This is a genomic window from Roseibium sp. QJM3NY_11 (assembly GCF_056173175.1).
This window is the reverse complement of record NZ_CM149660.1, coordinates 115,344-171,920: the sequence shown is the minus strand read 5'-3', so window position 1 is coordinate 171,920 and position 56,577 is coordinate 115,344. Positions and strand designations below refer to the sequence as shown.

The 56,577-nt window shown below is 62.5% G+C and carries 47 protein-coding genes and 2 pseudogenes (2 of these 49 running past the window's edge); 21 read left to right on the top strand and 28 right to left on the bottom strand.

Going from position 1 to position 56,577, the window contains the following annotated elements:
* On the top strand, positions 1 to 1,057 hold the 3' portion of the coding sequence (locus AC0VX3_RS00730; RefSeq protein WP_475523124.1) for a TRAP transporter large permease. Its footprint begins 299 nt before the window's first position; 1,057 of the gene's 1,356 nt are visible here — the last part of the coding sequence; its start codon lies off the left edge, out of view; it ends in the stop codon at positions 1,055 to 1,057.
* A gap of 73 nt (positions 1,058 to 1,130) precedes the next feature.
* Here AC0VX3_RS00730 and AC0VX3_RS00725 read toward each other — a convergent pair whose 3' ends face one another.
* The 7 genes and pseudogenes from AC0VX3_RS00725 to pobA form a co-directional block, all read right to left on the bottom strand.
* Entirely contained in the window at positions 1,131 to 2,444 is a 1,314-nt protein-coding gene (locus tag AC0VX3_RS00725; RefSeq protein WP_475523123.1) for a lyase family protein, read from the bottom strand.
* A 68-nt stretch (positions 2,445 to 2,512) separates the two neighbouring features.
* Positions 2,513 to 3,349: a 3-oxoadipate:acetyl-CoA acetyltransferase gene (locus tag AC0VX3_RS00720; RefSeq protein WP_475523122.1), complete on the bottom strand. Its 837-nt coding sequence runs from the start codon at positions 3,347 to 3,349 to the stop codon at positions 2,513 to 2,515.
* 64 nt (positions 3,350 to 3,413) lie between these two features.
* Positions 3,414 to 4,034, bottom strand: a complete 621-nt coding sequence (pcaG, locus tag AC0VX3_RS00715; protein WP_475523121.1) for a protocatechuate 3,4-dioxygenase subunit alpha — start codon at positions 4,032 to 4,034, stop codon at positions 3,414 to 3,416.
* 3 nt (positions 4,035 to 4,037) lie between these two features.
* A pseudogene (pcaH, locus tag AC0VX3_RS00710) lies at positions 4,038 to 4,767 on the bottom strand (protocatechuate 3,4-dioxygenase subunit beta).
* A gap of 36 nt (positions 4,768 to 4,803) precedes the next feature.
* Positions 4,804 to 5,181 (bottom strand): 4-carboxymuconolactone decarboxylase, encoded by a 378-nt coding sequence (gene pcaC, locus AC0VX3_RS00705; RefSeq protein WP_342895909.1) that lies wholly within the window; start codon positions 5,179 to 5,181, stop codon positions 4,804 to 4,806.
* On the bottom strand, positions 5,174 to 5,965 hold the full coding sequence (gene pcaD, locus AC0VX3_RS00700) for a 3-oxoadipate enol-lactonase (RefSeq protein WP_475523120.1): 792 nt from the start codon (positions 5,963 to 5,965) through the stop codon (positions 5,174 to 5,176). The genes pcaC and pcaD overlap by 8 nt, the downstream gene beginning before the upstream one ends.
* Positions 5,965 to 7,134 (bottom strand): 4-hydroxybenzoate 3-monooxygenase, encoded by a 1,170-nt coding sequence (gene pobA / locus AC0VX3_RS00695; RefSeq protein WP_475523119.1) that lies wholly within the window; start codon positions 7,132 to 7,134, stop codon positions 5,965 to 5,967. Before pobA ends, pcaD begins: the two co-directional genes overlap by 1 nt.
* Positions 7,135 to 7,226: 92 nt before the next feature.
* On the opposite strand from pobA, the gene pcaQ reads away from it, so the two are divergent.
* Positions 7,227 to 8,147 carry a pca operon transcription factor PcaQ gene (gene pcaQ, locus AC0VX3_RS00690; protein ID WP_475523118.1) on the top strand — a complete coding sequence of 307 codons (921 nt, stop codon included), beginning with the start codon at positions 7,227 to 7,229 and terminating at the stop codon, positions 8,145 to 8,147.
* Here the strand turns inward: pcaQ and AC0VX3_RS00685 are convergent.
* From AC0VX3_RS00685 to AC0VX3_RS00650, 8 genes and pseudogenes are all read right to left on the bottom strand, one after another.
* A pseudogene (locus AC0VX3_RS00685) lies at positions 8,144 to 9,203 on the bottom strand (sugar phosphate isomerase/epimerase family protein). The gene pcaQ and the pseudogene AC0VX3_RS00685 sit on opposite strands and share 4 nt — an antisense overlap.
* Before the next feature lie 99 nt (positions 9,204 to 9,302).
* Positions 9,303 to 10,346, bottom strand: a complete 1,044-nt coding sequence (gene mgrA, locus AC0VX3_RS00680; protein WP_475523117.1) for an L-glyceraldehyde 3-phosphate reductase — start codon at positions 10,344 to 10,346, stop codon at positions 9,303 to 9,305.
* Positions 10,347 to 10,357: 11 nt separating this feature from the next.
* Positions 10,358 to 11,479, bottom strand: a complete 1,122-nt coding sequence (locus tag AC0VX3_RS00675; RefSeq protein ID WP_475523116.1) for a Gfo/Idh/MocA family protein — start codon at positions 11,477 to 11,479, stop codon at positions 10,358 to 10,360.
* Between the two features lie 9 nt (positions 11,480 to 11,488).
* Positions 11,489 to 12,235 carry a sugar phosphate isomerase/epimerase family protein gene (locus AC0VX3_RS00670; protein ID WP_475523115.1) on the bottom strand — a complete coding sequence of 249 codons (747 nt, stop codon included), beginning with the start codon at positions 12,233 to 12,235 and terminating at the stop codon, positions 11,489 to 11,491.
* A 33-nt stretch (positions 12,236 to 12,268) separates the two neighbouring features.
* Positions 12,269 to 13,360 carry an ABC transporter ATP-binding protein gene (locus AC0VX3_RS00665; protein ID WP_475523114.1) on the bottom strand — a complete coding sequence of 364 codons (1,092 nt, stop codon included), beginning with the start codon at positions 13,358 to 13,360 and terminating at the stop codon, positions 12,269 to 12,271.
* An 11-nt stretch (positions 13,361 to 13,371) separates the two neighbouring features.
* On the bottom strand, positions 13,372 to 14,253 hold the full coding sequence (locus tag AC0VX3_RS00660) for a carbohydrate ABC transporter permease (RefSeq protein ID WP_342891861.1): 882 nt from the start codon (positions 14,251 to 14,253) through the stop codon (positions 13,372 to 13,374).
* 110 nt (positions 14,254 to 14,363) lie between these two features.
* Positions 14,364 to 15,254, bottom strand: a complete 891-nt coding sequence (locus tag AC0VX3_RS00655) for a carbohydrate ABC transporter permease (protein WP_348152391.1) — start codon at positions 15,252 to 15,254, stop codon at positions 14,364 to 14,366.
* 204 nt (positions 15,255 to 15,458) lie between these two features.
* Positions 15,459 to 16,694, bottom strand: a complete 1,236-nt coding sequence (locus AC0VX3_RS00650; protein WP_475523113.1) for an ABC transporter substrate-binding protein — start codon at positions 16,692 to 16,694, stop codon at positions 15,459 to 15,461.
* A 214-nt stretch (positions 16,695 to 16,908) separates the two neighbouring features.
* On the opposite strand from AC0VX3_RS00650, the gene AC0VX3_RS00645 reads away from it, so the two are divergent.
* From AC0VX3_RS00645 to AC0VX3_RS00635, 3 genes are all read left to right on the top strand, one after another.
* Positions 16,909 to 17,946 carry a LacI family DNA-binding transcriptional regulator gene (locus AC0VX3_RS00645; protein WP_348152385.1) on the top strand — a complete coding sequence of 346 codons (1,038 nt, stop codon included), beginning with the start codon at positions 16,909 to 16,911 and terminating at the stop codon, positions 17,944 to 17,946.
* Positions 17,947 to 18,414: 468 nt separating this feature from the next.
* Positions 18,415 to 19,104 (top strand): substrate-binding domain-containing protein, encoded by a 690-nt coding sequence (locus tag AC0VX3_RS00640; RefSeq protein WP_475523112.1) that lies wholly within the window; start codon positions 18,415 to 18,417, stop codon positions 19,102 to 19,104.
* Positions 19,105 to 19,229: 125 nt separating this feature from the next.
* On the top strand, positions 19,230 to 22,010 hold the full coding sequence (locus tag AC0VX3_RS00635; RefSeq protein ID WP_475523111.1) for a bifunctional diguanylate cyclase/phosphodiesterase: 2,781 nt from the start codon (positions 19,230 to 19,232) through the stop codon (positions 22,008 to 22,010).
* A gap of 28 nt (positions 22,011 to 22,038) precedes the next feature.
* Here the strand turns inward: AC0VX3_RS00635 and AC0VX3_RS00630 are convergent, their stop codons facing one another.
* Both AC0VX3_RS00630 and AC0VX3_RS00625 read right to left on the bottom strand, forming a co-directional pair.
* A complete protein-coding gene (locus AC0VX3_RS00630) occupies positions 22,039 to 23,055 on the bottom strand; it encodes a 2Fe-2S iron-sulfur cluster-binding protein (protein ID WP_475523110.1) in 1,017 nt (338 codons plus the stop codon).
* 36 nt (positions 23,056 to 23,091) lie between these two features.
* A complete protein-coding gene (locus tag AC0VX3_RS00625) occupies positions 23,092 to 24,879 on the bottom strand; it encodes an ethylbenzene dehydrogenase-related protein (RefSeq protein WP_475523109.1) in 1,788 nt (595 codons plus the stop codon).
* Positions 24,880 to 25,155: 276 nt separating this feature from the next.
* Here AC0VX3_RS00625 and AC0VX3_RS00620 point away from each other — a divergent pair, with 276 nt between their 5' ends.
* Positions 25,156 to 25,350, top strand: a complete 195-nt coding sequence (locus AC0VX3_RS00620) for a hypothetical protein (RefSeq protein ID WP_475523108.1) — start codon at positions 25,156 to 25,158, stop codon at positions 25,348 to 25,350.
* A 217-nt stretch (positions 25,351 to 25,567) separates the two neighbouring features.
* Positions 25,568 to 26,557, top strand: coding sequence for an ABC transporter substrate-binding protein (locus AC0VX3_RS00615; RefSeq protein ID WP_475523107.1), 990 nt, complete (start codon positions 25,568 to 25,570; stop codon positions 26,555 to 26,557).
* A 185-nt stretch (positions 26,558 to 26,742) separates the two neighbouring features.
* On the opposite strand, the gene AC0VX3_RS00610 is transcribed toward AC0VX3_RS00615, so the two are convergent.
* Entirely contained in the window at positions 26,743 to 28,254 is a 1,512-nt protein-coding gene (locus AC0VX3_RS00610; protein ID WP_475523106.1) for a BCCT family transporter, read from the bottom strand.
* A 251-nt stretch (positions 28,255 to 28,505) separates the two neighbouring features.
* On the opposite strand from AC0VX3_RS00610, the gene AC0VX3_RS00605 reads away from it, so the two are divergent.
* Positions 28,506 to 30,791, top strand: a complete 2,286-nt coding sequence (locus AC0VX3_RS00605; protein WP_475523105.1) for a putative bifunctional diguanylate cyclase/phosphodiesterase — start codon at positions 28,506 to 28,508, stop codon at positions 30,789 to 30,791.
* A gap of 125 nt (positions 30,792 to 30,916) precedes the next feature.
* Here AC0VX3_RS00605 and preA read toward each other — a convergent pair whose 3' ends face one another.
* The 3 genes from preA to AC0VX3_RS00590 form a co-directional block, all read right to left on the bottom strand.
* Positions 30,917 to 32,230: an NAD-dependent dihydropyrimidine dehydrogenase subunit PreA gene (gene preA, locus AC0VX3_RS00600; RefSeq protein WP_475523104.1), complete on the bottom strand. Its 1,314-nt coding sequence runs from the start codon at positions 32,228 to 32,230 to the stop codon at positions 30,917 to 30,919.
* A gap of 44 nt (positions 32,231 to 32,274) precedes the next feature.
* The gene (locus AC0VX3_RS00595; protein ID WP_475523103.1) at positions 32,275 to 33,621 is read right to left on the bottom strand and encodes an NAD(P)-dependent oxidoreductase; all 1,347 of its coding nucleotides are present in this window, start codon (positions 33,619 to 33,621) and stop codon (positions 32,275 to 32,277) included.
* A 228-nt stretch (positions 33,622 to 33,849) separates the two neighbouring features.
* A complete protein-coding gene (locus AC0VX3_RS00590) occupies positions 33,850 to 34,065 on the bottom strand; it encodes a hypothetical protein (protein WP_475523102.1) in 216 nt (71 codons plus the stop codon).
* Positions 34,066 to 34,496: 431 nt separating this feature from the next.
* On the opposite strand from AC0VX3_RS00590, the gene AC0VX3_RS00585 reads away from it, so the two are divergent.
* Positions 34,497 to 35,297: a creatininase family protein gene (locus AC0VX3_RS00585; protein WP_475523101.1), complete on the top strand. Its 801-nt coding sequence runs from the start codon at positions 34,497 to 34,499 to the stop codon at positions 35,295 to 35,297.
* Between the two features lie 359 nt (positions 35,298 to 35,656).
* Here AC0VX3_RS00585 and AC0VX3_RS00580 read toward each other — a convergent pair whose 3' ends face one another.
* Positions 35,657 to 36,592: a LysR family transcriptional regulator gene (locus AC0VX3_RS00580; RefSeq protein WP_475525259.1), complete on the bottom strand. Its 936-nt coding sequence runs from the start codon at positions 36,590 to 36,592 to the stop codon at positions 35,657 to 35,659.
* Positions 36,593 to 36,769: 177 nt separating this feature from the next.
* Between AC0VX3_RS00580 and AC0VX3_RS00575 the strand changes: the two genes are divergently transcribed.
* The 6 genes from AC0VX3_RS00575 to AC0VX3_RS00550 all read left to right on the top strand — a co-directional run bounded on the left by AC0VX3_RS00575 (position 36,770) and on the right by AC0VX3_RS00550 (position 42,911).
* Positions 36,770 to 37,780, top strand: a complete 1,011-nt coding sequence (locus tag AC0VX3_RS00575) for an ABC transporter substrate-binding protein (protein ID WP_475523100.1) — start codon at positions 36,770 to 36,772, stop codon at positions 37,778 to 37,780.
* A gap of 154 nt (positions 37,781 to 37,934) precedes the next feature.
* Complete coding sequence (locus tag AC0VX3_RS00570) at positions 37,935 to 38,693, top strand: ABC transporter ATP-binding protein (RefSeq protein ID WP_475525258.1); 759 nt, start codon at positions 37,935 to 37,937, stop codon at positions 38,691 to 38,693.
* 2 nt (positions 38,694 to 38,695) lie between these two features.
* The gene (locus AC0VX3_RS00565) at positions 38,696 to 39,613 is read left to right on the top strand and encodes an ABC transporter permease (RefSeq protein WP_475523099.1); all 918 of its coding nucleotides are present in this window, start codon (positions 38,696 to 38,698) and stop codon (positions 39,611 to 39,613) included.
* The gene (locus tag AC0VX3_RS00560) at positions 39,613 to 40,917 is read left to right on the top strand and encodes a cytosine deaminase (protein WP_475523098.1); all 1,305 of its coding nucleotides are present in this window, start codon (positions 39,613 to 39,615) and stop codon (positions 40,915 to 40,917) included. Before AC0VX3_RS00565 ends, AC0VX3_RS00560 begins: the two co-directional genes overlap by 1 nt.
* Before the next feature lie 2 nt (positions 40,918 to 40,919).
* Positions 40,920 to 42,326 carry an FAD-binding oxidoreductase gene (locus AC0VX3_RS00555; protein ID WP_475523097.1) on the top strand — a complete coding sequence of 469 codons (1,407 nt, stop codon included), beginning with the start codon at positions 40,920 to 40,922 and terminating at the stop codon, positions 42,324 to 42,326.
* Positions 42,327 to 42,329: 3 nt separating this feature from the next.
* Positions 42,330 to 42,911: an NAD(P)H-dependent oxidoreductase gene (locus AC0VX3_RS00550; RefSeq protein WP_475523096.1), complete on the top strand. Its 582-nt coding sequence runs from the start codon at positions 42,330 to 42,332 to the stop codon at positions 42,909 to 42,911.
* Positions 42,912 to 43,301: 390 nt separating this feature from the next.
* On the opposite strand, the gene AC0VX3_RS00545 is transcribed toward AC0VX3_RS00550, so the two are convergent.
* The 4 genes from AC0VX3_RS00545 to AC0VX3_RS00530 form a co-directional block, all read right to left on the bottom strand.
* The gene (locus AC0VX3_RS00545) at positions 43,302 to 43,706 is read right to left on the bottom strand and encodes a RidA family protein (protein WP_475525257.1); all 405 of its coding nucleotides are present in this window, start codon (positions 43,704 to 43,706) and stop codon (positions 43,302 to 43,304) included.
* Between the two features lie 90 nt (positions 43,707 to 43,796).
* A complete protein-coding gene (locus AC0VX3_RS00540) occupies positions 43,797 to 45,458 on the bottom strand; it encodes a CRTAC1 family protein (protein ID WP_475523095.1) in 1,662 nt (553 codons plus the stop codon).
* A complete protein-coding gene (locus AC0VX3_RS00535; RefSeq protein ID WP_475523094.1) occupies positions 45,455 to 46,885 on the bottom strand; it encodes a di-heme oxidoredictase family protein in 1,431 nt (476 codons plus the stop codon). The genes AC0VX3_RS00540 and AC0VX3_RS00535 overlap by 4 nt, the downstream gene beginning before the upstream one ends.
* The gene (locus AC0VX3_RS00530) at positions 46,882 to 48,156 is read right to left on the bottom strand and encodes an ROK family protein (RefSeq protein ID WP_475523093.1); all 1,275 of its coding nucleotides are present in this window, start codon (positions 48,154 to 48,156) and stop codon (positions 46,882 to 46,884) included. Before AC0VX3_RS00530 ends, AC0VX3_RS00535 begins: the two co-directional genes overlap by 4 nt.
* A gap of 270 nt (positions 48,157 to 48,426) precedes the next feature.
* Between AC0VX3_RS00530 and xylF the strand changes: the two genes are divergently transcribed.
* The 5 genes from xylF to xylA all read left to right on the top strand — a co-directional run bounded on the left by xylF (position 48,427) and on the right by xylA (position 54,605).
* Positions 48,427 to 49,458 carry a D-xylose ABC transporter substrate-binding protein gene (xylF, locus tag AC0VX3_RS00525; protein WP_342891802.1) on the top strand — a complete coding sequence of 344 codons (1,032 nt, stop codon included), beginning with the start codon at positions 48,427 to 48,429 and terminating at the stop codon, positions 49,456 to 49,458.
* 133 nt (positions 49,459 to 49,591) lie between these two features.
* Entirely contained in the window at positions 49,592 to 50,881 is a 1,290-nt protein-coding gene (locus tag AC0VX3_RS00520; RefSeq protein ID WP_475523092.1) for a sugar ABC transporter permease, read from the top strand.
* Positions 50,882 to 50,884: 3 nt separating this feature from the next.
* A complete protein-coding gene (locus AC0VX3_RS00515) occupies positions 50,885 to 51,673 on the top strand; it encodes an ATP-binding cassette domain-containing protein (protein ID WP_342891800.1) in 789 nt (262 codons plus the stop codon).
* A 149-nt stretch (positions 51,674 to 51,822) separates the two neighbouring features.
* On the top strand, positions 51,823 to 53,274 hold the full coding sequence (gene xylB, locus AC0VX3_RS00510) for a xylulokinase (protein ID WP_475523091.1): 1,452 nt from the start codon (positions 51,823 to 51,825) through the stop codon (positions 53,272 to 53,274).
* 11 nt (positions 53,275 to 53,285) lie between these two features.
* Positions 53,286 to 54,605 carry a xylose isomerase gene (gene xylA, locus AC0VX3_RS00505; RefSeq protein WP_475523090.1) on the top strand — a complete coding sequence of 440 codons (1,320 nt, stop codon included), beginning with the start codon at positions 53,286 to 53,288 and terminating at the stop codon, positions 54,603 to 54,605.
* 73 nt (positions 54,606 to 54,678) lie between these two features.
* On the opposite strand, the gene AC0VX3_RS00500 is transcribed toward xylA, so the two are convergent.
* Positions 54,679 to 55,188 carry an MmcB family DNA repair protein gene (locus AC0VX3_RS00500; protein WP_475523089.1) on the bottom strand — a complete coding sequence of 170 codons (510 nt, stop codon included), beginning with the start codon at positions 55,186 to 55,188 and terminating at the stop codon, positions 54,679 to 54,681.
* Between the two features lie 138 nt (positions 55,189 to 55,326).
* Between AC0VX3_RS00500 and AC0VX3_RS00495 the strand changes: the two genes are divergently transcribed.
* On the top strand, positions 55,327 to 55,809 hold the full coding sequence (locus tag AC0VX3_RS00495; RefSeq protein ID WP_475523088.1) for a hypothetical protein: 483 nt from the start codon (positions 55,327 to 55,329) through the stop codon (positions 55,807 to 55,809).
* A gap of 97 nt (positions 55,810 to 55,906) precedes the next feature.
* On the opposite strand, the gene AC0VX3_RS00490 is transcribed toward AC0VX3_RS00495, so the two are convergent.
* Positions 55,907 to 56,577, bottom strand: partial view of a SulP family inorganic anion transporter gene (locus tag AC0VX3_RS00490; protein WP_475523087.1) — the 3' portion only. Its footprint extends 1,114 nt past the window's final position; only the last 671 of its 1,785 coding nucleotides appear in the window; the start codon falls outside the window, past its right edge — the gene reads right to left on this strand; it ends in the stop codon at positions 55,907 to 55,909.

Genomic DNA, 56,577 nt, shown 5'->3' with positions numbered 1-56,577 from the left:
GGCCATGGCGGCGATCGCCGGCTGCGCCGGATTCGGAGCGGTCTGCGGGTCGTCACTGGCAACAGCATCCACCATGGGCAAGGTGGCCCTGCCGGAACTCAAGCGCTACCGCTATTCCGGCGCCCTGGCGACAGGAACGCTCGCCGCCGGCGGCGTCCTCGGCATCCTGATCCCGCCATCCGTCGTGCTGATCATCTACGCCGTCATCGTGGAGGCGAATATCGTCACCATGTTCATGGCGGCTTTTCTGCCCGGGTTGCTCGCCGTCGTCCTGTTTCTGCTGACCATCGCCATCTATGTCGCCATCCGGCCCGAGGCCGGACCGAAGGGCGGCGTCGCGGACCGGCGGGAATTCGTGGAGGCGACCGTCGGAATGATCCCGGTGCTGGTCGTTTTCGGACTGGTGATCGGCGGGATCTATCTCGGCTTCTTCAATCCGACACCGGCCGCGGCCGTCGGCGTGTTTCTCGTGCTTGCCTTCGGGCTCGCGCAGCGCAAGCTCACCCGTCACGACTTCGTCCTGGCGCTCAAGGAAACCGCATCGACCTCGGGCATGATCTACCTGATCATTCTCGGCGCGGAGCTCCTGAAGATCTTCATGTCGCGGGTCGGCCTGCCGCAGGAGACCGCGGCCTGGATCGCAGGCTCCGGACTCGAGCCGATGACCGTCCTGATTCTCCTCCTGATCGCATTGATTCTGCTGGGCTGCCTGATGGACAGCCTGTCCATGATCCTCCTGGTGATCCCGTTCTTCTGGCCGGTTCTGGTGGAAATCAACGGCGGCGTCTATCAGGGAGCGGACGGCGCCGGCTTTGGCATGAGCACCGAGGATCTGAAGATCTGGTTCGGTGTGCTTGCGCTGGTCGTGGTTGAACTCGGCCTGATCACGCCACCGGTCGGCATGAATGTCTTCGTGATTTCCTCGCTCGACCGGGAAACGCCGATGATCGAGACATTCAAGGGCGTCACGCCGTTCTTCGGCGCGGAAATCATCCGTGTGATCCTCCTGGTCAGCTTCCCGGCCCTGACCCTGTGGCTGCCAAGGGTCTTGAGCTGACGGGACGAAACCGAGACTTCCGCAACATTGCCGTCCCGGCCTCGCGCCGGGACCTGCCTTTCGGAAACACCGCTCAGGCAGTCGCTCGCCTTGCGAAGATCCGGTCCGACATTTCTGTTGCCGGAGCGATGACTGTGGCCGGATCGAGGGCTTCCTCCCAGTCGATATCGACAGGGCTCGACTGTGCCAGCGCCGTCGCGAAAGGCTCGGTGCTTGCGGCGGCCCGGGCGACCAGATCCTTCGCCTCCGCCCGCGCCACACCCTTTTGGGCAAGAACGAAGCTGGCCGCTTCCGCCATGATCTCCGGATTGGCGGCGAGCGTTGCGGCGATCCTGGCGGCATTCGGTTTCAGAGTGGCGGCAAGCGCCTGGGCGTGACGGAGCGCCGCTCCGGTGGCCATCAGCATCTGTGGCAGAAACTGCCATTCGAGCGGCCATCTGGCGCCATCGCGTTCCTCGACCGGGACGGCGGCAGCGGCAAGACCGGCCTGCGCGGCGGTTGCGATCCGGGCGAGCGTGACGATGGCTTCCGGCTGGATCGGGTTGTTTTTCTGCGGCATGGTCGAGGACCCGCCACCCGTTCCGCATTGCACCTCGCCAATTTCGGAACGTCCGAGCAGGACAAGGTCACCGGCCATTTTGGCCAGTCCCGCGCCGAGCTGCTGCAGCCAGGCGCCGAGTGCCAGAACAGGTGTCCGGTTGACGTGCCAGGACGGGCTGTCGAAAAGACCGAGTTCCTGTGCCAGCGCCGCTGACAGGGCATCGCCGTTGGGAGCAACGGCACTGTTGATGCCCGATGCACCGCCAAACTGGACCCTGAGCACGGTTCCGCGCAGACCGGCAAGAGCCGCTTCCGCGTCGATCAGCGGGTGCGCCCATTGCGCGATCCGGTAACCGAGCGTGATCGGGGTGGCGATCTGGCTGCGGGTGCGTCCCGCAATCACCTGTCCGGCGTGACGTTCGCTCTGCTCCCGCAGCGTGTCGATCAACCCGGCGAGCCGGGTTTCCAGAACCTCCAGGCAGTCCCTCACCTGCAGCATCATGGCGCTGTCCATGACATCCTGGCTGGTGGCGCCCCAATGGACCCAGGTCCCGCTTTCCGGACCGACGGCGGCCCGCAGAAGACTGACCAGTGCGGGGACCGGAACGCCTGCGGAGCGTGTGCCTTCCGCGACTTGCGCCGGAACGAGCTCCATATTGCCAAGGGCGGTTTCAATTGCGTCGGCCGCGTCCCGCGGAATGACACCGAGGTTCCCCTGCACGACGGCCAGCGCCCGTTCGACCTTGATCATGGCACTGACGTTGCTGGCGTCATTCAGCAGGCGGGCAATGTCTTCGTCGCCATAAAGTCCGGAGAAGACGGAGCTGGAAAAAAGCGAAATGGGCATGGCACTCCGAGGTCACTGGCCGGAAACGTTGATACGGTTCGTCATAGAGAGCCATCACGCAAATCGGGTCAAGCTGCCTTCAGCGGCAGGTCGAGGATTTCGCGGGCCTGCTGCCAGGTCGCGACGGGCCGCTCGTATGTCTCGCAAAGCTCTGCGGCCCGTTTCACCAGCGCCGCATTGCTCGGGGCAAGGGTCTCGCGGTCGAGGCGAATATTGTCCTCTAGCCCGGTGCGGGTATGGCCGCCGGCGGCGATGCACCATTCGTTGACGGTCAACTGGTGCTGGCCGATCCCGGCCGCGCACCATTCGGCACCGGGGGCAAGGCGATGAACCGTCTTGATGTAATAATCGAACACATCCTTGTCGACCGGCATGGCGTTCCTGACGCCCATGACAAACTGGACATAGAGCTTGCCCGGAATCCGGCCGTCCCTGTTCATGGCCGCCGCCTGGTGAATGTGGCTGAGATCAAAGGCCTCGATTTCGGGCTTGACGGTGTGCTCCCGCATCTCGCTCGCCAGCCAGTCGACCAGATCCGGCGGGTTCTCGTAGACCCGCGTCGGAAAATTGTTCGAGCCGACCGACAGGGACGCCATGTCGGGCGCAAGCGGGAGCATGCCGCCGCGCGCCTTGCCTGCGCCGGACCGGCCTCCGGTCGAAAACTGGATGATCATGCCCGGGCAGTGTTTTTCGAGACCTTCCTTCAGGCGCGCGAATTTTTCCGGATCAGAGGACGGTGTCTCGTCGTCATTGCGCACATGGGCATGAACGATCGACGCGCCCGCCTCGAAGGCCTCCTGGGTGCTGTCCACCTGTTCGGCGACCGTGATCGGCACGGCGGGATTGTTTTCCTTCTTCGGCAGCGACCCGGTGATCGCGACACAGATGATACAGGGTTTGGTCATTTTTTCTCTTCGTTCGTGAACGCTCGGCGACGTTGACGGCAAGGATGATCGGTTTTCCGTGTTCTCAGACATCGAAGAAAACGGTCTCGTCTTCTCCCTGCAGATTGATATCGAAGCGGTAGACGGTTTGACCGTCCCGTGTCGTCTTGCTGGCGACCAGCGTTGCGCGCCGGCGTTCCCATTCGATCAGGTTCAGCACCGGATCCTTCGCGTTCGCCTCGATTTCGTCCTCGAAATAAAGACGTGTATTGAGGCCGATATTGATGCCGCGCGCGACGATCCACAGGTTCAGGTGCGGGGCCTGGACGGTGCCGTTGCGGCCCGGGCAGGCGCCCGGCTTGACCGTGTCGAAGCCCCACTCGCCCGTCTCGAAGTCGGTGATCACGCGGCCCCAGCCCCGGAAACCGTCCTCGACCGCGCCGCCGCCTTCCGGATGCGCATAGTGTCCGTCCGCATTGGCCTGCCAGATCTCCAGCATGACATCCTTGATCGGGCTGCCCATGCCGTCCATCACGATCCCCTCGACCCGGATCCGCTGCCCCTTGGCGTTCGGCCCGGCGATGTCCCAGCCGAGTTCCTGCTTGTAGATGTCGAAACCGGCGGCACCCGGGGCCAGCCCGATGTGAACATAGGGACCGGCCGTCTGCGACGAGGTTTCCTGAAGGTATTCAAGTTTCTGTGCCATCGCTCAGTTCCCCTCCAGACGGTTTTCGAACAGGGTCGACCGGCGCCCGCGCAGCACGATGTCGAACTTGTAGGCGATCGTGTCCAGCGGAATGGTCGCGTTGAGATCGAGCAACGCGATCAGTTGTTCGACTGCATCCGGGTCGGGAATGGTCTTCACGATCGGGCATTTCGGGATCAGCGGGTCGCCCTCGAAATAACACTGGGTGATCAGCCGCTGGCAGAAGGCCGTGCCGAAGATCGACATGTGAACATGCGCGGGCCGCCAACTGTTGACCCAGTTGCGCCACGGATAGGCGCCCGGCTTCACCGTGCGGAAATAATAATAGCCGTTCTCGTCCGTGAGCGTGCGCCCGCAGCCGCCGAAATTCGGGTCGATCGGGGCAAGGTAAGTGTCTTTGCGATGCCGGTAGCGGCCGCCCGCGTTGGCCTGCCAGATCTCGACCAGCGTGTTCGGAACCGGCCTGGCGTTTTCGTCGAGAACGCGGCCATGCAGGATGATCCGCTCACCGATCGCGCTCTCGCCGGATTTGGCGTAGTTGAAGATCAGGTCCCTGTCGAACGGGTCCAGGTCGTTGTGGCCGAACACCGGACCGGTCGTTTCGGAGACCGTGTTCTCGAGACTGATCATGGAGTATTTCGGTGACCGCGCGACCGACGTTCTTGTAGTCCGGGGTCAGCGCCGGCGGATGGCGTTCGCGGTTGCGCTGGTAGAATTCACCAGGTTTGAGCATTTTCCTCTCCTCCTCAGGAGCAAGCGGCTTGCGAGCCTACTCGGCTTCCATCTCTGCGTAAGTCTGCTTCGCCAGTTTCAGCGCCTGGTTGGCGCGGGGAACACCGGCATAGATTGCCACATGCTGAAACGATTCCAGCACATCCTGCTTGCTCGCGCCCGTGCGTTTTGTCGCACGGATATGCATCGGAATTTCCTCGAAATTTCCGAGCGCCGCCAGCAGGGCGAGCGTCAGCATGGAGCGCTCGCGTGCGCTGATGCCGTCGGAGGCCCAGACATTGCCCCAGGCCGTCTCCGTGATCAGGGTCTGAAACGGTTCGTCGAACGCGGACTTGGCACTTTCCGCACGGTCGACGTGTTCGTCGCCAAGCACGGATCGCCGGACCCTGGTACCGGTTTCGAAGCGCTCAGACATGGAGGTCCTCCTTCAGGAATCTCAGCAGATGGCCGGTGAATGCATCCGGTTGCTCCACACAGGGCAGATGCCCGGCCTGGTCTATTTCGACAAAACGGCTTCCCGGTACCAGAACTGTGGTCGCGCGCACCAGGTCCGACGGACTGGCAAGATCCTCGCTGCCGCCGATGCCGAGCACAGGCAGGCGCAGGCTGGCCGTGCTTTGGCTGAGGTCTGCTGCGGCAATCGCCTCGCAGCAGCCGACATAGCCGTCCTCGGGCGTGCGGCACAGCATGTGGCGCCAGCCGAGGCTCTCGGGCCTGCCGCGGAAGCTTCCGGAAAACCAGCGCTCGAGAACCGCGTCGGCGATGCTGTCCAGACCGTCCGCACGGATCCGTGAAATCCGGTCCCGCCACATGGTGGGGTCGCCCATTTTCGCCGCCGTGTTGGCGAGCACCAGGCCGCTGATCCGGTCCGGCCGCCGGCTGGCCAGCAACTGGCCGATCATGCCGCCGATGGACAGGCCGACGAACACGCAGGACCCGATGTCGAGCTCATCCAGCAGGGTGTCCGTGTCCCGGACAAGGTCATCCATCGAATAGGGCGGCTTCGGGCAGGACGACAGCCCGTGGCCGCGCTTGTCGAAGCGCACCAGCCTCAGGCCGTTTCCGGCCAGCCGGTCCACCACGCCGTCCCAGAGGCGCAGGTCCGTGCCCAGGGAATTGGCGAAAACAACCACCGGGCCGTCCGGATCGCCGTCCTCGCGCCAGTGAATGTCCGCAGTCGGGAGTCGCGCGATCTTCATCAATAGGGCAGGCCCACATAGTTTTGCGCAAACCATTTCTGCGCCGTTTCATGGTGATGCAGCGACTGGATTTCCGCACGCTGCATCTTCAGGTCGAAATCCGACTGGTCCGGGAACCGGTGCAGCATATTGGTCGTCGCCCAGCTGAACCGCTCGGCTTTCCATACCCGGGCCAACGCCTTCTCGGAATAGCCGTCGATCCCGCCGGTGTCCTTGTCCAGGTAGTACTGGACCAGCGCCTCCTTGAGGTAATGCACATCAGAGGCGGCGGTGTTCAGGCCCTTGGCGCCGGTCGGCGGCACGATGTGAGCCGCGTCGCCGCACAGAAACAGCCGGCCCCAGCGCATCGGCTCGCTGACGAAGGATCTGAGCGGTGCGATCGATTTCTCGATGGACGGCCCGGTGACCAGCTTGTCGGCGACGGAATCCGGGATCCTGCGCTTCAACTCGTCCCAGAAGGCCGCGTCGCTCCACTGCTCGACCGTGTCGGTAACGGCGCATTGCACATAGTAGCGTGACAGGTTCTCGTTGCGCATGGAGCAGAGCGCGAAGCCGCGTATGGAATTCGCGTAGATCAGCTCGTCATGGACGGGCGGTGTTTCGGACAGGATGCCCAGCCAGCCGAACGGGAACACCTTTTCGTAGTCCTTGCGCACGGTCTCGGGGATCGTCTGGCGGCTGACGCCGTGAAAGCCGTCGCAGCCGGCGACGAAGTCGCAATCGATGCGCTGTTCGCGGCCGTCCGCCGTGAAGGTGACAAAGGGGGTGTCGCTGTCGGCGCCGCAGATCTGTACGCCCTCGACCTCGAAGACTGTCTTGCCGTCCGTTGCCTCGCGGGCGTCATAGAGATCCTGCGTGACTTCCGTCTGCCCGTAGACAATGACATTCTGTCCGATCAACTCCTTGAAATTGATGTCGAACAGCTCGTTCTCGTAGGAAATGCAGGTGCCGTCATGGACATAGCATTCCTTGTCCATCCTGTCCGCCACGCCCGCTTCGCGCATCATGTTGACGAGGCCCGTTTCCAGGATCCCCGCTCGGATGCGGCGCAGCACGTAATCCCGTGTCTTGCGCTCCAAAACGACGGTGTCGATGCCCTTGCGGTGCAGAAGCTGCCCGAGCAGCAGACCCGACGGTCCTCCACCGACGATGACAACCTGTGTACGCATCCGTTTCTCCCTGGTTGATTTGATATTGAATGATCGAAATCGGGAAGTAAAATGACATATCGAGCCTGTTTCTTTCCAAAATGAGTATTCAAATGATCGACCGGCGCATCAAATTCCGCCATATCCAGTGTTTCGTGGAAATCGCCCAGGAACGCAGCCTGAAGCTGGCCGCCGACAAGCTCCATCTGACCCAGCCGGCCATTTCCAAGACGCTGAAGGAACTGGAGGAGATCATCGGTGCGAGCCTGATGACCCGCAACCGGGCCGGCACCGCGCTGACCAAACAGGGCAAGGTGTTCCTGCACTTCGCGCAGATTTCGCTCGCCAGCCTGCAGCAGGGCCTGGACGGGGTCGAAAAGGAGGGCGACCATGCCCGTCCGACCCTGAAGGTCGGTGCATTGCCAAGCGTGGCCGCCAGTTTCATGCCGCCCGTGATCCGGGAGTTTTCCGAGCTTGCGCCCAATGTGATGGTGCAGATCATGGACGGCCCGCACGGCTATCTGATCGAACGCCTGAAGCTGGGAGAACTCGATCTGGTGATCGGCCGCCTCGGCCGCCCGGGCTCCATGGAAGGCGTGTCCTTCACCCAGCTCTATTCGGAACGGGTCGATCTGATCGTGCGGACCGGTCATCCGCTTCTGGACAAGCCCGACGTGAAGCGCATTGTCGACTGGCCGGTGATCTATCCGCCGACGGGCGCGGCCATCCGCCCGCTGGTCGAGCGGTTCATGATTGCCAACGGCGTCGGCGAAATCACCAACAAGATAGAGACGGTATCCGGCGCATTCGGCCGGGTTTATACCAGACGTACGGACGCGGTCTGGATCATCTCCTCAGGCGTCGTCCAGAACGAGACCGCGGACGGCCACCTTGTGCGCCTGCCCTTCGACACCGACATCACCAAGGGCCCGGTCGGCCTGATGACGCGGCCGGACACCCAGCCGGGCGCGGCCGAACAGGTGTTCCGGCTCGCGGTCCAGACCGTGATCGACGAACTCGGGTTCAAGTCCTAGCCGAGCCCCAGCATCATGCGGATGTGTTCCTGGTCGGTTGCGCTGCCGGAGAAGTCGTCGAAAGCCTTTTCGGTGACCTCGATGATATGGCTCTCGATGAAGGGAGCGCCCTCTGCGGCGCCCTGTGCGGGCGATTTCAGGCAGCATTCCCATTCCAGAACCGCCCAGCTGTCGTAGCCGTGCTGGGCAAGTTTGGAAAAGATGCCGTGAAAATCCACCTGGCCGTCACCGAGCGAGCGGAACCGGCCGGCGCGGTCGATCCAGCTCTGGTATCCGGAATAAACGCCCTGGCGGCCGTCCGGATGGAATTCGGCATCCTTCACGTGAAAGGCGCAGATGCGCTCGTGATAGATGTCGATGAAGGCCAGATAGTCCATCTGCTGCAGCAGGAAATGCGAGGGATCGTAGTTGATCTGGCAGCGTTGGTGCCCGCCGAGCGCATCCAGGAACATCTCGAAGGTGGCACCGTCGAAGACGTTCCTCGCCGGGATGGATCTCGTAGCCGACATCGACGCCGTGGGCGTCATAGACGTTGAGGATCGGCTTCCAGCGCCGCGCCAGTTCGCCGAACGCCTCCTCGATCAGTCCCGCCGGCCGTTGCGGCCAGGGATAGAGATAGGGAAAGGCCAGTGACCCGGTGAAACTGACGGAGGCGTCGAGACCGAGGTTTCGGCTGGCGACGGCCGCCTTTTTCATCTGGCCGGTCGCCCATTCCTGACGCGCTTTCGGATTACCGTGCACTTGCGGCGGGGCGAACCCGTCGAAGACCAGATCGTAGGCCGGGTGAACGGCGACTAGCTGGCCTTGCAGATGGGTGGAAAGCTCCGTGATCTCCACGCCGGCATCGGTGCAGATGCCTTTGACCTCGTCGCAATAGACCTGGCTTTCCGCGGCCTTGTCCAGGTCGAACAGACGGCCGTCGAACGTTGGGATCTGGATGCCCTTGTAGCCAAGATCTGCCGCCCATTTCGCAATGGCGGGCAACGAGTTGAACGGGGCTTCGTCCCCGGCAAACTGGGCCAGGAATATCGCTGGTCCCTTGATCAGTCCGGCCATGGCTCTCTCCTCGGCAGATCGGCGCGGGTCGCGCGGGTTGGGGGGAACGGCGGGCGTCCTTCCGGATTCGGAAGGACGCCCGCCGGACTTGACATGCGGCTAGCGCGCCGGGCCTTTCCGCTCGGCGGAGGCGGCCCACAGGTTGATGTCGGCCTCGTGGGTGGTGGCGTCGATTTCGGCGAGTTCCGCGTCCGTGAACTCCAGGTTCGCGACCGTGCCGACACAGTCCCGAACCTGCTCGGCGCGGCTGGCCCCGATCAGCGCGGTCGTGACACGGCCCTTTCGCAGCACCCAGGCGATGGCCATCTGGGCGAGCGTCTGGCCGCGTTTCTCCGCAATCGCGTTGAGGGCGCGGATCGTGGCCAGGTTGTCGTCGCTCAGGAACTGTTCCTTGAGGGATTTGCCCTGGGTGGCGCGGCTGCCTTCCGGAACACCTTTCAGGTACTTGCTGGTCAGCATGCCCTGGGCAAGAGGCGAGAAGGCGATCGACCCGACACCGAGATCGTCCAGCGTGTCGAGCAGGCCGTCTTCCTCGACCCAGCGGTTGATCATGGAATAGCTCGGCTGGTGGATCAGGCAGGGTGTGCCCAGCTCCTTCAGGATCGCAACGGCTTCCCTCGTGCGTTTCGCGTTATACGACGAGATGCCGGCATAGAGAGCCCGTCCGGAGCGCACGATGTGGTCGAGGGCCAACATGGTCTCTTCCAGCGGCGTGTTCGGGTCGTAGCGATGCGAATAGAAAATGTCGACATAGTCGAGCCCCATCCGCTTGAGGGACTGGTCGCAGGACGCGATCAGGTATTTGCGGCTGCCCCATTCGCCGTAGGGACCCGGCCACATCAGGTAGCCGGCCTTGGAGGAAATGATCATCTCGTCCCGGTAGGGCGCGAAATCGGTGCGCATCAGCTCACCGAAGGCCTGCTCCGCAGCACCCGGCCGGGGGCCGTAGTTGTTGGCGAGATCGAAGTGGGTAATACCGAGATCGAACGCGGTCCGTGCGATTTCGCGCTTGCGGTCATGCGGCGTGTCGTCGCCGAAGTTGTGCCACAGACCGAGCGAAATCACGGGCAGCCTCAGCCCCGATTTTCCGCACCGGCGGTATTCCATCGTGTCGTAGCGCGTGTCCGCTGCCGTCCAGGTCATGAGAACTCCAATCAGGTTAGAAGACCTCTGGCCGCCTGTGGGTCCAGGGCGGCGGGCCGTTCGCAGGTCGTCTTGATATCGATGAACGCGCCGCTCTCCCCGGAGGCGAGAATCGACGTCATCACATCGACAGCATGCAGAGCAAATTCCAAAGCGCAACGGTGCGGCCTGTTTTCCAGGATCGCCTGCGCCATGTCGGCGAGACCGGCGGTCCGGTAATTGGCGTGACCGCGGTCGTTCGATTTGGAGAACGGATGATCCCAGGCTTCCGACTGGCTGACGAAGCTTGCCTTGTCGGTCCTGCGCACCTCGCCGCCGAAGAAATTGGGATCCGGCACGTGTAGCGTGCCCTCCCGGCCGTAGAGCTCCATGTTGGAATGGCCGTGCTGCCAGACATCCCAGCTCGCGCAATAGGTGATCTGGGCACCGGAATGGAACTGCATCACCGCGTGGATCGTGGTTGGAGTTTCGACCTTGATCTTTTCGCCGAACCTCGGCTCGGAGGTGATCGTGCGGTATTCGGAACCGGAGGAACTCATGGCGCAGACCCGTTTCACCGGCCCGAGAAGCTGCACCAGATTGGAAATGTAATAGGGCCCGAGATCGAGGATCGGTCCGCCGCCGGCCTGGAAGAAGAAGTCCGGGTTCGGGTGCCACATTTCCATGCCGGGGCTCTGCACGAAACAGGTGCCGGAGGTGACCTGGCCGACCGCTCCCGCATCGATCAGGTGCCGGGCGAGCTGGTGCGCGCCGCCCATGAACGTGTCGGGCGCGGACCCGACCCGAAGCCCCCTGGTCTGTGCGATCGCGGCCAGTGCCTGACCCTCGGCGACACTGAGCACGAAGGGCTTTTCCGAATAGACGTGCTTGCCCGCTTCCAGGACCCTTTTCGAGACCTCGAAATGGGCTGCCGGCACCGTCAGGTTGACGACGATGTCGATGTCGCCGGCCCCCAGAAGTCCGTCGATGGTTTCAGCGCGCAGGTTGAATTCTTCCGCGCGGGCCTTGGCCGCGGCCTCGTTGATGTCGGCGCAGGCGCGCACTTCGATGCCCTTGAAGAGCGGTGCGAGACGCATGTAGGCGGCCGAGATGTTACCGCATCCCAGGATGCCGATGCCGAGTGACTTGCTCATGAAAAATCCTCAATAGGTGCGGTAGGCGTCGATGGAGCGGCGGGCGAACCGTTCGTAGTCGGACGGTTTGTCGTGCTCCATGACGAAGAGGTCGGTGCCGGCTGCGCGCAGGGCGTCCATGAGGGTCTTCCAGTCCATGGTGCCCTGGCCGACATCGGCCCATCCGTCCTCGTCGAGGCACGCGCCCTCGGGCGCAATGTCTTTCACGTGGGCGGTGGTGATGCGGCTGGCGTAGCGCTCGATCCATTGCAGCGGGTCCTGGCCGCCACGCACGATCCAGGCGATATCCGCCTCCCATTCGATCGTGGGCGCCGCGTCGAGCAGAATATCCATCGGCAGGCGGCCGTCCGCGCATGCGGCGAACTCGAAGTCGTGATTGTGCCAGCCGAACCGCAAGCCGGCGTCGCGAAGTCTGGCGCCGATGGCTTCCAGGCGCACGCCGATCGACTGCCAAAGGGCGGCGTCGGGCACGCGCTGTTCCGGCGGCACGGCAGGAACGAAAAGGCGGCTCATGCCGAGGGTCCTGGCCGTGTCGATGACCTTGCCGATATCGTCCTCGAACTGGTCCATCGGAAAGAAATGGCCCGAAGGCATGCTCAGGCCGTTGGCGTCGAGCAGGGCGCGAAAGGCGGCCGGGTCGTCATAGGTGCCGCCGAAGCCTTCCACCTGGGTGTAGCCGAGGCCGGAAAGCCGTTCGAGCACGGCGTCCCACGGTGTGAACTCGCGCGCGGAATAGAGCTGGAAAGAGATATCCATGATCAGTGTCCTGAAGGTGAGGGGCAGACCGGATCAGATCCGGTCTTCGGTTACCTTGTCGAAGATATTGCCGCGAGCCGGGTCGAAGCCGAACTGGAGGGTGTCGCCCGCCGCCACGTTGGCCTGGCCGTCCATCCGGATCCAGAGAACCTGCCCGGAAGCGGAAATGCGCGCGAGCGTGTCGGAGCCGAGAGGTTCCACGAGCTCGACGCGGCCCTGGAGCCGGACTGGGGCATTTTCCGCGTCCGTGCCGCAGACCATGTGCTCCGGCCGGATCCCGAACCATGCCGCCCCCGCCACCGGCGGCCTGTCCAGAAAGGCATAGTCATCAAGCGGAAAGATGTTGTCGCTGGCCATGAAACGCAGGCCTCCACCGGCTTCGGCGATCTCGCCGGCGAAGAAATTCATGGTGGGCGAGCCGATGAATTCGGCGACATATTTGCTGGCCGGCCGGTTGTAGATTTCCTTCGGCGATGCCAGTTGCAGGATCCGGCCGCCGCGCATGATGGCAATCCGGTCGGCAAGGGTCATGGCTTCGATCTGGTCGTGGGTCACGTAGATCATGGTGTTGTGCAGCTTCTGGTGCAACTGCTTGATCTCGACCCTGAGATCCGCTCTCAGTTTGGCGTCCAGGTTGGAAAGCGGTTCGTCGAACAGGAACACGTCGGCATCGCGCACCAGGGCCCGGCCGATGGCGGCGCGCTGGCGCTGCCCCCCGGACAGGGCCGCCGGCTTGCGGTTCAAGAGCGGCTCGATCTGCAGGACCTTGGCGGCCCGGTCGACCCGCTCCCTGATTTCCTGTTTGGGCAGGCCGGCGTTTTTCAGGCCGAAACTCAGGTTGCCCGCGACGGTCATCTGCGGATACAGCGCGTAGCTCTGGAACACCATCCCGATGCCGCGTTTGGACGGCTCCTCCCAGGTGACATTGCGCCCGCCGATGAAGATCTGCCCGCCGGTCACGTCGAGCAGCCCGGCAATGCAGTTGAGCAGGGTCGACTTGCCGCAGCCGGAAGAGCCGAGCAGCACGAGGAATTCGCCCTGTCCGACATCCAGGTTGAGATCCTTCAGGACCTCGAGGCTTCCGAAGCTCAGGGAAAGGTTGTTGATGGCAATGCTTGCTTCCATGGGATCCTTCTTCAGCCTTTCACTGCCCCTGCGGCGATGCCGCGGACGAAGAGTTTTCCTGAGATGAAGTAGATGGTGAGGGGAACAAGACCGGTCAGAACCGTCGCGGCCATATTGACGTTGTACTCCTTCACCCCTTGCGTGGAGTTGACGATGTTGTTGAGCTGCACGGTCATCGGATAAAGGTCCGGCTTGGTGTAGATGACCCCGAACAGGAAGTCGTTCCAGATGCCGGTGACCTGCAGGATCATGGCGACAACGAATATCGGCAGGCTCATGGGCACCATGATGCGGAAATAGATCGACCAGAATCCGGCTCCGTCCACCCGGGCCGCCTTGAACAGTTCCTGCGGCACGGAAGCGAAATAGTTGCGGAACAGCAGGGTGAGGATCGGCATGCCGAAGATGGTGTGCACCAGGACCAGACCGCTCAGGCTGCCGTAGAGACCCATTTCGCGCAGCAGGATCACGATCGGGTAGATCATCACCTGATAGGGGATGAAAGCGCCCACGATCAGGATGGCGAAGAACGTTTCCGATCCCTTGAAACGCCAGTTGGCGAGGGCGTAGCCGTTCACCGAGGCAATCGCGATCGACAGGATCACCGAGGGAACCAGGATTTTCACCGAGTTGAAGAAACCCCGCGAGAGACCGTCGCAATTGAGCCCCGTGCAGGCCTCCGCCCAGGCCTTCACCCAGGGCTGGAACGTGACGTCCACCGGCGGTGCGAAGATGTTGCCGAGCCGGATTTCTGGCATGCCTTTCAGCGAGGTGACGATCATCACGTAGAGCGGCAGCAGGTAATACAGGCTGACGACGATCAGCGTGCCGTAGATCATGATGTTGCGCCGCGACAGCACCTTGCGCGGCTTCCGGCCGGCCGGTCCGTCCATCATCCGGGTTTCGGTCACGGGGCTTCCGGGTCGCAGGGCGCGGTCCGGACCGGTTTCTGCCGGTTCGCCGGCGTATTTGAGGGATCCCTTGAGGAGGTGCGGCGCCTTGGTCATTTCCGTTTGCCCCCGAATTCGAGATAGGCCCATGGCACAACAATGATGACGACCGTCAGTAGCATCATGGTCGAGGCGGCAAAGCCCTGACCGAGGTTCTGGGACAGGAACATGGCGTCATAGACATATTTCGCGGGAACCTCGGAAGCGATGCCCGGTCCGCCGCCTGTCTGTGCGACGACGAGGTCGTAGACCTTGATGATTCCCGAGGCGATCAGAACGATCGCGGTGATGAAGATGCCGCGCATCATCGGCACGACAATGAAGATATAGGTCTTCCACGTCGGTATGCCGTCGATCTTGGAGGCCTTCCAGATGTCCTCGTCGATGCCGCGCAGGCCGGCCAGCATCAGGCACATGATGAGCCCCGTTCCCTGCCAGAGACCGGCGATCAGGATGCCGTAGATGACGATGTCCGGATCATAGAGCGGATCGAAGCTGAAACTCTCCCAACCGAGATTGCGCACCACCTGCTGGATGCCGAAATCCGGGTTGAGAATCCACTGCCAGGCAAGTCCGGTGACGATGAAACTGAGCGCGAACGGATAGAGCAGAATGGTGCGGAACGTGTCTTCGAAACGGATTTTCTGATCAAGAAGCGCCGCCAGCACAAATCCGATCAGCAGCGAAAAAATCAGCGAGAGAGAGCCGTAGATGGCCAGGTTCTCGATGGAGATCAGCCACTTGTTGCTGCTCCAAAGCCGCTCGTATTGCGCCAGGCCGACGAATTTCTCCCTGGGCAGAAGCTTGGAATTGGTGAAGGAATAGACGACCGTCCAGACGGTTCCTCCTATGAACACCACCAGCGCCGTGGCGATCATCGGGATCGCCGCGATCTTGGCGCTGATGTTACGGTGCCATCGTGCGGGGCCCGTTGCTGCGGCCATGCTTCACACTTCCCTGTCGATACGGTGTCCGGAAGGATTTGTTCCGGCCCCGGCGCACGCCGAACATGCTCAGGGCCGAAGGACGGCACCGGAGGATGCCGAAAGGGCACTCCCGGTGCCCGGGTGCGGAGCGAAGGTGCGGACCCGGACCACCCGGCTTCCGCGCAGATCGCGTGAAAGCCGGGTGACCGTGTCCGGGATGCCTCAGTCGGCGTTGCCGACGATGGAGACGAACAGCGCCTGGGCGTCTTCCGCCGACATGTCCGGGTTGTTGAAGAATTCCACGAACAGGTCGTTCACCTGGGTCAGGCTGTCGGCGGACATGAGCTGGTCCGGCGACTGGATGATGTTGCCCTTTGCAAGGATGTCGAGACCCTTGCGCATGCAATCGTTGGCGGCGGCAAGATCCACATCGCCGCGCACCGGCAGCGAGCCCTTTTTCAGGTTGAAGGCAACCTGAGTTTCCGGAGACATCATGACCTTTGCCAGCTCGAGCTGGGCCTTGGTGGTCTCCGGGTCGTCCACTTTCGGGAAGTAGAACGCGTCGCCGCCCGTCATGATGACCTCGTTCACGCCGAGTCCCGGCAGGCAGGTATAGTCTTCCCCGGCAACCTGGTCGGCCACCTGGAATTCACCCTGGGCCCAGTCGCCCATGATCTGGCCGCCGGCCTTGCCGGTGATGACCATGGTGGTGGCGTCGTTCCAGTTCTGGACTTTCGAGCCCTTGGCCATTTCGCGCGCAGCGGCGGCCGCCTCGAACACTTTTGCGGTTTCCGGTCCTGCGGCAAGCTCTGCATCCTGGTCACCGAAGATCTTGGTATAGGCTTCGGGACCCGCGAGGGCCGTCAGGATGACCTGGAAGGCCAGGGTCGTCTGCCACGGCTGCTGCCCCATGGCCAGCGGAACGATGCCGTTTTCCTGCAGCTGGCCGGAGGCGGCGGTGAATTCGTCCCAGTTGGTCGGAACCGCCACGCCGGCATTCTCGAAGACGGAATTGTTGAGCCAGAGCCATTGCTGGGAATGAATGTTGATCGGCACGCAATAGATCCGTCCGTCGACCGTGCAACTGTCGAGCAGGCTGGTCGGGCGGACGATGTCGCGCCACTTGCCTTCCTCGGCGATCTCCGTGAGATCGAGCATCAGGCCGGCTTCGACCAGCTCTTCGGCCTGGCGGCCGTGATTGAACTGGGTCGCGCCCATCGGATCGCCACCGGTGATCCGGCTGATGATGATCGGCCGGGCGGTGCCGCCGGATCCGGCGATCGCGCCGTCGACCCAGTTGTTCCCGGTTGCGTTAAAGGCTTTTGCGAATTCGGCAACGGCGGCGGCTTCACCGCCGGATGTCCACCAGTGGGTGACTTCCAGATCGGTTGCATTGGCGGCGCTGGCCGCGCACAGAGCGGTGGTTGCTGCAAAGACTGCGCGTAGTGCTTTCATCATGTCCTCCCGTCGAACGGATCCGTCCGATTGTCCTCATCATGCGGCCTCCACCGCATTTATGCATCGATCGCATTCAATTGTATCTTTTTATGTAATCGATTACATTTATCATTCTCGGGAAACGCGCTTGTGTCAACCCGGAATGTAAGGTCAATGGTCTCGCCGAGGCGATCTCGACCCGAAGAAGAAGACGAACAAAGCTCCGGAGAGGGTCTTGAACCACAAGAACACGCGTATTCAGGATGTCGCCAGGGAGGCGGGCGTTTCCACGGCTACGGTCAGCCGGGCGCTCAGCAACCCGGAACTGCTTTCCGAAGCGACGCGGGAACAGGTGTTCGCGGCCATCCGGTCGACCGGGTACCGTGTCAACAGGGCTGCGCGCAATTTGCGGACCCGCCGGGCCGGTGCGGTTCTCGTCATGGTGCCCAATCTCGGCAACCCGTTTTTCTCCCAGATCCTGGCCGGCATCAGCGAAACGCTCGGTGACAGGGACACATCCGTTCTGATCGCGGACACCGGGGACCGCGCGACTTTGGAAAAGCCCCTGGTGGACTATTTCCTGGACTCGCAGATCGACGGCATGATCTGTCTGGACGGCGGACTGTCACACAGCGAGATCCAGCTGTTCAGGGACAACGGCGTGTCCGGGAGAGTCGTGTTTGCCTGTGAGTGGGTCCACGGCCTTGATCTGCCCTCCGTGCGCAGCGACAACGTCCGCGGCGCCCGGCTCGCCGTTCAGCACCTCCATGATCTCGGGCACCGGAAGATCGCCCATGTCACCGGTCCCGAGGACAATGTGCTCACCCACGCGAGACGAACGGGCATGCTCGAGGAAAGGGCGCGGCTCGGTCTGCCCGCGCGCGAGGAATGGATCATCCGTGGGGACTTTTCACTGGCGTCCGGCAGATTGGCGGCCCATCGGATCCTGGAGATGACGGACCGGCCGACAGCCGTCTTCTGCGCCTCCGACCAGGTGGCCTTCGGCCTGATCTCGACCTTGACGGCAAACGGTGTGCGGGTGCCCGAGGACATGTCGGTGATCGGGTTCGACGATATTGACCTGTCCGAGTTTTATGTGCCGGCTCTGACGACGGTCAGGCAGGACAGGCGGGCTCTGGGCGCCAGGGCCGCGTCGCTGTTGCTCAACTGCATTGACGTCGGCGAAGAGGGCGCCGCCTGCCGGCGGGATCCCGTCATTCTGGACGTTGAACTTGTTATCCGCAGCAGCGCGACCCGCGTTTCCGGCGCCTGAGTGCGCTCCCGGGCAGGAGCGGGTCTTCCTTTAGGTCAGGTATCGGCTGCCGGCCGGTCGGAATGCCGGAGGGGCGTATAGTTCAGGTGAATATGTATAGATGCAGCGTATTCTTGATATATCGCTGTGGTAGTAATGTAGGTTGTGCGTGACCGGGATTGTTTGTCGGCAAAAAAGACCTGGTAGGTAAATATTGCCGGATAAATAGTTCAAATTGTGGTCGGAATTTGTTCATTTTTATTTCGAAACCAGAACAATAATACATATTAATTGTAATTTGTCACAATGATTTAGCGTTTAATTAACTTGAATATGCCATTCTGGATACCACACACCCGTACAATGGTGGTATTTATGCGTGGTTTTGCTTTCCGCTTGGCAGTGCTGCTCTGCCCACTTTTCCTTCTCCCGCAATCCGGACAGGCGCAATCAGGCCTCACCGTGGTCGGGACTGGCGATGGGCTTGAGATGCTTCAGGAACTCGGCAAGGGCTTTTCGGCCGCCCATCCGGACATCAACCTGGAAATTCCACCGAGCATCGGCTCTGGCGGTGGCATTGCTGCCGTCGGCACGGGAGCGGAGCGCCTGGGCCGGGTCGCCCGGCCGTTGTCGGCGAACGAGGTCGAATACGGACTGGTCTACCTGCCCTTCGCCAAGATCCCGAGCGCGGTGTTCACCCACCCTTCCACGGGGATCAAGGCCTTGACCAGCGCTGATCTGGTCAGGCTCTATTCGGGGGAGATCACCAACTGGTCAACTCTTGGAGGGGCCGACTTGCGCGTGCGCCTGGTCCGCCGCGAAGACACCGACAGCACCCTTCAGGTCTTGAAGGCAACCATGCCCGGTTGGCAGGATCTCGAGTTTTCGCCCCGTTCGAAAACAGCGCACACGACCCAGGATGCCATTGCGAGCGCGCGGGACGTCGAGGGCGCCATCGCCTTCGGGCCCTATTCGCGTCCGCTCGAGGACGGCCTGACGGTCCTGGAAATCGATGGCAGTCATCCGACGGATGACGCTTATCCGAGTGCCGTTACGCTCGCGCTGATCTACAAGGACGGCACGCTGGACAGCGACATGGAGGCCTTTATCACATACAGCCGCTCAAGTGAGGCGCGTGCATCGATCCGCAACTTCGGAGGCGTTCCCGTAAGGAACTAGCGGGTAAGATCAGCATGATACGTCATTCCTCCCTTCTCTGGCACTATACTTACGGGGCCGTGTTTACGGCCATCTGTGCTTTCGCGGGCCTTATCGGGCTTGTGGCCTTTCAGCTGGAAGGGAGTATGGCGCGCCAGGAAACGGAGCTGCTGAAACTGTCTCACGCCCGCGTGCTGGAGACACTTACGGCTGATGTGAAACTTGCCGGAACGCGTCTGGAGTTTCTGTTTCAGGACAGGCTGCGACGCGTCAGCACCTTGTCCGAGCGGCAGGATGTCGTCGCCGCGGTCGAATCGCGCAACGTGGTGGCCATGTCGGAACTTTTGGGCGCGGGCGCACAACTGGCCGACGTGGACGGACTGGTCGTTCTGGACGAAAAGGGCCGCGTGATCGGTGCCTCTTCCAATTCGATTGATCTGGTCACGCTTAATGACAGGATCCGGCGGTTCAGTTTTTCCGGCGACATCACGGCCGCCCTGATGGAAAGTTACCCGGGGCACAGGCAGACGTTTTCGGATGTGCTGCCGCGTTCGAAGACCGGAATTTTTGTGCCTTCCGGCAATGACAATGCCCTGTCGCAGGTGATCTTCGTGCCGGTGTTCGATGAATTCGGCTACGTCATCGGCGGACTGCTGGCGCAACGCTGGCTGCGGGAGACGGAGCCCCTGCTGGCCGACCTGGCCGAAATCAATTCCTTCGAGCTGGCCATCGTTTTTGACAACAAGGTGATCTCGCGTGCGAATTTCGAGGGACGGATATCGGATCTCGAGTTGTCGCCGACAAGGCCCAACATCGCCTACAACGGCATCCGGGTTGTCGAGTGCGGTATTCCCCTGTTTCCGATGACCGTATGCGCCATGGTTCCCATCGAGGATCTGACCGCGACCCAGGCCGAACTGACCCGGATCGGCATCGAGGAGGAGCGCAAGATGCTCAGGTGGCTGCTCCTGTTCGGCATGCTGGCGCTCGCCGCCTTCGCCGCAGTGGCCTTTCTCCTGTCCAGGCAGATCACGCGGCCCCTGACAAACATCACACGCGTCCTCTCCGGCATTGCCGCCGGCGATTTTGAGAACCAGGTCGTCGGCACTGATCGGCACGACGAGGTCGGTGACATCGCCCGTTCGGTGGTCTCGCTGCAGCATTCGATCAAGGAACGTGACGCCCTGCGCGCGCGCGTCCATGAAAAGAATACCATTCTGCGGACCCAGGAAGCGCAGTTGCGCGAACAGAACATCCTGTTTGACGCGGCTCTCAACAACATGTCGCATGGTCTGTGCATGTTCGACAGGGACGGCAGCCTGATCGTCTCCAACCTGCGGGTCGCCGAACTGTTCGAACTCGAGCGCGGCGCGTTGAAACCGGGCATGAACGAGGCGCAGCTTTCCGATCTCCAGAAAGCCGAAGCGCTCGGTTCCGAGGCCTTGTTGCCGCACGAGGCGCGGCAGGGGCCGCAACAGCCCGGATCGTGGGCGCAAAGCACCAAGATGGAGAGAACCCGGTCGGGGCGGATTGTGCTGACCACGCGCCAGCCCCTGGCCGACGGCGGCTGGGTGGCCATCTCCGAAGACATCACGGAACGTCAGGAAGCCCGCGACCGGCTCGCGTTTCTGGCGCGCCACGACACGCTCACGGGGCTGCCGAACCGCGTCGAGTTTCGTGATCACATGGACAGGCTGCTCCAGTTGCAGAAGGCCGAGGGCGGTGAATTTGCCATTCTTTGTCTCGATCTGGACGAGTTCAAGACCGTCAACGACTCCCTCGGCCATCCGATCGGGGACGAGCTGTTGCGGCACGTCGCCGACCGGCTCAGGCTGCTTGGCGGGGAGGAGGATCTCGTGGTCCGCCTGGGAGGGGACGAATTCGCCATCCTGACCCGGCTGCATGTCCGCCCCGATAGCATCGAGGAGATCGCCGAGGCGGCGATCTGGGAGCTGTCCCAGCCGTTCCAGATCGCGGATCATGAAATCGTCATCGGTGTCAGCATCGGCATTTCCGTTTCCACAGGGGACGGCAGTGCCGGTGACGAACTCTTCAAGCAGGCGGATCTTGCGCTCTACCGGGCCAAGGAGGACGGCCGGAACACCCGCAGGTATTTCCAGGCCGACATGGGCGCGGCGGTCAAGGAACGCCGCGAATTGATCACCGACCTGCGCACCGCGGTCGGAAACGGTGAACTCGAGCTCTATTTCCAGCCTCAGTATACGCTCGCCGACTATCAGATCTCTGGATTCGAAGCCCTGCTTCGCTGGAACCATCCCAGGCGCGGGCTGGTTTCACCGGCGGATTTCATCCCGATCGCCGAGGACACCGGCGTCATCCTGCAGGTCGGTGAATGGGTGTTGAATGAAGCCTGCAGGCTGGCCGCCGACTGGCCGGAGCACCTTCGCATCGCAGTCAACCTGTCTCCCAGGCAGTTGCGCGGACATGCGTTCGGTCCGGTTCTGGTCAACGCCCTTACGAAATTCGACCTGAGGCCGGACAGACTGGAACTGGAAGTAACGGAAACCGTGCTTCTGACCGACTCCGATGAAGTTCTGGATGCGCTGCACCAGGCAAAATCCCTCGGTGTGAAGGTTTCCATGGATGATTTCGGTACGGGATATTCCTCGCTCAGCTATCTGCGGCGTTTCCCGTTCGACAAGATCAAGATCGACCAGTCCTTCGTCCGCTCGATGGCCTATTCCGAGGATTCCGTCTCGATCGTGAAAGCCGTCATCGATCTGGCGAAAAACCTGAACATGACGACGACCGCCGAGGGCGTCGAGACCAGGGAACTTCTCGACATGCTCGCGGAAATCGGATGCACCGACGCCCAGGGGTATTTTCTGGGGCGGCCCATGCCGATTGCCGAGGCGGAGGCACTGATCCTCGACGCCGATCCATCGTTGAGCACCGCTGCCCAGTAGCCCTTTCGGCGGGCCGTGGCTTGTGGTTTCAGCCAGCCGATGCGGCCGAAAAAGGCGCTGAAGCCTTCCTCAGGAGGGTGCCTGCAATGGCCAGCAGGCCTCTGTCTTCCTCGGCAACGTAGAACGGATCTGCATAAAAGGTCGCGCCGGCCTGGCGTGCAAGCTCGCGCATGGCCTCCACATGGGCGGGGGCACCCGCCGAATAGACCACATGCGCGGGCGTGAGCGGGCCGGCCAGCTCATGCGGCCGTTCGGTCCGGACGGTTTCGTTGTCGCCGTCGCCCGCCGTCAGCGTGATCGGAATGCCGCGTGCCTGCAGCCAGCGGACCGCATCGCGCATGTAAAGTCCGTCCCGCGTGCGGGCACCGGCGATCATGCGGATCTCGCGACCCGGCTGGCCCATGCCGACCGCAACCGCGATCGACCAGATCGGCGCGAAACCCGTTCCGGTCAACGTCAGCAGGATCGGTTCGGGCTGCCGGCGCAGGAAGGCGTTGCCAAAGGGGCCGCGCAGCTTGACGGCATGGCCCTTGGTGATGTCCACACCGAGTTTCGAGGAAACGGTGCTGTTCGGATAGACCTTGATGTGAAACACGATCACGTCCTGTTCCGCATCCAGGCTGAGCGGGGTCGTCGGACTGTAGTCGCGGGGTGGACAGCCTGCGAAGGTCGCCCGCAGATACTGACCGGCAAGCCAGGTGACCGGCCGCACCGTCCGGATCCGGACTTCCAGATAATCGTCCTTGATCTTGCGGATGCTTTCCACGGTGCCCTTCGTGGTCCTGACGACCGGAACAGGGTCATAGGAAATCTCCGCGTCGCCTTCCAGAACGGCGAGACACCCCAGCACCGTGTTCTTTTCGCGCGTTCCCAGATCGTCCACCTTGCCGCTGAGGACCCGTACCCGGCAGGTTTCGCACTGGCCCGAACAGCAGTCATGGGGGATGACAAGCCTGCCGCCGAGGCCGGCATCGATCAGCGTGTCGCCGACATTGGCCTTGATCTTCTTGCCGTTGATTGTGACCGTGCAGGTGCTGTTCGACATGAGTGGGCGTCCAGTGCGAGAAGAGTGTTTGCGGGATCAGTTGAAGGTCAGCCGCACCGGCCGCGAGTGGCGTGTGTGCCGGGTCTGGTTGTGGTCGAACACCGCCAGCCAGACATAAAGCCCGGTTTTCATGGCGAGATCCTGGGCGTGTCCCGTGTCCATGTCGCGGATCACTTCAAGTGTCCAGTAGCCGTCCCGCCACTTCGATCCACCCAGAAGATCAGCGCGGCTGCCGGAATACTCCCCCTGGATCAGCACGCCGGGAATCACCGCCCCGACCGGGATTTCGGCGTCCTTTTCCGGCGAATACGGAACGCTGTCGGCCTCGAACATCCACCATGCGGAACCTTCATCGTCGGTCGCTTCGACCGACAGATCGATGGTTCCCATCCGCGCGGCGGTTTTCTGGTAGTCGATCGGCAGGCGCCGGACATCCACGGTTCCAAGATAGTCCGAGCCGGATTTTTTCATGTAGTTGTAGACGTAAAAGGAGGTGCCTTCGTCCGCGCTGTAGCCGGCGCTGTAGCGGCCCTTGCCTTTGGCCTGAGCCTCGTTCGGGGCCAGTGGCGTGCTGAAATGCATGTCGTCGACACGGCCCAGCATGCCGCCGCGCGAGGCTTTCCACTGCCACACATCCAGCAGGCTGCCATCTGTCGTGTAGTGAAGGCCGCGGTCGTGAAGGGCCGCCGGTTTGTCGCCGAGCGGTTTCGGGCCCATATGGGTCGATCCGCCGCCACCAAAGGTGTCAGTCCTGGAAAACGCGACGGAAAACTTGTCTTCGTAGTAGGCGGTTTCGTCCGAAATGTCAGCGCGGTTGTTGAGCATGTGCCAGCCGTCCTCGCGCTTGATCAGCGGATGCCGCTTCAGTGACCGGGTCGCGTCCTGCCAGCGGAAGGCAAAGGCGATCTTGTCGCCGACCTGCACCGCGCGGATCTCGACCGTCGACGTGCCCGCGCCGTCGAGGTTCGATCCCTGGTGCGTCCTGACGAACACCGGCCTGGCATTGGCCCAGGCCGTGTCGCTCAATTCGCCGTCGAGCTCGGGTAATGCATCGGTCCGGGCAACCGTGAGATCGCCCCGCGTGCCGAAATCGATGGTCACGGCCGCTGCGAGAACGACCGCTCCGACCAGGAGGGACAGCGCGAGCGGATGCGTGGCCATGCCCGGAAAACGGCGCAATTTCTGCGGCCGGAACAGGCGCAGTAGCTGCGACAGGCCGCCGTAGGCGTAGTGCAGGACCACGTGTGTGCCGATATAGGTCAGCACCACCAGGGCGGAGACGTAGTGGACCGTGATCCAGAGGCCGCCATGGCCGAGATACAGCAGAACGCCCGTCACAGTCAGCGTGAGAACGGCGGCAAACAGGATCCAGTAGGCGATGACATTCACCGCGGCGAGGCGCAGCCTGGTGTTCGCCGGCAGCGTCAGGACAACAATTTTCTTCGACGACACCCGCCGTTTCAGGCGCGCCAGCGACATGTAGGCCACATACGCGAAAATGAGTGCAAGCACGAAGATCGCGGACACATAGTGCCAGGTCCAGATCTCGCCCTGGGGCAGGATCGGTTCGAAGAGCGTTGAAAACCAGGCCCCTTCCGCGTCGCTCGACAGTCTGAGGCCGGTCAGAAGACTGACGAAGATCGCGACCACAAGCGTCCAATGGAGCACGATCGTGCCGATATCGCTCCGGACCCCGGGGGCCCGGTCCCTGGGCCTGGCGGCATTGTTGGAGGGAGCGGATTTCGAGGAGCCGTCTCGACCGCTTTGGCCAGGGGCTGGCGAAGATGTCACCTCGATCGTGCGATCAGTCACTTGGTCCGTCAACTTGGCCTCCAGGCTCCCGCCTCGCGATCGGTTCTTTGCGATCCACATTCATTCGAAAATTTAATACAAGTTGAATGCAGAGTAACAAGATAGCATTTTTCAGAAAAAGTGAAGCAAAAAGACACAATTCAAAGGGCATTGAACCTGCCTTCGAGCATCAAGGCAGATGCAAAATCTTACTCTCCGTAAAGTTGTAGTAAAAATTGTATGAAATACATGTAGATTTCGATAAATGGAAAATTCCCGGAGATGCGGAAAATCTACAAAGAAGATTGAATGTCGATGATTGGTAACGGCAAGATCTTGTTCTGGCGTCAGTCGACGACGGCACGACCGGTCGGCATGCGGCCAACAGACTGGGCGCGACGGCTGAACACCGGAAAGCCGGAAGAATTGTCCTGGGAGTCCACGGTCACTTTGGACGGCTTTCCCCATGTGAAGGTGCCTCAATTCATCTTGCTGAAAAAATAACCTTGACCAATCACATGGCAGCTTTCTAGATTTTCTTGACCATTTGGTCAGTGCGGGCCGTCGCGAAGGCAAAAATGCCCAGGCGCCCTGTTCCGTCCAATACGCCAGGATGCCGTGAACGCAAGGAATCCGTTCGACGCGGCTTCGGCAAAAGGTTCAAATACCAGAGAAGGGCTGCGTCGGACCGGCACAGCCCATAACCAGTAGGGGAATGGCAATGAAGGCATTGAAAAGTCTGGCGCTCGCATCGATTCTGGGCGCAAGCCTGACCGCGGGCGCGGCACAGGCCGACGACGAGCTGACACTGCAGTTGAAATGGGTAACCCAGGGTCAGTTCGCAGGCTACTATGTGGCCAAGGACAAGGGCTTTTATGAAGAAGAAGGCCTTGATGTCACGATCAAGCCGGGCGGTCCCGACATCGCACCGCCGCAGGTGATTGCCGGCGGCGGCGCCGACGTGATCATCGACTGGATGCCGTCGGCACTGGCGTCGCGCGAAAAGGGTGTGCCGCTCGTCAACATCGCGCAGCCGTTCAAGAAATCCGGCATGATGCTGACCTGCCTCAAGGAATCCGGAATTACCTCGCCGGATGATTTCAAGGGCAGAACCCTCGGGGTCTGGTTCTTCGGCAACGAATATCCGTTCCTGTCCTGGATGAGCCAGCTCGGTATCGCGACCGACGGCAGCGATGGTGGCGTGACCGTTCTGAAGCAGGGCTTCAATGTCGATCCTCTGTTGCAGAAGCAGGCCGACTGCATCTCCACCATGACCTACAATGAATACTGGCAGGTGATCGATGCCGGCATTCCGGAGGAAGACCTGATCGTCTTCAAGTACGAAGACCAGGGTGTCGCGACACTGGAAGACGGTCTGTATGCGCTGGAGTCCAGCCTTGAAGATCCGGAAATGGTCGACAAGCTGGCCCGGTTCGTCAAGGCGTCCATGAAGGGCTGGGCCTATTCGGCCGAGCACCCGGAAGAGGCCGCCGAAATCGTCCTTGAAAACGACGCCACCGGCGCCCAGACCGAAAAGCACCAGATCCGCATGGTTGGCGAGATCAACAAGCTGGTCGACGGCTCCGACGGCACACTCGACATGAAAGCCTATGAGCGCACGGTGAAGTCGCTGCTGGCCGGCGGCTCCGACCCGGTCATCACCAAAGAGCCGGAAGGCGCCACCACGACGGCTGTCACCGACAAGCTCTGAGCCTGTCCTCAGGACTGAAACACGAAGCCGCCCCATTCGGGCGGCTTCACGCGTTCCGGGCCACCTTTGCCGGACAGACCTCCGGTTTTCTTCAGGGCGTGCCGTCCGGCCCCTTGCGCACGACCAGCCAGACCATGGCGCCGATAAAGGCGAAGGTGCCCAGGTTCAAGATCGTATCTGTAAAGTCACCTGTTAGCACGGACGGTCTCCTTTCGCAGATCCACGATCAGCGCGCGGACCAGACAGGCAAGCAGGAGCACCGTGATGAACACGAACGGCAGCGCTCCCAGCGAAATCAGGGTTTTCATGGCCTGGGCGGATCCGGACAGGATCATGGCCGCGCCCAGCACACCCAGCAGCAGGCCCCAGGTGACCTTCACCCGGACGCTCGGGTTCTGATTGCCGCCGGTGGAGAACATGCCAAGCACGAATGCCGCGCTGACGACACTGGTCACGATGAACAGGAACGCTGCGGCGATCGTTGCAAGGGTGGTCACGGTGGAAAACGGCAACCGCTCGAGCAGAGCGAAGGTCATGCGCTCGACATTGGTCTGCGTCATGGCCAGCAATTCGCCCCGGCCTTCGAGTGCCTCGAAGATGCCGATCCCGCCGAAGGCCCCGAACCAGATCGTGGAGAACAATGTCGGTCCGACCAGGACACCGAGCACGAACTCCCGGATGGTGCGACCCTTGGAAATCCGGGCGACAAAAACGCCCACGAACGGCCCCCAGGCGATCCACCAGACCATGTAGGTCAGTGTCCAGTCCTGAAACCACTTGCCGGTTTCGGTGCCATAGAAAGTGAAGGTCTCAAGGCCGCGCGGGACAACGACGGCGACATAATTGCCGATGCCGCCGATGATCGAGTTCATCAGGAATTCGGACGGGCCCATAATGATGACGTAGGCCACGAGCGCGATGGCAAGCGCCATGGCGATATTGGAGAGCCGGGCCATTCCGCTGCCGAGATCGACCAGAAGCGGCGGGATATAGGCGGCGATCATCAGAAGAAACACGGTGATGATCAGAACCGGTCCGGCTGTCTCGCTGCCTGTAAGAACGGAGACACCGTCCGCGACCTGGTAGACGCCCATGGCGACGGATCCCGCAACGCCGATCGCGATGGCGGTAATCGCCATGAAATCGGACAGCCAGCCAACGACTTCCGCCCAGGTCTCGCCGGGAAACAGGTTCTTCAGCGGCGCGCTGACCAGCATCGGCGTCTGCCGCCTGAAGCTGAAATAGGCAATGGTGAGGGCGGTCGTTCCATAGACGGCCCAGGCATGAATGCCCCAGTTGAAATTGGCGGCCAACAGCGCCTGTTCGGCGGCGAGCGGTGTGGGCAGCGCCTCCTGCACGACGTGAAAATGGGTCAGCGGCTCGGCGACGGCCCAGAACAGCAGGCCGACGCCCATGCCTGCGGCGAACAGCATCGCGATCCATGTCGGCGTGGAATACTCCGGCCGGTCCCAGTCCTCGCCAAGGCGGATATCTCCCACCCGGGTGAACACCAGAGCGAGGCAGAACAGCAGCATGATCGTGACGGAGAGCATCACGAACCAGCCTCTGCTGAGGAAATACTGACTGACGATGGCACTGGCGATCGCCAGCAGCCCTGCGGGGTCGATGACGCCCCAGAGGCCGATCAGGGTGCACAGGCTGATCGAGGCCGTCAGCAGTATTCGAGACGATTGCATGTCGTGTCCTGATGTTCAGGTGTGATGGCCGTACACCTTCGCGCTTCGTCTCCGCATAATCAATCCCGACCGTTTGAGCCTGCGGCAAGGCGTGTCCGGAAACCTTCGGAACAAAGCTTCATCCAGAAATAGCAATGATTCTGATGCACGCATAAATGGCAATGGCCTCGTCAAGATTGCCGAGGGCAAAAAATTAAGCGTTTTTCGGGCAGAATAGCTGGCTTGCACCACTGACGGGCTTTGGAACTGACATGCGGGATCTGTCTGCCGGGACGGCAAAACTGGAACGGGATTTCGTTTCCGAAAAGAAAGCCGATCTTGAAACCGGCCGTTCGGCATCCGCAATCTTCGGATTTTCGTCCAGTCTCGTGGTTCTGTTGATGTTCTGCGCCGTCATTTTTTCCTTCGGCCTCGTTCTGTTCAAGATCGTCGTGGCTGAACGTGCGGCGGCGCAACGTGAAATCAGTTCGGTCAGCCGTGTCTTCGAAAACCACAAGTTGGCGCTTCTGAAGGAAATGGAGCGCTATGCCGCGTCCAATGCCGCCTATGTGCATATCGAAACCAGTCGTTCGGAGGCCTGGATCAAGGAACGTTTCGGCGTCGACATGGCGCTGGATTTTGTGCAGGACCAGACCGTGCTCGTTGATGGCGGCGGGGCGGTCATTTTTGCGGCAAATCATTCGGCCGCGAACATGCCGGACTATTACGTCCAGAAGATCGGCAGGCGGATAGAAGGGATCCTTGCGAAGATACGCGCCAATTACCTGGCCACTCTTGTCAGGTCCACGTCCGGCAGAATCCGGTTTGCCGGAAATTTGTCGGATGTTTCCGGTGTGAAAATTGTCGAAATCGATGGCACGCCGCACATCGTCACCGCATTCGCGATCGTGCCCGACCCGGGCGGGATCGAGATGGTGGAGGCGCCGCCAAACATCCTGGTGTCCACTTTCGCGATCGACGCGGCGCATCTGAACCAGTTGCTCGCCAACCTGTCGCTCGACAACCTGACTTTCAACAGACAGATCCCGGACGGAATGATCGGTGTTCCGCTCGCAAATGACGGCGGCACGGCTCTGGGATACCTCGCCTGGTATCCCGTGAGCAGGGCATCGGCGATCATCGTGTCCTCGATCCCCATTCTGGCCATCTCCCTTGGGGTCATCCTGGCGATGGCCATGATCGCGCTGCGGCAGAATGCCAGGGCCAAGCTCAGGCTCGCGCAAAGGGAACGGGAGGCACGATATGCGGCCAATCACGATTCCCTGACCGGTTGCGCCTCCCGCGCGTACCTGCACTCTGTCGCTGCGAAACGGCTTGCGCTGTGTGCTGAACGGGGCACGGGGGCGTGGCTCGTCTATATTGACGTCGACAATCTGAAACAGGTGAATGACATTCACGGGCACTCCGTCGGAGACCGTCTGATCATTGCGCAAGTCGAACGCATCCAGCAGTCGCTTGGACCCTATGATCTGCTCGGACGCATCGGCGGCGACGAATTCCTGATCCTGACGGAGCGGTGGGAGAGCGAGGCGGAAGCCCTGGCCGAGATCGAACAACTGTTCAGCGCTCTGCGCCGGCCGGTGGAAGCCGAGGGCAAGCGGATCGGCTCGTCCGCAAGTGCGGGGGTTGCAAGGTTCCCCGAGCACGGTAAGACGCTGATCGGCATGGTCCGCGCAGCTGATATTGCGCTTCAGCGCAGCAAGAAGGAACAGAAAAACACCTTTCGGATGTTCGATGAACGGATGGACGATTTCCTGCGCGAGCAACGCGAAATCAGTGTCGAACTCGATGCGGCCCTCAGGAACGAGGAGTTCGAGGTCTTCTACCAACCGATCGTGAAGGCCGGATCTGACGAGGTCGCGCTGTGCGAGGCCCTGATCCGATGGCGTCATCCGCGGCGCGGGCTTGTCTCGCCGGCCCTGTTCCTGCCCGTTGCCCAGGAAGCGGGGCTGATGCCGGAAATCGGCGCCTGGGTCCTGGACCGCGCGCTCCGCGATGCGGGCCAGTGGCAAACGGCGGGTATTTCGGTCAATGTCTGCACCAGCCAGATCCAGGCGCCGAAATTTGCCGAACAGGTTGGCGCCTTGCTGAGAAAACACGGGTATCCGCCGGACCGGCTGGTGCTGGAAATCACGGAAGATCTGCTTCTGGAGGAAAATCCGCTCACACAGGAGACCTTCCTGAAACTGCGTGACCTGAATGTCGGTTTGGCGATCGACGATTTCGGTACCGGCTATTGCAGCCTCAGCTACCTGCACAAGTTCAGGTTCGACAAGATGAAGATCGACCGGAGTTTTGTCTCACGCATCGGCCAGGATGAAGAGGCCGACCTGCTGGTTCGGTCCCTGCTGGGGCTGGCAAAGGTGATGGGCATGAAGACCGTTGGAGAGGGCATCGAAACCGAAGCGCAAAAGGCGTTTCTGGTCGACGAAGGCTGTGACTATCTGCAGGGCTTCCTGTTCAGCAGGCCACAGCCGGTCGACGACCTGGACGTCCCGCGCCACACGCAGGTCGCGACCGGCTTGCGGGTGATTTGATCAAAGGTCCGGCCTGTGACCTCAACTGTGCCCCGACTGTGACCCCGACGGCCGGCGTTCGGAATGAAAAACGCAGGCAAGTTTAGAACCTGCCTGCGTTTCTTGTGACCGGTCCGATTGACCGCCTATTCGGCGGCTTGCCTTACGGCCATCGGATTGTTCGGATGGGAAGTCCAGTTGGCGTAGTCTTTCTCGACCGGCTTCTTCGTGCGCGGATCTATGCTGCCGGCGGCCATGGGGTCCAGGGTGATGCAATTCTCCACGGGGCAGACGTTGACGCAGAGATTGCAGCCGACGCATTCCTCGTCGATCACCTCGAACTTGCGGGCGCCGTCGACCATGCTGGTGATCGCCTGGTGGGACGTGTCCTCGCAGGCAATATGACAGCGGCCGCACTGGATACACAGATCCTGATCGATCTTCGCCTTGGCGATGTAGTTGAGGTTGAGATACTGCCAGTCGGTCACATTGGGCACGGCGGAGCCGACGAACTGGTCGACCGAGGTGTAGTTCTTCTCGTCCATCCAGTCGCTGAGACCGTCGATCATGTCCTGAACGACCTTGAAGCCGTAGGTCATGGCCGCCGTGCAGACCTGGACGGTGCCGGAGCCGAGCGCCATGAATTCCGCGGCGTCGCGCCACGTCGTGACGCCGCCGATGCCGGAGATCGGCAGGCCGTGGGTCGCCGGGTCACGCGCGATTTCAGCCACCATGTTGAGCGCGATCGGCTTGACGGCCGGACCGCAATAGCCGCCATGGGCGCCCTTGCCGTCGACCGTGGGCGCCGGAGCCATCATGTCGAGATCGACGCCGACGATCGAATTGATCGTGTTGATCAGCGAGACCGCGTCCGCCCCGCCGGCGCGGGCGGCCTGGGCAGGCTTGCGGACATCCGTGATGTTCGGGGTCAGCTTGACGATGCAGGGCATGCGCGAATGCTGTTTGACCCAGCGTGTGACCATCTCGATGTATTCGGGCACCTGTCCGACCGCGGAGCCCATGCCGCGTTCGCTCATGCCGTGCGGGCAGCCGAAATTGAGCTCGACCCCGTCCGCGCCGGTGTCCTCGACCTTGCGCAGGATGTCGATCCAGCTCTGTTCCTCGCACGGGACCATCAGCGAGACGACGAGTGCCCGGTCCGGCCAGTCCCGCTTGACCTGCTTGATCTCGCGCAGGTTCACTTCAAGCGGCCGGTCCGTGATCAGCTCGATGTTGTTGAGGCCGATCAGTTCCCGGTCCTTGCCGTGGATGGCGCCGTAGCGCGGTCCGTTGACATTGACGACCGCCGGGTCCTCGCCCAGCGTCTTCCAGACGACGCCGCCCCAGCCGGCCTTGAAGGCGCGGACGACATTGTATTCCTTGTCGGTCGGCGGCGCGGAGGCCAGCCAGAACGGGTTCGGCGATTTGATGCCGATGAAATCAGTACGCAAGTCAGCCATGGGAACTCTCCCTCAAAATACGGGGCGCCGAACGCCCGGTGGTATCAGGCGCTCAGGGCGGCGTTGATGCTTTCGGCGGCAATCTTTCCGTCCTCGACGGCGGCGACCGTCAGGTCTTCGCCGCCGGACACGCAATCGCCACCGGCCCACACATCCGAAAGGCTGGTCCTGCGGTCGGCATCGACCACGATGCGGCCCTTTTCCAGGTCCAGCGCCCCGCCGAGATCTGTCTGCACCAGCGTCTGGCCGACGGCCTTGAACACCATGTCCGCGGGCAGCGTGATGGTTTCTCCCGTCCCGGCAAGCATGCCGCTCCGGTCCTCGGTTCGTTCCAGCTCGACCGCGGTGACCGCGCCATTCGCGCTGACCAGCGCCTTCGGCTGCGCCCAGGTCACGATCCTGACACCATTGGTCTGGGCCAGATGCTGCTCATATTCCGAGGCGTTCATGCGGTCCTGGCCGCGGCGGTAGGCGATGGTCACATCCTCCGCGCCGAGCAGCCTTGTCTGAACCGCGATATCGACAGCGGTCATGCCGCCGCCGATCACGACGACACGGCGGCCGACAGGCAGCCGGGAGAGATCGGTTGCCTGACGCAGGTCGGAGATGTAGTCGACTGCATCGAGCGCGCCGCTCATGTCCTCGCCGTCGATGCCGAGCGCGTTGACCCCGCCCAGGCCGATGCCGAGGAAGACCGCGTCGTATTCGGCGCGCAGGCCGGCCAGATCAAGCGTGTCGCCCAGGCGCATCCCGGTTTTCAGCTCGATGCCGCCGATGGAGAGGATGAAGTCGGCTTCCCGGGCGGCGAAATCGTCGACCGACTTGTAGGACGCGATGCCGAATTCATTGAGGCCGCCGGCCTTGTCCCTGGCATCGAACAACGTGACATCGTGGCCGTGAACCGCCAGGCGGTGGGCACAGGAAAGCCCGGCCGGACCGGCGCCGACAACGGCGATCTTCCTGCCCGTCGGCGCGGCGCGGGTGAACGGCGTGGTGTCGTTTCCGGCCATGTAGTGATCGGTGGCGTAGCGCTGGAGTTCACCGATCTTCACCGGCTTGCCTTCCGCCACTTCGCGCACGCAGACCTGTTCGCACAGGGTCTCCGTCGGACAGACGCGGGCGCACATGCCCCCGAGGATGTTCTGTTCGAAGATCGTCTTCGCCGACCCGGTCGCGTTGCCGGTCGAGATCTGGCGGATGAATTGCGGAATGTCGATGCTGGTCGGGCAGGCCTGCATGCAGGGCGCATCGTAGCAAAAGTAGCAGCGGTCGGCTTCGACCCGTGCCTCATGCGGTTCCAGCAACGGGTGCAGGTCGCTGAAATTGTCAGCGTATGCGTCCTCAGGCAAGCGCCCGGCGGCAATATCGGGGCCGGCTTTGGTCTGGGTCATGGAGATCTCCGGAAGGTTGGCGATCGTTTTCTGGCGCGGCCGCCTTCGTTGGTCGAGGAAGCTCACACCGTCATTGGAAGAAAATTTGAACAGTTAGTCAAATTTTTTTTGGAATGATTATAAACTTGAGAAAAATGGTCATAAATAAAGATGCCGATAAAACAGCATCTTAATCGAAAAACATGCAATTGATGAAATTAGCGCCATGGCGCGGAATCCGGCTCTGGATCAGGCCAAACGCCGGAAATGCGTGCGGTTCGGGCGCATTGCGGACAGGCTCAGCACCACAAGCGTGGCCGGCCAGAAGACCGCGGCGACCAGATCCCCCATCAGCCGCAAAGGGTTGCCGGGCCGGCCGGCCCGGACCCTGGTCGAGGACACGATCAGATAGACAAGCGTGACGGCGCCATACATCACGGCTCCGGCGAAGAAAGCCAAAAACATGTCAGTCACCCATCTTCATGGTACCCGGGCCCATATGCCTCGGGTCGCGTCCTCTGCCCCGTGGTCTATCCCGCAACACATCTATGGAATAATTGTGACCGCTGCCCTCCCGCGCCTGTAAAGACCGGGTCAAGGCATCCGCTGCTGTGGAGGAATGGGGATAAGTTCCGCCGTGCCTGCCGGGCGAAGACCGGAATTTCGGGCCGGGGCAGGAGCGCGCCCGCCAGCAGCAGGGGGCGCCCCTGCCGCGGGTCCCGAGCCGCCGGATAACGCGGTAATTCCGCTGGTGAAGGATGTTGCGGCCATTGACGCGTGCTTTCGCCCGCACACAAAAAGGCATCGGCCTGCGGACATAATGATGCTTTTCATGTGCCGCTGACTTGCCTACGCCATCAAGACCGGATCGCGGGATGACGAATGGGGCGCAACAGATGACAAAGCAATTTTTCTGGAACGAACTGAATGCTGCGGATTTTGCCGGGCTCGATCCGGAGCGTGTCATTGCCATCCTGCCGACCGCTTCGACGGAACAGCATGGGCCCCACCTGCCGATCGCGACCGACGTGGCCATTGCGGACGGCATGCTGGCTGAAACGCGCAGGCAGCTTCCGGACGACCTCGACATTCTGGTGCTGCCCGTCCAGGAAATCGGCAAGGCGAACGAGCACAAATACGGACCGGGCACTCTGTCCTTCGGTGCCGAGCTGCTGATTCCGATGTGGACCGCCATCGGTCAGAAAGTCTTCGAGGCGGGCATCCGCAAGATGGTGATCGTCAATTCGCACGGCGGCAACACGGACATCATCAGCATTGTCTCCCGGGAACTGCGCGTCCGGTTCGACATGGCGGTCCTGGTGACCCATTGGGGACGATTCGGCCATCCGGACGGTCTCATCTCTGCTCACGAATCCAAATTCGGCATTCACGGCGGCGAGGTCGAGACGTTGCTGATGCTCCATTTCCGCCCGGAACTGGTGCGGATGGACAAGGCGGAAAACTTCGTGTCCAAGGCCGAGGACATGCTGAAACGGTCGAACTACATTCAGCCGACCCCTCCGCACGCCCTGGCCTGGATCGCCCACGACCTCAATCCGGCCGGTGTGGCCGGCGATGCGTCGAAGGGCACGGCGGAGAAGGGGGCGGTGATCAGCGCGTATCAGGCGGGTCGCTTTCTGGAAATGCTGCGCGATTTCGCCAATTACCCGCTGACCGATCTGTACCGTCCGGACTGATCTTTCTCGCGCGCACCCGGCTCGGTCCAGCGCCGTCGCCTCTCCGCTCCCCCGGCATTTGGTTTCCCCGGCCTTGCGCCCCTGAAGTTTGCTTCCCCGGCCTTGCGCCCCAAAGTTTGCTTCCCCGGCCTTGCGCCCCAAAGTTTGCTCCCCCGGCCTTGCGCCCCAAAGTTTGCTTCCCCGGCCTTGCGCCCCAAAGTTTGCTCCCCCGGCCTTGCGCCGGGGTCTCTGGGCAAGCCTTGGGGCAGGTCCCGGATCAGGTCCGGGACGGCGCGGAGGAACGGTTTGGTCTCCGGCTGCACAGCACTGTCCGGGAAGCTAAGTGCCGGTGCCGGAAGCGTTCCGCCGGCGAGGAGGTGTCAAACCGGCAGGCTGCCCTCTTTCTGCAGTTCCTCCACCTGGGCGACGAGTTCCTGAATCAGGAATTCGATGAACAGGCTCGTCGCCGCATCCGCCGAGGCGCGTGCGCGGGTGAACAGCTTCATCGGCTGATGCTGGCCCCGCGCCGCGTTCAGCGGGCGGAACACAAGCTCGCCCCGCCGGCATTCCGCGATCACGTCGAGTGGATTGAGCAGACTGATGCCGATGCCGCGCCGGACCAACTGGCGGACGGTTTCTGACGAATTCGTCTCCAGGACGGGTTCTACCGGGATCGGGACGGACGACAGCACGAGATTGATCACATCGCGCAGGCTGGTGCCCGACTGGGCCAGAACCAGACGTTCCTGAACGACGTCGACCAGGTCGACCGGCCCGGTTTTCTGCGCCAGCCTGTGGTCGGGGGGGAACACCGCGCCGATCGGGATGTCGAAGGTCGCCAGCGTGCGCAGACCGGGCGTCGTTGCGATGTTGAAGCCGAGACCGATATCGACCTCGCCGGTGAGGACCGGATTGACCGTCGTCGTGCCGCCGTCGCTGCGCAGCTTGATGTGGACACGCGGGTTCTTCTCGATGAATTTGGAGATGATTTCCGGCAGCGGGCCCGAGGCGAGCCCGACCGTCGTCGACAGCGACACCTGCCCCGCCTGCGGCATCTTGAGCGCCCGTATCCGGGTTTCCAGCCGCGCATAGTCTTTCAGGACGCTGCGGATATGTTCCACGCAAAGCTCTCCCGCTGCGGTGAGGCGCAGGCCGCGCGGCAGCCGCTCGAACAGCGGAACCCCGAATTCCTCTTCCAGCGCAAGGACCTGGCGGTTGATGGCCGAGGAGGACACGTTGAGACGGTCTGCCGCTTTGCGGATCGATCCGGCGCGTGCAATCTCGTCAAGGTAGATCAGCTTGCGCGAGTGGAGCAGGGCCAAGGTGTGCCTCCTTTTTGAGCATGTGGCATAATTGAACGCCAGAAAAGGCAGAGATAACAAAAAGGCATCGCTGCGGGCGAATTTTGATGCTTTTCAACGCGCACTACAAGAGCTCAACTAAAGCTGAAAATATGCGGTTTCAAGGCAATTTGCTTTACTGGAGGGTATCAAATGACAGTTTTCCCATCCGCGAAGACACTTCTCGCGGCTGTTCTTCTCACCGGGACCGCTGCTTCCCACGCAGTCGCCCTGGACGAGGTGACCTACGGCACCAACTGGCAGGCGCAGGCCGAGCACGGCGGTTTCTATCAGGCCGTTGCCGATGGCACCTACGAAAAACACGGCCTCAAGGTCACGATCGCGCCGGGCGGGCCGCAGGCCGCCAATGACGCGCTGCTGATCTCGGGCAAGATTGATTTCTACATGGGCGGAACCCTGAAGGGCTTCGACTACGTCAAGCAGGGCATTCCGCTGATCAATGTCGCCAGCATGTTCCAGAAGGATCCGCAGATCCTGACCGCGCATCCGGATCAGGGCATCGACACGTTCGAGGATCTTGCCAAGCTCGAAACCATCTACATGGGCAAGGACGGATACGTCACCTACTTCGAATGGATGAAGAAGAACTTCGAGGGGTTCTCCGACGCCCAGTTCAAGCCCTACACATACAACCCGGCGCCATTCATCATCAATCCCAAGGCGGGGCAGCAGGGCTACCTGACTTCCGAACCCTATGAGATCGAGAAACAGGCCGGCTGGGCACCGAAAGTGTTTCTCCTGGCAGATGCGGGGTGGACCCCCTATTCGACGATGATCACCACGTCGAAGGCTCTGGTCGCTGAAAACCCGGACCTGGTGCAGCGGTTCGTCGATGCCTCCGTCGAAGGCTGGTACAACTACCTCTACGGCGACAACGCCGCCGCCAACGACCTGATCAAGGCGGACAACCCGGAAATGACCGACGGTCAGCTCGCCTATTCGCTGGAAAAGATGAAGGAATACGGCATCGTCGATTCCGGCGACACCCTCGAAAAAGGCATCGGCTGCATGACCGACGCGCATTTCAAGCAGTTTTTCGACACGCTGGCGTCGATCGGTGTCGTGGAGGCTTCCCTGGATTATTCGAAGTCCTACACGACGGAATTCGTCTGCAAGGGTGTCGGTCTCGACCTGAAGAAGTAAGATAGCCCTGACGTACAGACAATCCGCTCCGCGCTTGCGTGCGGGGCGGCCGCCTCCAGATACAGAGTTCAGTATGGCCAAAGCCGAACAGGGCAGCACACACGCCGGCGCACCGGCGGCCCGCAGTCCCAGATCTTCCCGTCCGCTTGTCGCCATGGACACTGTTTCAAAGGTCTTCTCCAACGGCACAGTTGCGCTCTCGGGCATGTCGATGACCGTCCGTCCGGGAGAATTCATCAGCCTGCTGGGCCCCTCCGGCTGCGGCAAGTCGACTGCTCTCAGGATCATCGCCGGTCTCGGCGGCATCTCCGAAGGCGCCATCGACTGGCCGAGTTTCAGGATCAACGCGCGCGGCCTGCCCGATGGCGACATCGGTTTTGTGTTCCAGGAACCGACGCTGATGCCCTGGCAGACCGTCTTCGGCAACGTCTACCTGCCGCTGCGCCTCAAGGGCATGTCGAAGAAGGCGGCGGCCGGCCGCATCGGAGCGGCGCTGGAAAGCGTCGGCCTCAAGGATTTTCACAAGGCCTATCCGCGGGAACTGTCGGGCGGCATGAAAATGCGCGTGTCCATCGCCCGTGCCCTTGTGACGGAACCCAAGCTGCTGCTGATGGACGAACCGTTCGCGGCCCTCGACGAGATTACCCGCCAGAAACTGAACGACGATGTTCTGGACCTTTGGAAAACAACCGGGATCACGGTGATCTTCGTGACCCATTCGGTCTACGAGTCGGCCTATCTGGCCAACCGGATCGTGGTGATGAAGGCCCGCCCGGGCCGTGTCCATGCGGATTTTCCGCTGCACACGAGTCTTGAAAGGGATGCCGAATACCGCGTCTCCGAAGAATACCGTCAGGCTTGCGCAGAGGTCTCCGGCATGCTGTCCGAAGCCATGGGAGGCGAGGAGCAATGACGATGTCTTCCACCACTGAAACGGCCGATCGCGTGCCGGCAGGCGGGGCGGCCGGCACCGGCCAGGAACCGGTCCGCGCCCGCATCCCGGCAGCCGTCAAGCTGCCGACGAAGGAGAGCGCCGCCGCGGCCAAGCGCCGGGACCGCGTCCTCACCATTCTCGTGCCTCTGTGTGTGATCGGTGTACTGATCGGGCTCTGGCAGGTCATGGTCACGGTCAACGAGATCCCGCATTACATCCTGCCGGGTCCGGGGCTTGTGCTGAATTCGCTGCTGACCGACTGGCCCGTACTTCTGCCCGCCTTGTGGGTGACGACAAAAATCACGCTGGCCTCCCTGGCCCTGGCGCTGATCGGCGGCGGGGGCATGGCGATCCTCCTCGTCCAGTCGCGCTGGATCGAGACCGCGCTTTATCCCATCACGGTGATCCTGCAGGTCACGCCGATCATCGCGGTCGCGCCGCTCATCCTGATCTATGCGCCGACGACCCAGTCTGCGCTGCTGATCTGCGCGTTCGTGGTCGCCTTCTTCCCGATCCTGTCCAACATGGTCCAGGGCCTGAAAAGCGTCGATCACAATCTTCTCAACCTGTTCGAGCTTTATGGCGCATCGCGCTGGCAGACGCTGATCTACCTGAAGCTGCCGGCATCCCTGCCCTATTTCATGACCGGGCTCAGGATCGGCGGCGGACTCGCGCTGATCGCCGCTGTCGTTGCCGAATTCGCCGCCGGATCCGCCGGGGCGGGCTCGGGTCTTGCCTTCCGTCTTCTTGAATCCCAGTTCCGTCTCAATATTTCCCGCCTGTTCGCCGCGCTCTTCCTCCTGGCCAGTCTGGGCGTGGTGATCTTCGCGATGACGTCCTTCATTTCCTGGTGGACGCTGCATCGCTGGCACGAAAGCAGCCTGAAGCGGGAGAACTGATGGTGCTGGACCTTCCCACAAGCGACAGGTTCGCGCTGCGCGCCGCGACCCTTCCCGCAGCCGTGGTGCCCGGATTTTCCGGTCCGACGGCAAACGGGCTCTGCAGCGCGGATCTCATCGTTGCGCAAGGAAGGATCGAGGCGGTGCTTGCCGCCGGCACGGCGCCTGCCGGGATCGAGGGGCCGGACCTTCGGCACAAGATGGTCTGGCCCTGCTTTGCCGACATGCACACCCATATCGACAAGGGTCATATCTGGGACCGCGAGCCCAACCGGACCGGTGATTTCGAAGGGGCGCTGGCGGCGGTGCGGAGCGACCGGGAAGCCAGCTGGACGGCGGACGATGTCAAGACGCGCATGGAGTTCTCGCTGCGCTGCGCCTATGCCCATGGCACCGGCCTGCTGCGCACCCATATCGACAGTCTTGCGCCCCAGCACCGGATCTCGTTCGAGGTGTTCCGCGACATGCGCGCGCGCTGGAAAGACCGGATTGCTCTGCAGGCGGTGGCGCTGTTCCCGATCGACGCTCTGGACGATGAAGCCTATTTCGCCGACCTGGTCTCGGTGGTTTCCGCGAGTGGTGCCTTGCTGGGCGGCGTCACCTATCCGATGCCGGATCTCGACCGGCGGCTGGATGTCCTGTTCCGGACAGCATCGGACAACGGGCTCGATCTCGATCTCCATGTCGACGAAACCCAGGATCGGAATGTCCTGACGCTGCGCGCGATCGCCGAGGCCAAGCTGCGCAACAGGTTTGAGGGCGCCGTCACCGTCGGCCATTGCTGTTCGCTGGCGCGCCAGGACGACAGCACGGCGGAGGCCACGATCGGCAAGGTCGCAGAAGCCGGCCTTTCCGTGGTCTCGCTGCCGATGTGCAACATGTATCTCCAGGACCGTCAGCCGGGGCGCACGCCGCGCTCGCGCGGCATCACCCTGCTGCACGAGTTGAAAGCGGCCGGCGTGCCGGTGGCTGTCGCCTCGGACAACACCCGTGATCCGTTCTATGCCTACGGCGATCTCGACATGGTGGAAGTGCTGCGCGAAGCCGTCCGGATCGCGCATCTGGACCATCCTCTCGATGACGCGGCCACGGTTGTCACGTCGCTGCCGGCCGATATCCTGAAGGTGCCGGAGGCCGGGCGCATCGCGGCCGGGCTGTCCGCCGATCTGGTCATCTTCAACGCCCGAAGCTGGAGCGAATTTCTGTCCCGTCCGCAGGCGGACCGCATCGTGATGCGGAATGGCATGGGCATCGACCGCCGCCTGCCGGATTATTGTGAACTTGACCCGCTGATGAGAGGCTGATCATGGCCGACTACGAGAAGATCAAGGCCGAACTCGACGGCATCGCCGTGGAAGACAATCCGCGGCTGGTACAGGCCAAAAGCCGGGATTTCTACTGGTATTCCCCGATCCTGAAGAACCAGCTCGACAATGTCACCGGCGATCTTCTGGTCTCTCCGAAGGATGAAGGCGAGGTGATCCGCGTGCTCAGGACCGCCTTCGCCCATGGCGTCCCGGTCACGCCGCGCGGTGCGGGCACCGGCAATTACGGTCAGGCGATGCCGCTCTCCGGAGGCATCGTGCTCGACATGTCGAAGATGGACGCGGTCAAGGAAATCGCGCCGGGCCGCGTTGTCTGCGGACCGGGCATCGTGCTGGCGAAACTCGACAGGCAGACGAAGGAACACTCCGGGCAGGAGCTCCGGTTTCATCCATCCACGGCCCAGACGGCAACAATCGGCGGGTTCATTGCCGGCGGGTCCGGCGGTGTCGGGTCCGTGCATTGGGGCGGCCTCCGGGATCTCGGCAACATCCTGCGCTTGCGCATCGTCACGATGGAGGCGGAGCCCCGCGTGATCGAGCTGTCCGCCTGGGACCTGCAGAAGGTCAGCCACGCCTATGGCACCAACGGCATCATCACGGAAGTCGAGATGCCGCTGACGACCGCCTATGACTGGGTCGACGTCATTGTCGGCCATGACACCTTCATGGATGCAGTGGTCTTTTCCGACAGGCTGGCACGCAGCAACGGCCTGTTGCTGAAGGAAGTGGCTCCGATTTCAGCGCCGATTCCGTTCGACTATTTCACGCGGCACAAGCCCTGGCTGAAGGAAGGCGAGGCGGTCACCGTGCTGATGGTGGCACCGCATTCCATGCCTTCGGTGCTGGCCCTGGCCGAGCGGATGAAGGGCGAGATCCGCTTCCGCTCCGACGAAGTCGAGAGCATGAAGGGCATTCCCCACGCCTATGAGCTGGCCTGGAACCACACCACGCTCAGGGCGCTCAAGTTCGACAATTCCTTCACCTATCTTCAGACCCAGTATCCGGGTCCGGATCATGTGGAGCTGGTGCGCAAGATGACCGAAATGTTCCCGGGCGAAATCTTCGGCCACCTGGAATTCCTGCGTTTCGACGGCCAGGTCCAGTGCTCCGGCCTGCCGCTGGTCCGCTACACCACCGAGGAACGGCTGGAGGAAATCATCCGCCTTCATGAGGACAACGGCTGCCGGATCTTCAATCCGCACCGCTATACGCTGGAGGAAGGCGGCATGAAGCAGACCGACCAGGTGCAGCTCGCCTTCAAGAAGGAGACCGATCCGAGGGGCCTGCTCAATCCGGGCAAGATGATCGCCTGGGACAATCCGGATTTCGATTTCAATTCGGGCAAGAATTACCTGTTTCCGGGCCTTCAGGCCTTTGCCGAGGCATAATCCATGCGTGTACTGGTTGTTCACTCCCATCCGCAGGAGCAAAGCTTCGGCCGGGCGCTGTATCACAGGACCTGTGAAGGCCTTGAAAAGGCGGGCCATGAGGTCGACGGCTGCAATCTCTACGAGGAAGGCTTCGACCCGGTCCTGTCGGCGCACGACCGGCACATCTATCATGACGTTCCGGAAAACCGGCAACGGGTCGACGCCTATTGCGAGCGCCTCAAGGCCGCCGAAGGTCTGGTGATCTGCACACCGGTGTGGAACTTCGGCTTCCCCGCCATGCTGAAAGGCTATTTCGACCGGGTCTGGCTGCCGGGCGTGTCCTTTGATCTGGAAGACGGCAAGCTGACGCCCACTCTGCGCCACATCAAAAAGCTCGCGGCGGTCATGACCTATGGCGGCAGCCGGTGGCGGGCCTTCCTGGTCGGCGACCCGCCGCGCAAGATTGTCACAAGGGTCGTCCGCGCGCAGATCAAACTCGGCGCCCCCGTCAGGTACCTTGCCCATTACGACATGAACAACGCGACGCCGCAGACAACCGGCGCGTTTCTGGACAAGGTCGGGCGGGAGATGGAGCGGTTCTGAGAGAGCGGTTCTGTTTCAACGCGCCAGCGCAGCAAGACCGCAAAACGCTGATTGGCCAGAAGCTTGCGTCTCGGTCATCAGAGCGACCCCAGGTAAAATGTTAGGCCGTGGTGCCTGAGCGAATCCGGTTCGGCCTTCCCCGCCTCCGAGCGGGGATCCAATCCACTTCGGAGCCTGTTGCGATGGACACATCCTCCGCGCCCTGCCGCTCTGGAAAAGATTGGATCCCCGATCAAGTCGGGGAAGGCCACGAGGGGCGGCCAACTTGATGTGACTGGAAACGCGGGGACCGGATCTGCGTGAGCATGGCCGGGGTGGGACGCGTTTTGCGCAGCCGGATCTCTGTCCCGGATGAGTTTTCTGCACCAGCCGCAAGCTTGTCTCACCCGGTTAAAAAACCTTCGCGGCTGTCACTTCCACCTCGACCAGAAACTCCGCGCGGGTGAAACCGCCGACGATGAGCAGGGTCGACACCGGTTTGAGCGCACCGGTGTAGCGGTCGCGGACGGCCATATAGGCCGGGAAATCTTCCCGTTTGGTGACGAAACCGGAGATCCGGATGACGTCCTCGAACCCCATGCCGGCCTCTTCCAGAATGGCGCCGATGGCCTCGAAGCAGATTTCGGCCTGTGCCGAGACGTTCGGCGGGATGGTGTCGTCTGGCCGAATGCCAAGCTGGCCTGACGTGACCAGCAGGCTGGCGTCTGCCGGCACCAGAAGACCGTGGTTATAGTCCCCGAAGGGCGCACGCACGGAAGGCGGATTGAAAACTGTCTTGTCGTGGGGACCGGCCATGGTCACGAAAACTCCAAAGCATTGAATGTTCCCGGCATTTTCAGGCAGATCGGCCGCAATGTCACCCTTTGAAACGCGGCCCGGCCACGCCTATTGCGGATACCAGAGCCTGGCCTTTTCCGCGCCGCGTTCGATGATCACGTGACTGTTGGCGAAGACACGGTAGGCGTGGCTCCAGTCCCCGTCCGGCCATTTGATGCGGATGTTGGCACGTTCGGCGACCCCGAGGCCGAAATGGACGAACCCCAACTGGCCGGAGGCATGCCCGGCGCCGATCTGGATGTCCTTCACCCGTGTGTGGTTGCCGGTCTTGACGCTGATCCGTGCTCCGACCGCGCGCCGGTTGGGCTGGCCCGGCTGGCGGATGTCGACCGCGAGCCAGTTGCCGAGCGGTTTCGGCGCATCCGCCGTTCCCTGCCCGAGGTTCCGGAACAGGCTGACGGGCGCAGCCCGGTTGACGACGATCAGATCCAGCAGCCCGTCCGAATTGAAATCGGCCAGGCCCGCACCCCGGCCGCGGCGGTCAAGGCCGATGCCGGCAAGTCCGCCGGCTTCGGTGAACCGGCCGTCCCACTGGCCGATCAGAAGATTGTCCGGATCGACGGCGGCGAAATCCGGCATCGCCTCGACATTGCCCTTGGCGATGAACAGGTCCCACAGGCCGTCATTGTTAACGTCCTGGAATTCGGAATGCCAGCCGGTCGAGGGTTTGAGGTCCTCGCCCTTGTAGGGGCGGTGCGCGGTAATCCCGAGATCAAAGGCGATGTCCTGATAGACCGGAACGGTCTCGTCCGTTTCCGCGTCCAGCTTCTGCAGCTTGGTATCGCCCATGCTGGTCAGGGCGTATTCGGGAAAGCCGTCGACATCGAGATCGATCGAGGCGATGCCCATGCCCCAGATCTTGAGATGCTGCCAGCCGTCGGACTTGCGGTATGGCCTGGGCGGGCGGCCCGCAGGCACGGCCCAGAGCTGTTCCTCGCCGCCGCGGTAATAGTGCCGGTCGTTCGAGACCCGGAGCGCGGCTTCGCCGGACCGGTTCCAGTCGGTGAACAGGATCGACAGCGTGCAGAACCCAGGCGACAGGCGCGTCGGCTCCGGATAGGAGACGCCGCCCTCCGCCGTCTTGTCCGGCCGGAACAGGAAATTGTCGTGGCAGGTGCCCCAGGGCGAACCGGGCGCGGAGCGGTCGACGTAGTTGCCGAAGGCCAGTGTCGGATAGTCGAGGTCCGGCTCGAAAGTGGCCGAGAATGCGGTCGTCCAGGCACGCCCGCCATCGAAGCCGAGAGCCCGGTTGGCCACCTCGAAGCGGCAGTCCCCCTTGCCCTCGAGCAGCAGGTTCTCACCCAGGCGCAACACCGCGAGATCAGGCACGTCGTCATTGTTGAAGTCGAGCGGATAGGCGCCGAGGACCCGAACCGCCTGCCGTTCGTTCATGCCGGTCGGCAGCGCCGTGAAGGTGAGCGGTCCAGCCGTCGGGCTGCCGTTTTGAAAGAGCTGCGCCGGGTTCCTGCCGCCGGCCAGGAACAGGTCCGGGCGCCGGTCGCCGTTGCAGTCGAAAATGGCCGCGCCGCCGCCGACGAAAAACTCCCAGGCCCCGTCATACCTGTGCTCGATGCCCGCGCTCCCCGCTTCCTCCACAAAGGAAGGCACCGGTGCGAGGGAGGCTTCGGGCACGCTGTCCTGAGCCAGACCCGGGGACGCTGCGAGCAGTGCCGGCAGCATGACGGAAAGTTTGAAGGCCGCACGGCTCATTCGGCAATCTCCAGACTGCGCAGGAAGGCGACGATGGACTGGCGGTCGGTCTCCGGCAGTGCCGCATAGGCCTTGCGGCTCTCCGTCGCCTCGCCGCCATGGGCCAGGATCACTTCATTGAGCGTGGTCAGGTCGCCGCGGTGGGCATAAGGCGCCGTGCTGCCGATGCCCCACAGTTCCGAGGTGATGAAGACATCCCTGGCGACAAAACGCTGCGCCAGCAGTTCGTTGCCGAAGGTGTCGTTCTGCGCGTCGGCAATCCTGTGGCGCTTCAGATCGCCGTAAAGCGGCACCAGAACCCGGCCCTGTTCGTCGCGCGGCAGGGCCTTGACCCAGTCCAGCGTGCCGAGATCGTAGACCAGCGGCGTGGCGACATCGCTCTGGCGCAGGGTGCCGGCAGTGTCGTACGGGCCCGGGTCCTGAAATTTGAGGGAGCCCAGCGGCAGGGCCGGAATGTGGCAGGAGGTGCAGCCGATCTCGCCGAACAGGGCCTCGCCCTGGCCGGCGGCGGTCCGCCAGATCTCAGGCAGGTCCTGTTTCCGTCCCGGTGCGGGCAGGGTGGCCTGCCACGCGACCAGCGCGGAGATCTGGCCCGGTGTCATTTCGTCGGCGTGGCCGTCGCCGTCGAAATCGTCCGTGCCGGTCCAGGCCGCGCCGAACCGTTCCTGTGGCTGAATGCCGTGGTGGGCGTTCATGGCGTTGACGGTGAACTGGCGCAGGGAGGCGAAGACCCCCTTCTGGCTGAACGGGCGCAGGGTCAGGTCGTCGTCGATCCCGTCCAGGCCGGACACGTCGAGCGTGCCGTCCGGAAAGGCCTTCAGCGATCCGAAGGAAACTCCTTTTGCTTCCAGAGCGATCTCTTCCGGCCGGCCGCTGGAGCGCGTCTTTTCCAGGACCGATTGCCGCTGAATTCTCAGCTCCGCCGTCATTTCACGGGCAAGCAGCTCGATCAGGCCCGCGCCCTGAAGGGCGTTGGTATTGCGCTCGTTGGAAAACTGCGGATCGATCGTGTCGAAATCGGCGCTCTCGAAACCTTCGGAGACGAAGACATTGGCCGTGAAGGCGCCGGCACCGCCGATGACGGGTTCATTGTGGCAGGACGCGCAGGCATTGGCATCCATGCCGGCGAGCCGCTGGAAGGCGAGGTGGGAGCGGCGGCGCACCTTTGTCGGCACGATGGCCCCGGTCGCATCCGGCCGGCCTGCACCGTCCAGCGAGGTGAACTTGGCCTCGAAAAGCCGCTCGCCGATCGGCTGCAGCACCGCGACCGGATCGTCTCCGGAGGCTGCCAGAGCCTCGATGTCAACGTCCTCGACAAGGACGCGTTCACTCCAGGGAAGAACGGGAGGTTCGGCGGCGGCCGGTCCGGCCGGCATCAGTGCGACCGCAAGCCAGATGATACCCGGCAGGAAGCGCCGCGGGCTCATGCCGGGCTCTCCGGACCGTCGCTGGGCGCCTCACGATCGGGGGAGCCGGGGGAACCGGTCTCCAGTCCGAGAAAGTCCATGTCCAGCCGTTCCATGGACTGGGCGATCAGCCCGCTGCGAATGAGGTTCTCGTTCCAGGGCATTACGTCGAGGGTGAAATTGTGCCTCAGGTCTGCCACCAGGGCATCCTCGAGCCCTTCCCACATGCCTTTTTCCATGAAGGCGAAGGCACGCATCGCGGCGCCCGTCAGCACGACCCGCTTCGGGTCGATCATCGCGATCATCCGGGCAAGACCGTAGCCCAGGACCCGGCCGGCCTCGTAAAAGGCGTTGCAGGCATCCGTGTCGCCCGATCCGGCCAGCGCGATCAGCCGGGCCAGACCGTCGACACCAGCCTTGATAGTGACGGGATCGGTGTCTTCCGGCAGGTGCGAGGCGGCCCGGACCAGCGCATAATCGGACAGGTAGGCCTCGATGCAGCCTCTCTTGCCGCACCGGCACAGCGCGCCGTCCGGCAGGTGATTGGCGTGGCCGAATTCGGCGGCGGTGCCGCTGGCGCCGGAAAAAAGCCGGTTGTCGAGATAAAGACCCATGCCGACGCCGTAGTCGAGCATGATCACCGCGAAAGTGCCGCTGTAGCGGTTCGGGTCCGACCAGTGCAGCGCCTCGGTGATCATGTTGGTATCGTTGGAGATATGACAGTCGGCACCGAATGCCTCGTGCAGCGGACCGACGATCGGGATCTTGCGGCCGGCAAAGGCCGGGCTCCAGGCGACCATGCCGGTTTCCGTTTCGACAACCCCCTGGGCGGCGACGCCGATCTCCCGGACGCGGTCCGGGCCGATGCCGGCTGTCTGCAGGAACAGCCTGATGGCTTCGGTCAGCGTGTCCGGAAAGCTCGACGCGTCTGCGGATGCCGTGTCGAACCGCAGGCGCTCTTCCGTCACCACCTGACCGGAAAAATCGACCAGAGACAGGTCGATGCTGTTGACGGCAAGGCGAACCCCGACGGTATAGACCGCTTCCGGATTGAGCTTCAGCAGCGCGCGCGGCCGGCCGCGCGCCAGCGGTGCCTTGGGCTCTTCGCTTTCCAGATTTAGGATCAGTCCCTGCTCCAGAAGGTCCGACGTGATCGCCGTCACTGTGGCGGGGCTCAGGCGGGTTGCCTGCCCGAGGTCGATCCGTGCCATCGGGCCGTTCCGGCGCAGGGCCTGTAGAACAATACTGCGGTTCTGGCGCCGGATCTGATCCCGGTCCGCTTTGCGTGTCATGCTCGCTCAGCTCTTCCCTCGGTGTTTCCTCAGTCCCGGGTTTTTCCCGGCGTTTCCGCCCTTTTTCGGAAGATCGCGCTCCCGCTGGGCAGTGTTTTGTAAAACCATGTTGACAGGAGCAGCGCTTTCCTGCAACTTTTTTTCGGGGCCCAAAAAAAATAGCAACAAGGTTGTCCTATCTGAAGGCGTCACCAAAAGTCGCTTCAACATACAAGTATATTTCGGTGCGGCCGATCGACGTGAGCTGCGCCACCTGGAGGAAACATCGCAATGCGTAAAATCACCACTTTGCTGGCGGGCGCCCTGCTGTCCGCAACCGCAGTAACCGTAGCCAGCGCGGAAGACATTGTCGTCGGCGTGAGCTGGTCCAATTTCCAGGAAGAACGCTGGAAGACCGACGAAGCCGCCATCAAGGGCGCGCTGGAAGCTGCCGGTGCGAAGTACATCTCCGCCGATGCGCAGAGCTCGTCCGCGAAACAGCTGTCCGACGTTGAAGCGCTGATCGCGCAGGGCGCGACGGCTTTGATCATTCTGGCCCAGGACTCGCAGGCCATCGGCCCGGCTGTTCAGGCCGCAGCCGATGAAGGCATTCCGGTTGTCGGCTACGACCGTCTGATCGACGATCCGCGCGCATTCTACCTGACCTTCGACAACGTCGAAGTCGGCCGCATGCAGGCACGCGCTGTCCTGGCCGCCGCGCCGAAGGGCAATTACGTCATGATCAAGGGCTCGCCGACCGACCCGAACGCGGATTTCCTCCGCGGTGGTCAGCAGGAAGTGCTCCAGTCCGCGCTTGACGCAGGTGACATCACCATCGTCGGTGAAGCCTATACCGACGGCTGGCTGCCGGCGAACGCACAGCGCAACATGGAACAGCTCCTGACGGCCAACGACAACAAGGTCGATGCGGTCGTGGCGTCCAACGACGGCACCGCCGGCGGTGTTGTCGCCGCGCTGACCGCGCAGGGCATGGACGGCATTCCGGTGTCCGGCCAGGACGGCGACCACGCCGCTCTGAACCGCGTTGCACGCGGCACCCAGACCGTGTCCGTGTGGAAGGACGCCCGCGAACTCGGCAAGGCAGCCGGTGAAATAGCGGTCTCCCTGGCGGGTGGCAGCGAGTTGTCCGGTGTTGACGGCGCGGCCGTCTGGACGTCTCCGTCCGGCTCCGAGCTGACCGCCAAGTTCCTGGCGCCGCTTCCGGTCACCAAGGACAACCTGACCGCCGTCGTCGACGCGGGCTGGATCTCCAAGGAAGACCTGTGCCAGGGCGTGGAAAACGGTCCGGCTCCCTGTAACTGATTAGAACGCGTACTGAATACGGCCCCGGTTGATGGAACCGGGGCCGCTCCAACAGGGACGGCCGCAAGAGCCGCTCTCCGGGATGGGCCACCCGATGCGAAAGCGTACTGGTCTCCAAGCAGGAGTAACCTCGATGTCCGACACCGCACTGTCGGGGCAGAAAAGCCCGACAGCACGAAACTTGTTTGCCGCATTGCAGCTCGACACCCGGTTTCTTGGCATGATCGGAGCGTTCGTCGTTCTGTGCCTGGTGTTCAATGTGTTCACGGATGGCCGGTTCCTGACACCGCGCAACATCTTCAACCTGACGATCCAGACCGTGTCCGTCGCCATCATGGCGACAGGAATGGTGTTCGTCATCGTCACCCGCCATATCGATCTGTCCGTCGGCTCGGTTCTTGCCACCATCGCGGCGGTCATGGCGGTCGTGCAGACCGATTTCCTGCCCGAACTCCTAGGTCTCGGCCATCCCGCCAACTGGATCCTGGCCATCCTGGCCGGTGTCGTCGTCGGCGTCCTCATCGGCGCGTTTCAGGGCTGGATGATCGGCTATCTCGCCATTCCGGCGTTCATCGTCACGCTCGGCGGCCTGCTGGTCTGGCGGAACGTCGCCTGGTTCATAACATCCGGTCAGACGATCGGACCGCTCGATGAGACCTTCACCAAGATCGGTGGCATCGGCGGCACCATGGGCGAAACCGGCTCCTGGATTTTCGGCGTACTGGCCGTCGCGGCCGCATTGTGGCTGCAGATCGCCTCGCGCCGCCGCAAGGCCTCCCACGGGTTTCCGGTGAAGCCGGCCTGGGCCGAAGCGACCATGGCGATGATCACCGCCTGTGCCATTCTCGGTTTCGTCTGGGTCCTGAACGCCTATGACATTCCAAAGGCACGGCTGAAGCGCATTTTCGAGGCCAGCGGCGAGACCCTGCCGGAAGGCCTGACAATGGGCTACGGCATTCCCTATTCGGTGGTCCTCCTGATCGTCGTGGCCATCGTCATGACGGTGGTCGCCCAGAGAACCCGCCTCGGCCGGTATATTTTCGCGACCGGCGGCAACCCGGATGCGGCGGCACTATCGGGCATCAACACCCGTTTCCTGACCGTCAAGGTCTTCGCAATCATGGGCGGACTGGCGGCACTGGCAGCGGCTGTGGCGGCGGCCAGGCTCGGCTTTTCGACCAACGACATCGGCACCCTCGACGAACTTCGGGTGATCGCGGCTGCGGTCATCGGCGGCACGGCCCTGGCCGGCGGGATCGGTACGATCTATGGCGCGATCCTGGGTGCCCTGATCATGCAGTCCCTGCAATCGGGCATGGCCATGGTCGGCGTGGACGCGCCGCTCCAGAACATCGTGGTCGGCACCGTGCTGGTCCTCGCCGTTCTGGTCGACATCATCTACCGCAAGCGCACGGGAGACTGAGCGATGGCAACACCTCTCGTAGAACTGAAAGACATGAGCATCTCCTTCGGCGGAGTGCAGGCCGTCGACCGGGTCTCCGTGGATCTCTACCCCGGCGAAGTGGTCGGACTTCTGGGCCACAACGGCGCCGGCAAGTCGACGCTGATCAAGATGCTGTCCGGTGCCTATCGGGCCGATAGCGGCGAGATCCGCATCAACGGCGAGGAAGTGCACATTCACTCGCCGCGCGACGCGCGGGCACAGAATATCGAGACCATCTACCAGACGCTCGCGCTGGCGGACAATCTCGATGCGGCGTCCAATCTGTTCCTCGGACGGGAACTGACCTCGCCGCTCGGCTTTGTCGACGACGATGCCATGGAAGCGGAAACCCGCAAGATCCTGGGCAAGCTCAATCCGAACTTCAGCAAGTTCCACGCACCCGTGAAAGCCCTGTCCGGCGGCCAGCGCCAGTCGGTCGCGATTGCCCGGGCGGTCTACTTCAACGCCAAGATCCTGATCATGGACGAGCCGACGGCGGCGCTCGGGGTTCACGAGACCCAGATGGTGGCCGAACTCGTCCAGGAACTGAAAAAACAGGGCCTCGGCATTTTCCTGATCAGTCATGACATTCATGACGTGTTCCAGCTCTGCGACCGGATCGCGGTGATGAAGAACGGCCAGCTTGTGGGATCCGCCCGCACCACGGATGTGACCGACGACGATGTGCTCGGCATGATCATTCTGGGCAAATGCCCGGAAGGCGCGACACCCGGACCGGGCGCCCTTGTGGACGACACGGTGCTCGGCTAAACCGGATGGCTTCGCGGGCTGCTGTCCGCGGAGCTTCGGCTGTCCGGGCGACGCCGGATGGCATTGTTCGGCAGGAACAAGACCCTGTGCCGAAATCTCGGAAAACGGGCCTCGGCATTCTTTTTTACTCTTCTTGAGGAACGCACCTCATGTACATCGGTCTCGATATCGGCACGAGTTCGGTCAAAGCCATTCTCCTCGACGAGGACCAGGCACTGATCTCCTCCGCGACGGCGGAGCTGACGGTGGAACGCCCTCATCCGGGCTGGTCCGAGCAGGATCCGGACAGCTGGTGGACGGCGTGTGAAACGGTTCTGGACGCGTTGAAAAGCCGGGCCCCGCAGGCGATGGCCGCGGTCAGGGGCATCGGCTTGTCGGGACATATGCACGGTGCCACCCTGCTGGACGATGCCGGCAGGCCCCTGCGGCCGTGCATCCTCTGGAACGACGGCCGGTCCGGACGGCAATGCGCCGAGCTGCAGGCCGCCGAGCCGAAGTTCCTGACGCTGGGCGGCAATCTGGTGATGCCCGGCTTCACGGCGCCGAAGCTGCAATGGGTGCGCGAAAACGAACCCGACATTTTCGCCCGGACGGCCATGGTGCTGCTGCCCAAGGATTATGTCCGCTTCAGGCTGACCGGCGAGTATGCGGGCGACATGTCCGACAGCGCGGGCACGCTCTGGATGGATGTCGCGAAGCGGGACTGGAGCGACGACCTTCTGGCGGCGACGGGACTGACCCGTCGCAACATGCCCCGCCTTGTGGAAGGCTCTGAGGCTTCCGGCATATTGAAACCGGACCTGTGTGCCCGCTGGGGTATCGACGGGGCGCCTGTTGTCGCGGGTGGCGGCGGAGACAATGCCGCCTCGGCGTGTGGTGTCGGGGCCGTCGATCCCGAATCGGCCTTCGTCTCGCTTGGAACATCCGGTGTTCTGTTCGTCACCAACGACAGGTTCTCGCCCAATGTCGAAGGGGCCGTTCATGCCTTTTGTCACGCGGTGCCGGACACATGGCACCAGATGGGGGTCATCCTGTCGGCGACCGACAGTCTGAACTGGCTCGCCGGAATCTTGCGCAAATCACCGGCGGATCTGACCGGCCTGCTCGACCGGGTCTCCGGCCCGTCCCCGGTCTCTTTCCTGCCTTATCTGGGCGGTGAGCGAACACCTCATAACGATGTCGATATCCGCGCCGGCTTCCAGGGCATTTCCCATGAAACCGGCGAAGCGGAGCTGACCCACGCGGTGCTGGACGGGGTGGCCTTCGCGCTGATGGACTGCATGCAGGCCTTGAGCATCGCGGGCACGAAATTCGACCGGGTCCTTGCCGTGGGCGGGGGCTCGCGGTCACGGCTCTGGCTGGAGATTATCGCCAGCCTCTTGAACGTCACGGTGGACGTGCCGGTCGATGGCGATTTCGGCGCATCGCTCGGGGCTGCCCGTCTCGGTCAGGCCGCTGCGCTCGGCACGACGGAAGCGATCTTCGCCAGGCCGGCGCTCAAGGCCAGTATCGACCCGGTACCGGCCCTGACGGAAACCTATGCCGAAGCCTATGGCCAATGGCGCAAACTTTATCCGGCGCTCAAACAAGCCGGTTTTTGAGGAGACAGAAGATGAGCACTGGTTTTTTTGGCGATCTGCAGCCGATCCGATACGCGGGACCCGACAGCCGCGATCCGCTGAGCTACCGCCACTACAACAAGGACGAGGTGGTTCTGGGCAAGCGCATGGAAGACCACCTGCGTCTGGCCGTGTGCTACTGGCACAGCTTCTGCTGGCCGGGTTCGGATCCGTTCGGCGGCGAGACCTTCAATCGCTCCTGGATGGCCGCGGGCGGAGACCCGATGGAACAGGCCAGGCTGAAGGCGGACGTCGCCTTCGAAATGTACCAGATCCTCGGAATGCCGTTCTTCACCTTTCACGACCGCGACATCGCGCCGGAAGGAAACACGCTGGCGGAAAGCAACGCCAACGTGAACGCCATTGCGGACATCTTCGAAAAGAAAATGGCGGCGACCGGCGTGAAGCTGCTCTGGGGCACCGCCAACATGTTCTCCAACCGCCGCTTCATGAGCGGCGCCGCCACCAATCCGGATCCGGACGTCTTCGCCTATGCCGCCGCCCAGGTCAAAAACGCTATGGACGTCACGTATCGGCTCGGCGGTGAAAACTACGTGCTGTGGGGTGGGCGCGAAGGCTACGAAACGCTGCTCAACACCAGCATCGGACAGGAACTCGACCAGCTCGGCCGCTTCCTCAACATGGTGGTGGAGTACAAGCACAAGATCGGCTTCAAGGGCACGATCCTGATCGAACCGAAGCCGCAGGAGCCCAGCAAGCACCAGTACGACTATGACGTCGGCACCGTCTTCGGCTTCCTCAAGGCCTATGGTCTCGAGAACGAGGTCAAGATGAACATCGAGCAGGGCCACGCCATCCTGGCCGGCCACTCCTTCGAGCACGAATTGCACATGGCCCGCTCGCTCGGCATCCTGGGCTCCGTCGACATGAACCGGAACGACTATCAGTGCGGCTGGGACACCGATCATTTCGCCATGAACGTACCCGAACTGGCACTGGCCTATTACGAGATCCTGATGGATGGCGGCTTTACGACGGGGGGCACCAATTTCGACGCCAAGCTGCGCCGGCAGTCCATCGATCCGGCCGACCTGATCCAGGCACATGTCGGCTCCGCGGACGCAATCGCACGCGGTCTGAAGGCGGCGGCCGCCGTGATCGAGGACGGGCGCCTGAAGGGCTTTGTCGATGACCGCTACGCAGGCTGGAAGAAACCGGAAAACGCGGCGATCCTGAATGGCGGCTCGTCTCTGGAAGCCCTGGCCGAACGGGTTCACGGCGAAAACCTGGAACCGCAGCCGAAATCCGGCAGGCAGGAACACCTGGAGAGCCTGGTCAACCTGTTCGTCTGAGCCTGTTGCCGACCAGCAGCGGCCGTTTCGGCATTGGCGCCGGGACGGCCGCGACGGGTTTTGGAAGCTGTTTCTAGAACCGGTCGAACAACTGCGTCCCGTCCGGGTCGGCCAGGTTGTGCAGCCGGTAGGCGGCATGGCGGGCGAAACGGAGGGTCACGGCCTTCCGCGTGGCGGCGGACAGCTTGTGGACCGGCGCCTCGCGCAGGATTTCCGCGCCAAATCCGTCCGAGACGATCAGGCCAGCCGCTTCTGGAAAAATGTCCAGGGGCACATCCGGGTGGGTCGCGAAATAGAGCCGGTCGCAATGCTGGCGGTACTCGGGCCACTTGCTGTCGGCCCGCAAATCCGCGATCGACGATTTGACTTCCACGATCCACAATTCATGCCTGGGGCCGAGAGCCAGCAGGTCCGCGCGGCGGGCGGAGGCCAGGGTCACTTCCGCAAGGCAGGCGAAATCGAACTGGCGCAGCAGCCGTGCCGTGCCGCGCCAGACCTTGAGCGCGGTCTCGGACTGGCGACCGTCCTTGAGCGGGTCGTCCAGCAGAATTCTTCCGGCAGGTGGCTGGCTGTCGTCGTTCATTCTTTTTTTGTTCCACTTTTGTTCGAAAAATACAAGCGCCACTATCGTCAAGGTTGCTTTTTGCGAGACGATTTGCCTGTTCCCGCTTCAAATTGCATAATCCGGAAAGTGACATGTCAATCGGGAAGGAGAATGCGGTTGAACGGTTTCAAGGGACGGGCCTTGCTGGCAGCTCTCTTCGTGCTCGCCGGCGGGCCGGCGCTTGCAGGCAAGGGGGACCTGATCTTTCAGGTTCCGAAGGCAGCGCCGCTGCTCCAGGGAAGAACGCTCGACCTGAGATTCGCGGATTTCGCGCAAGGGATCTGGGTGCGCGATCTTGAGCAATGCCCGGCTCCGCAAATCGATCGAAGCCCACCCGGCTCGGCGCTGGCCATCTACCGGGGCCTGCTGGAGACACCGGGCCGGATCTGTCAGGTCTATGGCGCGGAGCAGAGCGGCATCCGCACCCAGCGCGCGGCGATCAACTGCCAGTTGACCGATGGCGCCGAGGTCATCGAACTGGTCACCGTCCAGCCCCGCGGCTCCAAGGGGCTTCTGGTTCAGGAGGGCGAAAAACCACCGGTTCACTTCCGGTTCTGCGAGAAAATCGTGCCGATCCTGCAGTCTGCCCACAGCAGGTGATCCCGGCGCTCCGTTTCAGCCGGGACGGCTTGAAATCGCGGTGACCGGCGGAGCGCGGCGCTTTGCCGGCGTCGTGCCGGAACCGACAGTGCGGACCCTAGATCTCCGGTCCCGACCAGATGTTGGACTGAGCCGCTTTCTTTGGGGTGCGGCTCTCGGAAATATGCGCCGTCTGCGGGTCGAGCGTGCACAGGGCTTCGTACTGGCTGAGAAACACCTGTCCGGTCAGATGCTCCAGGAAATCGGTTCGCTTCAGCCGGTCCATCACCGGTCCCTTGACCTCGGACAGGTGAAAGTTCACCCCGGAATCGGACAGGCGGTGGTTGATTTCCTCAAGGCTCTCCAGGGCGCTGGCGTCGATTTCGTTGACCGCCGGACACATCAGCACAACATGCTCGATCTCCGGTTTTTGCGCCACCAGGGCATAGACCTTGTCTTCCAGAAACCGGGAATTGGCGAAGAACAGGCTTTCGTCGACGCGGAGCGTCAGGACCTTGTCGCCCGTCGCTGCCGTGTGCCGGTCGACATTGCGGAAATGCTCGGTTCCCGGAACGATGCCGACGATCGCCATATGCGGCCGGCTGCTGCGGTAGAGATACAGCGCGATGGAAAGGGCAACACCGGTGACCACGCCCGGTTCGACCCCGAAAAACAGGGTGATCACGATGGTCGCGGCCATGGCGGTGAAGTCGCTCTTGGAATAGGCGAAGGTCCGCTTGATCGCGCCCAGATCGACCAGCGACAACACGGCCACGATGATGGTCGCCG

What these genes read in the sequence shown, in the direction of transcription:
- AC0VX3_RS00725 (WP_475523123.1), bottom strand. Translation starts at nt 2,444, where the DNA reads ATGCCCATTTCGCTTTTTTCCAGCTCCGTCTTCTCCGGACTTTATGGC.
- AC0VX3_RS00720 (WP_475523122.1), bottom strand. Translation starts at nt 3,349, where the DNA reads ATGACCAAACCCTGTATCATCTGTGTCGCGATCACCGGGTCGCTGCCG.
- pcaG (WP_475523121.1), bottom strand. Translation starts at nt 4,034, where the DNA reads ATGGCACAGAAACTTGAATACCTTCAGGAAACCTCGTCGCAGACGGCC.
- pcaC (WP_342895909.1), bottom strand. Translation starts at nt 5,181, where the DNA reads ATGTCTGAGCGCTTCGAAACCGGTACCAGGGTCCGGCGATCCGTGCTT.
- pcaD (WP_475523120.1), bottom strand. Translation starts at nt 5,965, where the DNA reads ATGAAGATCGCGCGACTCCCGACTGCGGACATTCACTGGCGCGAGGAC.
- pobA (WP_475523119.1), bottom strand. Translation starts at nt 7,134, where the DNA reads ATGCGTACACAGGTTGTCATCGTCGGTGGAGGACCGTCGGGTCTGCTG.
- pcaQ (WP_475523118.1), top strand. Translation starts at nt 7,227, where the DNA reads ATGATCGACCGGCGCATCAAATTCCGCCATATCCAGTGTTTCGTGGAA.
- mgrA (WP_475523117.1), bottom strand. Translation starts at nt 10,346, where the DNA reads ATGACCTGGACGGCAGCGGACACGCGCTACGACACGATGGAATACCGC.
- AC0VX3_RS00675 (WP_475523116.1), bottom strand. Translation starts at nt 11,479, where the DNA reads ATGAGCAAGTCACTCGGCATCGGCATCCTGGGATGCGGTAACATCTCG.
- AC0VX3_RS00670 (WP_475523115.1), bottom strand. Translation starts at nt 12,235, where the DNA reads ATGGATATCTCTTTCCAGCTCTATTCCGCGCGCGAGTTCACACCGTGG.
- AC0VX3_RS00665 (WP_475523114.1), bottom strand. Translation starts at nt 13,360, where the DNA reads ATGGAAGCAAGCATTGCCATCAACAACCTTTCCCTGAGCTTCGGAAGC.
- AC0VX3_RS00660 (WP_342891861.1), bottom strand. Translation starts at nt 14,253, where the DNA reads ATGGACGGACCGGCCGGCCGGAAGCCGCGCAAGGTGCTGTCGCGGCGC.
- AC0VX3_RS00655 (WP_348152391.1), bottom strand. Translation starts at nt 15,254, where the DNA reads ATGGCCGCAGCAACGGGCCCCGCACGATGGCACCGTAACATCAGCGCC.
- AC0VX3_RS00650 (WP_475523113.1), bottom strand. Translation starts at nt 16,694, where the DNA reads ATGATGAAAGCACTACGCGCAGTCTTTGCAGCAACCACCGCTCTGTGC.
- AC0VX3_RS00640 (WP_475523112.1), top strand. Translation starts at nt 18,415, where the DNA reads ATGCTTCAGGAACTCGGCAAGGGCTTTTCGGCCGCCCATCCGGACATC.
- AC0VX3_RS00635 (WP_475523111.1), top strand. Translation starts at nt 19,230, where the DNA reads ATGGCGCGCCAGGAAACGGAGCTGCTGAAACTGTCTCACGCCCGCGTG.
- AC0VX3_RS00630 (WP_475523110.1), bottom strand. Translation starts at nt 23,055, where the DNA reads ATGTCGAACAGCACCTGCACGGTCACAATCAACGGCAAGAAGATCAAG.
- AC0VX3_RS00620 (WP_475523108.1), top strand. Translation starts at nt 25,156, where the DNA reads ATGTCGATGATTGGTAACGGCAAGATCTTGTTCTGGCGTCAGTCGACG.
- AC0VX3_RS00615 (WP_475523107.1), top strand. Translation starts at nt 25,568, where the DNA reads ATGAAGGCATTGAAAAGTCTGGCGCTCGCATCGATTCTGGGCGCAAGC.
- AC0VX3_RS00610 (WP_475523106.1), bottom strand. Translation starts at nt 28,254, where the DNA reads ATGCAATCGTCTCGAATACTGCTGACGGCCTCGATCAGCCTGTGCACC.
- AC0VX3_RS00605 (WP_475523105.1), top strand. Translation starts at nt 28,506, where the DNA reads ATGCGGGATCTGTCTGCCGGGACGGCAAAACTGGAACGGGATTTCGTT.
- preA (WP_475523104.1), bottom strand. Translation starts at nt 32,230, where the DNA reads ATGGCTGACTTGCGTACTGATTTCATCGGCATCAAATCGCCGAACCCG.
- AC0VX3_RS00595 (WP_475523103.1), bottom strand. Translation starts at nt 33,621, where the DNA reads ATGACCCAGACCAAAGCCGGCCCCGATATTGCCGCCGGGCGCTTGCCT.
- AC0VX3_RS00590 (WP_475523102.1), bottom strand. Translation starts at nt 34,065, where the DNA reads ATGTTTTTGGCTTTCTTCGCCGGAGCCGTGATGTATGGCGCCGTCACG.
- AC0VX3_RS00585 (WP_475523101.1), top strand. Translation starts at nt 34,497, where the DNA reads ATGACAAAGCAATTTTTCTGGAACGAACTGAATGCTGCGGATTTTGCC.
- AC0VX3_RS00575 (WP_475523100.1), top strand. Translation starts at nt 36,770, where the DNA reads ATGACAGTTTTCCCATCCGCGAAGACACTTCTCGCGGCTGTTCTTCTC.
- AC0VX3_RS00570 (WP_475525258.1), top strand. Translation starts at nt 37,935, where the DNA reads ATGGACACTGTTTCAAAGGTCTTCTCCAACGGCACAGTTGCGCTCTCG.
- AC0VX3_RS00565 (WP_475523099.1), top strand. Translation starts at nt 38,696, where the DNA reads ATGTCTTCCACCACTGAAACGGCCGATCGCGTGCCGGCAGGCGGGGCG.
- AC0VX3_RS00560 (WP_475523098.1), top strand. Translation starts at nt 39,613, where the DNA reads ATGGTGCTGGACCTTCCCACAAGCGACAGGTTCGCGCTGCGCGCCGCG.
- AC0VX3_RS00555 (WP_475523097.1), top strand. Translation starts at nt 40,920, where the DNA reads ATGGCCGACTACGAGAAGATCAAGGCCGAACTCGACGGCATCGCCGTG.
- AC0VX3_RS00550 (WP_475523096.1), top strand. Translation starts at nt 42,330, where the DNA reads ATGCGTGTACTGGTTGTTCACTCCCATCCGCAGGAGCAAAGCTTCGGC.
- AC0VX3_RS00545 (WP_475525257.1), bottom strand. Translation starts at nt 43,706, where the DNA reads ATGGCCGGTCCCCACGACAAGACAGTTTTCAATCCGCCTTCCGTGCGT.
- AC0VX3_RS00540 (WP_475523095.1), bottom strand. Translation starts at nt 45,458, where the DNA reads ATGAGCCGTGCGGCCTTCAAACTTTCCGTCATGCTGCCGGCACTGCTC.
- AC0VX3_RS00535 (WP_475523094.1), bottom strand. Translation starts at nt 46,885, where the DNA reads ATGAGCCCGCGGCGCTTCCTGCCGGGTATCATCTGGCTTGCGGTCGCA.
- AC0VX3_RS00530 (WP_475523093.1), bottom strand. Translation starts at nt 48,156, where the DNA reads ATGACACGCAAAGCGGACCGGGATCAGATCCGGCGCCAGAACCGCAGT.
- xylF (WP_342891802.1), top strand. Translation starts at nt 48,427, where the DNA reads ATGCGTAAAATCACCACTTTGCTGGCGGGCGCCCTGCTGTCCGCAACC.
- AC0VX3_RS00520 (WP_475523092.1), top strand. Translation starts at nt 49,592, where the DNA reads ATGTCCGACACCGCACTGTCGGGGCAGAAAAGCCCGACAGCACGAAAC.
- AC0VX3_RS00515 (WP_342891800.1), top strand. Translation starts at nt 50,885, where the DNA reads ATGGCAACACCTCTCGTAGAACTGAAAGACATGAGCATCTCCTTCGGC.
- xylB (WP_475523091.1), top strand. Translation starts at nt 51,823, where the DNA reads ATGTACATCGGTCTCGATATCGGCACGAGTTCGGTCAAAGCCATTCTC.
- xylA (WP_475523090.1), top strand. Translation starts at nt 53,286, where the DNA reads ATGAGCACTGGTTTTTTTGGCGATCTGCAGCCGATCCGATACGCGGGA.
- AC0VX3_RS00500 (WP_475523089.1), bottom strand. Translation starts at nt 55,188, where the DNA reads ATGAACGACGACAGCCAGCCACCTGCCGGAAGAATTCTGCTGGACGAC.